The sequence below is a fragment of the Vibrio sp. 10N.222.52.C12 genome (genome assembly GCF_041474215.1).
Classification (GTDB): domain Bacteria; phylum Pseudomonadota; class Gammaproteobacteria; order Enterobacterales; family Vibrionaceae; genus Vibrio; species Vibrio crassostreae_C.
On record NZ_JBFRTR010000124.1, the window covers coordinates 1 to 41,508 of the forward strand.

Sequence of the window (41,508 nt, forward strand, 5' to 3'; positions counted from 1 at the left end):
TCATTAACATTTTCTAATATTATAAATTGAGGATGTGGATATGGAAATTGAACGATGCTGGATGCACTACCTAAAAGCTGAACAGTTAATGGAACAAGGTCACTGGCCAGAAGCACAACGCCTTTATGGTGATGTTCTAACCTCACTTCCTCATCACATCCAAGATGCAGCATACCAAAGCGATATCAAGCCTTGCCAATTTGCCTGCTTGCTTGCCGGGTTAAGAGACGCGAGCGTCGCTCAATCAGAGATACTCAACCGATTAGGTCAGCACCAACAAGCCTTCGATACCTTGAATCAATCTTACGCTCTGATGCAATTTATCTCTCTGGAGAACACTGAGCTGATTCAACGTACCTTTGGAGTATTGGAAAAGCAGAGCGAAGGTTTGCTCAATCACCTGATCGCTTTTTGCAGCGCTCAGCGCAGTTCGCATTGGATGCTCGAACTAGAACAAATTCAACGTGCTCATCACCATTTTGGGCAACTTAAAACAACGTCAGAAGTTCAATCTTCACCTAATGTCTTAAATTGATAAGGATATATCATGTCGGACCGGGCTCTTCTTAAAGTCAATAACCTCTCCGTTAGCTTCAAAACCAACGATGGAATCGTTGATGCGGTGAAAAAGGTTAACTTTACCCTTAAATCCAGCGAAACCTTGGCCATTGTTGGTGAATCAGGTTCTGGTAAATCTGTCTCTTCCAACGCACTGATGCGTCTACTTCCAGACAACGCCATTATTGATCCGCAGTCTCAAATTGAGTTTGAAGGCGAGTCTGTTCTCGAAAAATCAGAGCGTGAAATGCAGTCGATTCGTGGCGACAGAATCGGCATGATCTTTCAAGAGCCGATGACATCTTTGAACCCATACCTGCGCGTCGGCATTCAAGTGGCAGAAGCTATTATGTGGCATCGTAAAGTGTCAAAGTCTCAAGCCAAACAGCGAGTGATTGAGCTGTTTAATCTTGTGCACTTGCCAATGCCAGAAAAGTCGTACACCAAGTACCCTCACGAATTTTCGGGTGGTCAGCTGCAACGCATCATGATCGCAATGGCGCTGATTAATGAACCGGATATCCTGATTGCTGACGAGCCTACAACTGCATTAGATGTAACGGTTCAAGCTGAAGTGCTTGCTCTTATCAAAGAGATCCAAGGCAAGATGGGAATGGCAATTTTGTTCATCACCCATGACTTAGGTGTGGTGAAACACTTTGCAGACCGCGTGCTAGTGATGTGTAAAGGTGAGCTCGTAGAAGAAGGGATGACTCAATCTTTGTTCGATAGTCCTAAACATGATTACACAAGAATGCTCATTAACTCGATTCCGAAAGGCGCTAAGGTTCCTGTTGAGGCGACAGCCCCAGAGTTATTGTCTGCTGACGACATCCGAGTTCAGTTCTTGGTGAAATCACGCTTTATCAAGAGTAAAAGCCAGTACTTCGAAGCCGTAAAAGGCATTTCGTTGAATCTTAAGCAAGGCGAAACGCTAGGCATTGTTGGTGAATCTGGTTCAGGTAAATCAACCCTTGGACGTGCATTAATCGGCTTGCTGCCGAGTACCGGACGTATTGTTTACAAAGACCAAGACGTTAGCTTATTAAATGATAAAGAGCGTCACAAGCTCAAGAAAGATGTCCAAATGGTGTTCCAAGATCCTTATGGTTCTTTATCACCACGCATGACAGTTGGGGAAATCATCACCGAAGGCTTGACGGTGCATCAACCTCATCTATCCAAGCAAGAACGTTTAGAAAGAGCGCGCAAAGCATTGATTGAAGTTCGCTTAGAGCCGAATTCAATAAACCGTTATCCGCATGAGTTCTCTGGCGGGCAAAGACAACGTATCGCGATTGCTCGCGCACTGATTCTAGAGCCCTCTTTCATTTTGCTGGATGAACCGACTTCAGCACTCGATCGCTCAGTACAACTGACCGTGATTGACCTGCTGAAAGACATTCAAGCCAAGCACAATATTGGCTTTCTGTTCATCAGCCACGACCTCTCGGTAGTGAAAGCACTGTCGGATCGTGTACTGGTGATGCAGAAGGGTGAAGTGATGGAAGAAGGGTCTGCAGAAGAGATTTTCAATGCGCCGAAAAACAACTACACCAAGAAATTAATCGCTGCGTCATTCGACTTAGAAGATAAATCGAAAAAAAATGCCGCATAAAGGGAACTAATCAACATTAACAGCGTCTTATAATTACATTCTGAATAATCTCCTAATGGATTGAAATCTAGAATGGATATAGCAAAACTGGTTTGGCCGCCAAAAGAGAAATGTCGCATGGATGCGACATTTTTCGTTTCTGGCGTATATGAAAAATCAACTCAGTGATTCGCGCCAGTGATTCGAACCAGTGATTATGAAGGTTTGCTAAAATTAACGGACTTTAAACAGAGTTCGCTGGTAGTCGTCATAGTCGAAGAGCGGCTTAGTTCAACTCGTTTTTGGACAAAAGTGTTTTAGTAACATTGTTAACCTAGCAATCAATAAGTTAGCTAAAAAGCCACAAAGATGACTAAGTTCATCAATTGAATTCCTCTACTCTGGAGCACCTATCATTGTGTTGTTAAGTTGACGTTCTATTTTTCTGCACCTACGACGTCTTTTTACTTAACTCATCATCTACCGGGTTATAGAGTTCACCGGCCAACACTTTCTCACGTTCAGTCTTTTTTTATTCTTTGCTTTTATGAAAGCGCTCGAAGTCATAATATTAATGATTTTACTTTTTGGTCAAAAACGAGCTATTGACATTTTTTGCAATAGCTCGCTTGATTTTAAGCGGGGTATTTAAGGCTTTCCCCTCGACTCGCTATAATGTCCTTATACCAATGGAAAGAAGCTTTTTTCTTTCTGTCTAGGTTGTTTTGATGGTCTACATAAATGAAGCCATATTGCTTTTTATAGCCATTCAGCCAACTGAGTAAGTCAATTGCAGACCATGCATAATAACCTTGAATGTTCACACCTTCATCAATGGCTTTTTTTACAGCCACTAAATGGTCATTAATGAAGTTAATTCGAGGAATGTCGCATATCTCTCCCTCAATGATTGGGTCTTCATCACCGAGGCCATTTTCAGTGATGTACATAGTGACATCACCATAATAGTCTTTGAGTAGTCTCAAACCATCAACAAAGCCTTCCGGTGAAATCTCTCAACCCCACTTGGTGTAACGCTTATCTTTCATTGATACGCTGCGGTATTCACCATCAAAGCTTGGGTTGCCAGGAGCACCTGTGGCATTTTCTCGTGAATGCTCAACGTGTTCTGCTTGGCCTAGAATTCTTTCTACTCGTACGGGTTGATAGTAGTTCAAACCAATAAAATCGTTGAGTGGAGCAGCTTGGGTTAATGCGAGTCTTTCTTCCTCAAGTATTTCAGGCATCCAGCCACGCTCTTCAAGAATCTTCAAAACATAGTCAGGGTAGTGACCTTTCAAGATAGGGTCATAGTACCAGTTGATGCCGAATTGATTTGCGTGACGCTCTGCCCATTTGTTGTCGATGCTATCGTCCACTGAAAAAGCAGGAGAGAATACGTGGCTTAAGCCGATATCACCATATTGATTTAGCTCTTTGTATGCGAGTACTGCTTTCGCATGTGCTGAAAATACATTATGAGTGGCTTGAAAGTAGAGCTTAGGCTCATCCTTAATACCTGGTGGATGGGCGCCAGCAAGGTAACCATGACCACAGAAAACAACGGTTTCATTGAAGGTTATGAAGTGTTTAACACGGTCCCCAAATGCTTCAAAACAAACTTTGGCATAGTTAACAAACGCATCAATGGTTGCTTTATTCGTCCAGCCGCCTTGTTTCTCTAGCTCCAATGGTAAATCCCAATGGTATAAAGTCACAAATGGTACAATGCCGTAATGTAAGCATTCATCAATAATGTTGTTGTAGAAATCGATGCCTTTTTGATTCACCTCACCAGTACCGTTAGGAATAATTCGAGGCCAAGCGATAGAAAAACGGTATGACTCTAGCCCCATTTCTGCCATGAGTCTAATGTCTTCTTTATAACGGTGGTAGTGATCTACAGCTAATTCACCCGTTGTATTTTCAAAGGTTTTGCCTGAGATTTTAACGAATTCATCCCAGTTACTCGGGCCCTTACCGTCTTTATCGATTGCGCCTTCTATTTGATAAGCGGCAGTGGCTGCGCCAAACAGAAAACTGTTGGAGAATTTCATAGTCTTTTCCTAGTTTAATTGAATGCTTGGAGCGTAGGCTCCAAGCATTCAGACTGGTTATGCAGTGTGTTTAGAGATAAGAGCGTTGTACCAATGGAAGCTTGCCTTTTTAGAACGTTTCATCTCTTTTAGGTCAAACTCTTCACGGTCAACATGAATAAAACCATAACGTTTAGCACAACCTTGGTGAGTACTGACTAGGTCAATTGCAGACCAAGGACTGTAACCGAAGACCTCAACACCATCAGTGATAGCAAGCTGAACTTGGTCAATATGTTGCTGTAGATATTCGATGCGGTAGCTATCATCAATTGAACCGTCAGCTTCGACGGTATCAAAAGCACCTAGACCGTTCTCAGTCACAATAAGAGGTAGAGCATAACGCTCGTAAATTTCACGCATTGTGGTACGGAAACCAACAGGGTCAATCTCCCAACCAAACTCGTTTTTCACTAGGTTCGGGTTCTCAGTACCACGGTAAGCACCGACTTCACCAATCGTGATTTGTTGGTCGCCAGTTGAGTTGATGTCGCTCTCATCACCAGTACTTTCAGCAACGGTTTGCGAGTTGTAGTAGTTAAAGGCGATAAAGTCAGGCTTAGCTTGAGCCATAATGTCCATATCGCCGTCTGCAATCTCTGGTGTTGCATCACGTTCTTTTAAGAATCGCATCGCTGTTGGGTTGTAGCGACCATAAACTGCCATATCTAGGTATAGCCAGTTACGAATTGCCGAGAACGTGTTCGCTGCAAGAACATCTTCTGGTTTTGAAGATGCAGGGTAAATCGTTGAAATATTTGGCGCAGGACCAATTTTAGCTTGAGGAAGCATATCGTGACAAAGTACCATTGCTTTGGCTTGTGCTAGCAACATGTGGTGGTTTTGTTGGTATAGATCTTTCACCGGGTTCTCACCGCTAACACTCTTGGTACCAATGGCATCACCGTGCAAGATCATCATATTTTGTTCATTAATTGTTAGCCAGTACTTAACACGGTCACCGTACAGCTCGAATAGTGTTTTAGAGTACAGTGCAAACGCATCAACAGTGTCACGATTTGACCACCCGCCTTTTTGTTGTAAAGCGTATGGTAAATCAAAGTGATAAATCGTTAGGATAGGCTCAATATTGTGCTTGATCAGTTCGTCGATTAAGTTGCTGTAAAACTCCACGCCTTTCTGGTTAATTTCACCGTCACCATTAGGGAAGATACGCGTCCAAGCCACAGAGAAGCGGTATGCTTTCAAGCCTAGCTCTGCAAATAGTGCTACGTCTTCTTTGTAGTGGTGGTAGTGGTCACTGGTAACTTTAAAATCTGTTGTACCCTCGACAATTGGAGCCATATCGATAACTGATGGTCCTTTACCGTCTTCGTTCCAAGCGCCTTCAACTTGGTAAGCTGAGGTTGACGCGCCCCAAAAGAAATCGGTAGGGAAAGGAGTTAGATTCTTAGGTTTCATGTTTATCTCTTTATTTTAATCTGTTGTTATTTTATTGAATTTTACGGTGTAGGTTGATTAGCTCTTCAATCAACTCACGAGCAAGCATTGCAGTCATAATGTGGTCTTGAGCGTGAACCATGATTAGGTTCACTGGCACTTTTCCTTCACCTTCATCCATTCCAATGAGCTCAGTTTGAACCTTGTGAGCACGCTTTGATGCCTCAGTAGATTGTGTTAGTAATGAGTCAACTTCTGCCCATTCACCTTTCTTTGCATTCTGTAGCGCTTGCATTGCTAGGCTTTTTGACTCGCCAGCATTGATGATCAATTCCATTACGGTTGATTCTAGTTCCATGTGGATATCCTCAATATTTTTGATGAATAGAGTGGTAGTACCCACTCTATTGAGTTGGATGAATGTTACGCGAAGCTTTGTTCACTAGATTTGTTATCTTGAGTAGAATTTGTGTCTTGAGGCTGCTCTTCTGCAAGCAACTGTTTTTCGTAAATTTTGAAGAATGGGTAGTAAACAACCAGATTTACACCAATTAGAATGAACACCAATACAGCATTGTTTAGCTGCCATCCAGCTCCCCAAGCTGCACCTATTGGTGCTGGTGCCGTCCAAGGAACCAGTGAAACCATTTTGCCAATCCAGTCCATACTCGTCGCGAAGTAAGCGATGATAGCGTTGATCATTGGAGCGCCGACAAATGGAATGAACATAATAGGGTTCATAACGATTGGTGAACCAAAGATTACAGGTTCATTGATGTTGAACATTGCAGGAACTACACCAAGACGACCGATTGTTTTAAGGTGAGCAGATTTACTTCTCAGGTAAAGTAGAACTAATGAGAATGTTGCACCAGAGCCGCCTAATACAATAAAGAACGACCAGAATGGTTCAATAAACACTTGAGGCAGTTCCATTCCTGCAGCAAGAGCTTCTTGGTTTACACCTAGGTTGTAAAGCCAGAAGGGTGCCATGATGCCAGAAACGATTGCTGAACCATGAATACCAGCAAACCATAGAGTATGTGCAACAAGTACAGCAAGTAAAATCGCCGGCAATGTGTCAGATGCTGATACCAATGGCTGGAATAGAGCCATAATTGCACCTGGAATTAGCATATCGAAATTGTTTTGAATTAGAAGGTTTAGTGGATAAATCGTAACTATCACGATCATTGTTGGGATCAGCAGGTTAAATGACTGACGAATTTTATCAGGCACCTGCTCCGGCATTTTAATGCCAATATTATGAACTTTTAAGAAACGAGTCAGTTCAGTAACAAAGATCGCAACAATGATTGCAGTAAAGATACCAGTGCCACCAAGGTACGTTGCAGACAGAGCACCATCTTTCATCGGTGCTGCTATCAAAAGAAATGACATCAATGAAAGCATTGCCGTTGGTAGGGCATCTAACTTGTAGCTATTTGCTAGGTTATACGCGATACAAGCAGAGATATAACATGACATAATCCCCATACTCATATTAAAAGGGGTCATGATTTCATCAAAATAGGTGGATGACATTGAAATCCACCATTGACCTAAGGCAAACGCGGTATCTTCCGAAAAAGGAGGAAAAGCAAACACAAGCAAGAAAGAACCCACGATCATGAAGGGCATTGCGCCAATGAAGCCGTCACGAATTGCACACACGTGCTTTTGAGTTGCCAGTCGGCCTGCTATCGGTGTTAAGGTGTTTTCTAGAAAATCGAATAATGCTTTCATCGTGATATCCCTCTTATTGATTTAGCATTGTGATTGCATCGTTAAGGATTTTTTCGCCTTTCATCATGCCGTAATCCATTTGATTCATTACAGAAATTGGTTTGTTAGCAGCATCAGCAATCTCTTTGAAATCATTGAGTTTGTATTTAATTTGTGGACCTAGTAAAACGCAATCGAAGTTTGGAAGGTTCGACTCGAATTCATCTAATCCCACAGCTTCAATATGCGCTTCAATCCCTTTCGCTGCCGCAGATTGCTTCATTTTGTTTACGACCATGCTAGTAGACATACCAGCAGCACAGCACAATAAAATGTTGATCATGATTTAGTTCCTTTTCTTATTAATTTATCACTTAATCTAGTAAGCGTTGTAGAGTACGAGAAAAATGTAACCGGTTACAGAAACCGGTTACAGAAACCGGTTTCACTTGTGTGAGAAATGTCATAAAATATCGTTACTCAATGCTACAATTGATGACGGGCATCACATTAGGTAAGAAATCGGGTTCGAATTTAGGGGTTACTATGTTCTAGTAGACAGTAAGATAACTTTATTTTTTGATAATTGGTCCATATAAACAATAACTTATAATAATATCCAAACGTAACGTGGGTAAGTGATGAAAGGAATAGAATGAGTACCATTGTTGATGTCAGCAAACTTGCTGGAGTCTCCAAAGCAACAGTCTCGCGTGTGATCAACGGCACAGGTCAGGTTAAACAATCGACAAAAGATAGTGTCTTCGCCGCGATGGAACAGTTGGGTTACCGTCCAAACCGGACCGCTCAAGCTTTAGCGACAAATAAAACTGATACAGTGGCATTGGTACTGTCTAACTATGACAGTACTAGGTGGGGTGTACTATTACAGCAAATCTCAATTCAACTTCAATCAGAAGGCAAAACACTAACAGTAATCGATGGTAAGAATGACCCTCAACATGAATATGAAGTAATTAGACAACTAGAAGGGCAATTTGATGCCATTTTGCTTTATAGCCGAACCCTATCTGATGAGCATATACAAACGTTAGAATCACAACTGTCCGTGCCTTTTGTTGTGTTAAACCGTGCCTCTATGGCAGGGAATTACCATTCAGTATCCATTGATCAATCTAGTCTTATCGTGACCGCAATGGAACATTTGATTTCATGCGGTCATAAGAGCATCGCATGCATAACTGGTCCAATAGACAACCCAACAGGAAAAGCTCGTATCGAAGGTTATAAGCGAGCTTTAGAATCATCTAGATTGCCTTATAATCCATCTTTAGTGTTATCCGGTGATTACCATATAAGAAGTGGATATGATCTGTGTACCAACCTCTTGAAGTTAAATGTGAAGTTTACGGCGATTCTCGCATTTAACGATAATATGGCTTTAGGAGCGATTAAAGCTTTGTCAGAAGAAGGGGTTCACGTTCCAAGTCAAGTATCTGTTATTGGTATAGATAATGATCCTTTTGGTGAGTTTTCAACCCCAGAATTAACGACCATAGACTTACCGATTGAACTCATGGCACAGAATGCTGTTAAGTTAGCGTTAAAGCTACGTGATGAAGCTGTTCCATATGAACCGAAAATCTTAAATGGAAATTTAATAAGTCGAAATTCAGTGACCCCATTCCATGCGAATAAGTCTTGGTTAAGTTTCTAAAACCCTGAGGTGTGTGATTCATACAAAGCTCTCCTCGGAAAACAGCCCCAAAACGAACCATTAAAGATGGCTGACTCGTCAGTCCTTTTTCCATTGTTGTAACAAACTTTGGGGCAAAAGTGTTTTAGCTTACCTGCCCCGTATTGAACAATATGAACGCGCAAATATAAGCGGTGAGATCGATAGCTTTACTCAGCGGTATTCCTGCACCATGGTTCGCATTGACATCAGTACGAATCATCACAGGCGCACCACCTTGATGCTTGTCTTGAAATTAACGATACAAAGATTTGGTCGACTCTCTCACAATTAAATCAATCTGAGGCAACCTTGCTTCATGTCGCTCGCCAGATAACAAGTTCAAGATCGACTGAGCACACACTTCACCAATCTCTTCAATTGGCTGCCTTAATGTTGTTAACGCGGGTGTGAAATACTTCGACGTTGGTAAGTCATCAAACCCAATCAATGACACATCTTCTGGCACTTTATAACCGTGATCGTGTAGCGCCTTAATCGCCCCGTAAGCGGTTTGGTCGTTAGCAGTAAACAAGGCGGAGAAGTGAACCCTAGATTCTAACTCTTGAATTCGTTTTTCTAATGCTTCGATATCAGTTTCTGCAGCAAAAGAAGAGAGTGAAGCAAGCGAAGCCGCCACTGCGACCGTTATTGGCAAAAGCTTAAATTTTTGCATTGTAATTCCCTATTATTTTTTTGAGTTTTCATCGAACAGGGAAATATTAAGCAATGAAAGAGTTGAAAAGTTGGTCGCTGTTCACACTGATAAATCAGCTTAAATGTCATGAAACTTTTAGAAAACTCATGACGAAAACTACTGATTTTAGATCAACAGGTTATAGTGAAAAATGCGTAAAATATCAGCTTGAAATCGCTTTCATTTCATCAGTAATGGTGGCGGCTATCACGTAAAAGGGTGCCGAAAAGCAAAGAGAACGAGGTGTGAATTTGATTGGTTTTCATATATATGAAAAGCCTCAAAATCTAAGGTAGATTTTGAGGCTTCTTGGTCTGAGTAAAATACCCAGTTATCTAGAATCAAGCATTCGTTAAAGTGAATCTAGAGACGCAACCCCCATATTGAACAGAGTAAATGCGTAGATATCGGCGGTGAGATCGATCGCTTTGCTGAGCGGCATTCCGGCGCCATGGCCCGCATTAACATCAATACGAATCATCACGGGCGCACTACCTTCATGCTTATCTTGCAGCTCTGAGATGAACTTATAAGAGTGAGCAGGCACTACGCGGTCATCGTGATCAGCGGTCGTCACCAATGTTGCTGGATAATCCGTGCCACGCACCACATTATGAACCGGAGAATAGCCAAGCAGATATTCGAACATCTCTCTGTTCTGCGCGGATGTGCCATAGTCGTACGCCCACCCTTCGCCAGACGTGAATGTGTGGTAACGCAACATGTCCAACACCCCAACAGCAGGCAGAGCCACTTGGAACAGCTCAGGCTTTTGTGTCATACAAGCTCCTACCAGCAAGCCTCCGTTAGAACCGCCGCGAATCGCCAACTTATCGCTACTGGTGTAGTTTTCTTCAATTAAGAACTCGGCAGCAGCAATGAAGTCGTCAAAGACATTCTGCTTTTGCTGCTGAGTACCCGCTTTATGCCACGCCTTACCGTACTCACCGCCGCCTCTCAGGTTCGGCACCGCATACACACCACCCAGTTCCAGCCAACTACCCACCGTTCCCGAGAAGGAAGGGGTTAGGCTAACGTTAAAGCCACCATAGGCGTACAACATGGTTGGATTATTACCATCTAACACTAATCCCTTCTTATAAGAGATAAGCATCGGAACCTTGGTGCCATCCTTCGAGGTATAGAAGACTTGTTTAGACTCAAATTGATCCGACTCAAACGGAGACTCAGAGCGTTGGTAGATTTCAGAGCTTCCAGATTCAACATCAAAAGAGAAAATCGTTGGCGGCGTTACATAGTTGGTAAAGGTGTAATGAAGCTGGGTTTGCTCGTTTTTTCCACCTAAGCCGCTGGCCGTTCCGAGACCAGGTAAGTGGATTTCACGAACCAGATTGCCTTGGTAATCCAGCTGCTCAATCTTAGACACCACATCGACCATGTAATGAGCAAACAAGTAACCACCGCCCGTGCTGATATCTAACGGCTGTGGCTTTTCAGGAATGATATCGAGCCACTGTTGACTGCGAGTATCAAAGCTCACCACCTTGCCATTAGGCGCATCAAGATTCGTATATAAAATGAAGACTTCATCTTGGTTATCGATGAGGTACGTATCGCTATCCACATGATCAATCAGCGTGTTCAGCGATTGTTCTGGTGAATTTAAATCGATATAGAACAGCCTGTTACCCGATGTCGACTCTCGCCCTAGAATGATCAAGTAACGGTCGTCTTCGGTGGTATAGCCTGATACATAGCGGTGCTGCTCAGCGTTGCTCTCACCAAAAACCACTTTGTCGCTAGCTTGCTCAGAACCCAACTCATGGAAGTAAAGTTTGTGCTGTTCGGTACGTGCAGAAAGCTGGCTACCGTCAGGCTTGTCGTAGCTAGAGTAATAAAAGCCACGATTACCCAACCAAGAAATGCCGGTAAACTTAGCGTCGGTGATTTCGGCTTCAAGCTGCTGTTTAGTCTCGGTATCGATCACAAAGATCTTACGCCAGTCGCTACCACCCTCTGAAATACTGTACGCCACTAGGCTGTAATCTTTAGAAAACGACACCGAACCCAGTGATGTAGTGCCATCTTCCGAGAAAGTGTTCGGATCTAGGAAAACTTCTTCTTGTTGCCCTTCTTTCTGACGATAGAGAATACTGTGATTCTGCAGGCCATCGTTCTTATAGAAATAGGTGTACTCACCTCGAACAAACGGCTGCGAGCTCTTTTTGTAGTCTTGCGCTTTCGCTAATCGCTCTCGCAGTTCAGCGCGATACGGAATTTGAGCAAGGTAATCGAACGTGACCTCATTTTGGCTCGCCACCCACTGCGCGGTTTCGTCGCTTCTGTCGTCTTCTAGCCAACGATATGGGTCTTCGATTATCTGACCAAAGTAGTCATCGCTGACGATCTGTTTGTTGGTGGCTGGATATGGATACTCTTTTAAATAGCTCATCGTGATCCTTATTAAAAATAATGTGAAATCGTCAGGTAACGCGTTCTGATGTGTTCAATCAATAACTTAATCTTGTTCGGTGGCTGGCGCGTAAAGGGGTACACCGCATAAATACCGAGCTTCTTGCCGACTAAATCAGGGAAGATATCCACCAGCTGACCATTGCGAATGTCGTGATAAACCAGACAACGTGGTACGTACGCCACACCATGCCCACCCAGCGCCGCTTTTCTTAACGCGGTCGCATTGTCAGTCGAAAAAGAGCCCGCAACACGCACGATATATTTGTCATTGTCGGTACAGCCATCTTTACTATGCAGAAACTGCCATTCGCTAGCACCCGTTGTTTGATAGGCGTATTGCAAGCAATTGTGCTGCACTAAATCTTTAGGCAGCATCGGCTTACCGTTCTTAGCAATATAAGACGGCGAAGCGCACACCACCCATTGTGAATCCAATATATGACGAGCAATGAGGCTTGAATCTTCCAAGTAGCCGGTTCGAATCACCAAATCGAGACCATCCTCAACCAAGTCGACAAAGCGATTATTCAGAGACATATCGACCGTTAAACCTGGGTGCATATTACAAAACTCGGCCACAGCGTCTGCGAGAATCAAATCTCCGGAGATAGTAGGCACTGACATTTTGATATGACCACTGACATTTTCACCAAAGCCTGAAACTGCGTCCATAGCCTCTTGAGCCGCCTGCTTCACATTTTTGGCTCCGTGTAACATTGCCTTACCCGCCTCGGTAAGCGTCAATTTACGCGTGGTTCGATATAATAGCTGCACGCCAATCTCTTCTTCCAAACGCGCAATTCTCTTACTAACTACCGAATTTGTAAGGTTATTTTGTTCTGCCACCTTACTAAAACTACCCAGCTCTACTACCTGTGAAAACAGGATCAAATCGTCTGCTCGCATTTGATTATGCCAATTTTGGAATTAATTATTTTCATTATTTCCCTATATCAATAAAAAATAAAGGGGTAAATTCACGCCAAATTAACAAAACAATTACAAAAACAGCTTTTGCAATCACATCGGTTACAAATAAAGCGACTCTAATTACAACAATTGAATCCTCGAGATTCAGATTACACCTACAAAACTAATGACGTGTTATTCACTTCAAACATGAACGTTTGAAAACAAGTACGAGGAAGTACCCATGAGTGAAACTCTACTAGCATTATTGGCCTTTTCGCCAATAGTTGTTGCAGCGATTCTGCTGGTTGGCCTTAACTGGCCTGCAAAAAAAGCGATGCCCGTGGCATTTGCATTAACCGTTGCTATCGCCCTATTCGCATGGGATATGTCTAGCACTCGCGTGCTGGCTTCAGTATTCCAAGGCTTCGGCATTACCGTGTCGGTTCTCTGGATTGTGTTTGGCGCCATCTTCTTATTAAACACTTTGAAACACACCGGAGCTATCACCACCATCCGCAACGGATTTACTGACATATCAGCAGACCGTCGTGTACAAGCGATCATCATTGCTTGGTGTTTTGGTTCATTCATTGAGGGCGCATCTGGCTTCGGCACACCCGCTGCAATCGCCGCTCCCTTACTCGTTGCAATCGGCTTCCCAGCATTAGCTGCGGTACTGATGGGCATGATGATTCAATCTACGCCGGTATCGTTTGGCGCGGTTGGTACACCTATCATTGTTGGCGTAAACAAAGGTTTGGATACGCACAACATCGGTGAAAGCCTGATTGCCAATGGTTCAACATGGGATGCTTACCTACAACAGATCACATCAAGTGTTGCGATCATCCACGCCTGCGTTGGTGTGATGATTCCTGTATTGATGGCGATGATGCTGACTCGCTTCTTCGGTAAGAACAAAAGCTGGACTGAAGGTTTAGATATCCTGCCGTTCGCACTGTTCGCAGGTGCTGCTTTCACTATTCCTTACGCACTAACAGGTGTTTTCCTAGGCGCTGAGTTCCCATCTCTAATTGGTGGTCTAGTCGGCCTAGCAATTGTGGTTACTGCAGCAAAACGTGGCTTCCTCGTTCCAAAATCAAAATGGGATTTCGAAAGCGAAGAGAAGTGGCCAGCAGAATGGCTAGGTTCTCTGAAAATCGACCTTGACGACAACAATCAAGGCCATAAGAAGATGAGCATGGCGATGGCATGGGCACCATACGTGCTGCTAGCGGTGACCTTGGTTGCGAGCCGCGTGAGCCCTGAATTCAAAGGCCTACTGAAGAGCGTTAGCCTATCGTTCAGCAACATCCTTGGTGAAACCGGTGTGAGCACTGCGATTCAGCCTCTGTATCTACCGGGCGGTATCTTGGTCTTCGTCGCGCTGGTTGCTGTTCTCATGCAATCTCGCAGCGCAACGCCACTGGCTAAAGCCTTCGGTGAATCGAGCAAGACTCTGATTGGCGCAGGCTTTGTGTTGGTGTTCACCATCCCAATGGTTCGTATCTTCATTAACTCTGGTGTGAACGGCGCAGATTTAGCAAGTATGCCCGTAACCACGGCAAACTTCGCAGCTGACCTCGTTGGTAGCGCATTCCCAGCATTGAGTGCAACGGTTGGTGCGTTAGGTGCCTTCATTGCAGGTTCGAACACAGTTTCAAACATGATGTTCAGCCAGTTCCAATTCGAAGTAGCGCAGACTCTAACTATCTCTAGTGCGGTGGTTGTTGCTCTACAAGCCGTTGGTGCAGCAGCAGGTAACATGATTGCGATTCACAACGTGGTAGCGGCATCAGCAACTGTTGGCTTGCTAGGACGCGAAGGTGCAACCCTACGTAAGACAATCATTCCAACGTTCTACTACTTGGTGATGACAGGCATCATCGGCCTAGTGGTTATCTACGGATTCAAAATGACCGACGCACTTATGTAAACCATAAGTCGTTCAAAAGCACTTGGCGTTAATACTCAATTCCCCGACAGCGACACCGTCTAATAAGACAGTTGATGAGTTCCGGGATGGATACTAGAGCACATCAACACCCATGGGTATTAACGCCATTTTCCCGAATTAAAGCAGCCCAAACCAAGCTCTCAAAGAAGAGCAACATCCCAAGAATTTAGGACTGAAATTATGATCATATCCGCATCGACTGATTACCGCGCCGCAGCAAAAGCGAAATTACCACCGTTTCTTTTCCACTACATTGATGGTGGCTCTTACGGAGAACATACCCTACGTCGCAACACGGCTGACCTAGCTGAGATTGCGCTAAAACAACGCGTACTCAACGACATGTCGGACCTAAATTTGGAAACCGAACTATTTGGCGAGAAGCTAGCGATGCCAATCGCACTGGCGCCTGTTGGTTTAACGGGTATGTACGCAAGACGCGGTGAAGTACAAGCAGCAAAAGCCGCCGACAACAAAGGCATCCCTTTTACCATGTCGACCGTGTCGGTATGTCCGATTGAAGAAGTTGCACCTAAGATTGAACGCCCAATGTGGTTCCAACTTTACGTGTTAAAAGACCGTGGCTTCATGAAGAACGTTCTTGAACGCGCTAAAGCCGCTGGCGTCACAACACTGGTCTTCACCGTGGATATGCCCGTACCCGGCGCTCGCTACCGTGACATGCACTCAGGAATGAGTGGTCCAAATGCAGCAGTACGCCGCGTATTCCAATCTATGCGTCATCCTAGCTGGGCAGTTGATGTCGGCTTACTGGGTAAACCACACGACCTAGGCAACATCTCTACTTATCGTGGTTCTCCTACCAAGCTGGAAGACTACATCGGTTGGTTAGGTGATAACTTCGACCCGTCGATTTCATGGAAAGATCTAGAGTGGATTCGTGATTTCTGGGACGGTCCAATGGTCATCAAGGGCATTCTTGATGAAGAAGATGCAAAGGATGCGGTGAGATTTGGCGCAGACGGCATTGTGGTTTCAAACCACGGCGGTCGTCAGCTTGATGGTGTTCTATCAAGCGCTAAAGCATTACCTGCAATTGCAGATGCAGTAAAAGGCGACACTAAGATTCTGGTCGACTCTGGCATTCGTACTGGCTTAGATGTAGTGCGCATGATGGCATTGGGCGCAGACTGCACCTTGCTTGGCCGTTCTTTCGTTTACGCATTAGCAGCGCAAGGACAAGCCGGCGTTGAGAATCTACTCGACCTTTACGACAAAGAGATGCGCGTTGCGATGACATTAACAGGCGCGAAGACAATCAAAGACTTAACTCGTGAATCTTTGGTGGGGCTAGATTAAGCGGCCACGATTCTGATTTAGGTTCAGACTAATGCTTTGGTCTACTTAGACTGAAGTTCAATCGGTGTCACAGCAATTACACTGCCGTTGTGACACCGTTTAAGCACTGGAAAATAAAATAAAAACAAATCAGTGCCAAATAAGAAGCACAAGGAAGCAAAGATGGAGACAAACACATCCCATGAGCGAGTAATAGACGCACAAACTTATCAGCAGCTTGAAGCGATACTGGCTCAAAAAATAGAAACAGAACGCATTGTCACTCAAGAGGCAAAGCGATTGGCTTACGGCACCGATGCGAGTTTCTATCGCTTGGTGCCGAAAATGGTTCTAAGGCTTAAAAACTTAGACGAAGTGATATTCACCATTCAAAGCTGCCGTGAACTCGATATTCATTTTACCTTTCGCGCCGCGGGTACCAGCCTGTCAGGACAAGCGGTTTCAGACTCGGTGCTCATCACCCTAACCGACGACTGGCGTGGTCATGAAATTGTCGATAACGGCAATCAGATCATCCTGCAACCGGGTGTGATTGGCGCTGATGCGAACAAATACCTCGCCCCTTTCCAACGTAAAATCGGCCCAGATCCAGCCTCTATCAATACCTGTAAAATCGGTGGTATTGCCGCGAACAACGCCAGTGGCATGTGTTGTGGTACTGCGCAAAACTCGTATCGTACCGTTGAGAGCATGAAAATCGTATTGAGTGATGGCTCCCTGCTTGATACGGCTGACAACGCAAGTGTTGAGGCATTCAAGCAATCACACAAAGCACTGTTTGAAGGCATTGTCGAATTACATCAACAGACAGCTTCAAACCAAGAACTCGCAGACAGAATCCGCCACAAGTACCGCCTCAAAAACACCACTGGCTACGCTCTGAATGCCTTGGTCGATTACCACGATCCAATTGAGATCATCAAACACCTGATGATTGGCTCAGAAGGCACACTAGGTTTCATTGCTGAGATTACCTACAACACGGTTATCGAACATCCGAACAAAGCTTCGGCTCTGTTAGTGTTTGCCGACATCGAACAAGCCAGTAAAGCCGTTACTACGCTATCAAAAACGCCGGTTGCTGCGGTGGAATTGATGGATGGCAGAGCACTGCGTTCAGTAGCGGATAAACCGGGCATGCCTGCGTTTATGCCGAGCTTAGATTTAGAAGCGGCGGCGATTTTAGTTGAATCACACGCCAGCTCCCAGCCGGACTTAGATTTACAATGTAAATCAATTTTGGGTGCATTGACTGAGTACACTATTGTTGAATCAGTGCCTTTCACTTCTGATCCAAAGACAGTCGCAACCCTATGGGGCATTCGAAAAGGCATGTTCCCAGCAGTTGGCGCCGTGCGTGAAGTCGGCACAACCGTTATCATTGAAGACGTAGCTTTCCCTGTCGAAAACCTCGCTAACGGCATTCGAGAGCTACAAGAACTGTTCGACAAATACGATTACAGCGAAGCGATCATTTTCGGTCACGCCCTCGAAGGCAACCTGCACTTTGTATTTACTCAAGGCTTCGACAGCCAAACAGAAATCGACCGCTACGGCGGTTTCATGGATGACGTTGCCGAACTGGTTGCGGTGAAATACCAAGGTTCTCTGAAAGCAGAGCATGGTACTGGTCGTAACATGGCACCTTATGTGGAGCTAGAATGGGGCAAAGATGGCTATGCCTTGATGCAACAGATCAAAGCGCTGTTTGACCCAGAAAGACTGCTCAACCCCGGCGTTATCATCAACGACAATCCAAATTCACACATAACAAACCTAAAGCCAATGCCTGCTGCTGACGACCTTGTCGACCGCTGTATTGAATGTGGCTTCTGTGAACCTGTTTGTCCGTCTCGTACGCTGACTCTATCACCACGCCAACGCATTGTTCTGTACCGAGAGCTACAACGCCGCCGTGCTGCAGGTGAAGAAATAGAAGCAAGCGAACTAGAGAAAACCTTCGAATACCAAGGCATTGATACCTGCGCCGCAACTGGCCTGTGTGCCGAACGTTGTCCAGTGGGAATCAACACCGGTGATTTGATTAAAAAGCTTCGTATTGCCAAGTACGAGAAATTTACACCAATCGCTAAGTGGACAGCGGATCATTTCTCGACCACCACAAAACTTACCAAGGCTGGCCTCAAAACCAACCAAGTGGCGAGCAAAGTATTAGGCGCAAATACTGTCGGCAAGCTAACCAACGGCCTGCGCTCTATCACCAAAGGTGCGACACCCGTTTGGATGCCTGAGATGCCGCAATCCAACAGTCACTCGCTAGTCTCATCACCAGTGACGGCGGAAAACTCAAGCAATCATAAGAAGGTGGTTTATCTGCCTTCGTGTGCCAGTCGAACCATGGGGCAACAGAACGATGCGGGCGACCAACGTCCTCTAACTGAAGTGACCATGTCTTTGCTTAACAAAGCCGGATTTGAGGTTATTCTTCCGAAGAAGCTAGACGACCAATGTTGTGGCATGCCTTACGACAGCAAAGGGATGACCGATTTAGCCCAATCTAAAGCACAACAACTCGAAGAAGTGTTGTGGCAAGCGAGTCGTCAGGGTGAATACCCAATATTAATGGATACCAGCCCATGTGCTAAACGCAGTATTGAACAGTTCACCAAGCCACTAGAAGTGCTAGAGCCGACAGGGTTTGTGAACCAATACTTGCTTGAGCACCTGACACTTGAGCCGCTGCAAGAAACCGTGATGCTGCATGTGACTTGTAGCTCTCGTCGAATGGGTTTGGACGGCGCGATGTTGAGCCTTGCTAAAGCCTGTACCGAAGAGGTGATTGTTCCTGAGCATATTCAATGCTGTGGTTGGGCGGGTGATAAAGGTTTTACCACGCCAGAGCTGAATGAAGCGGCAGTACACCCACTCAAGGAGCAAGTGCCGAGCAACTGTACTCGTGGGTTCAGTAACAGTCGAACCTGTGAGATCGGTTTGTCACATCACAGTGGCATTCCGTATCAATCAATCTTGTACTTGGTGGACGAAGTGGCGCAGTAGCATCATTCACGATGTAAAAGGTATTAGCTTTAACCTAAAACGAAAATGGCAGCCGAATCAGGCTGCCATTTCTTTATTCGTTTGATAAAAGTTATTTAGCTAGTTGTTACGAGCTAGGCGCATCAACTCTTCTGGCGGGTAGTGTTCTGCTTCTGCACCTTTGGCGATTAAGTCGATCACTTGGAACTCATTCATGTCACCAAACTCTTTGGTTAAATAATCACGAAACGCTTTCTCATTCGGCCATTTACCTCGCACGATATAGCCCTCTTCTTTGTCAAAGTCTTCCGTTTCAAAAAAGGAAAAGTCGGTCATACCAATATTGTGGCAATACAAAACGAGATACATGTTGAATCCTTAACGCTGAACACTTAACTAAGCTAAAAACCGATCGACAACCGATCCGAAAGCCAATTCAAAAAAACAGGCTCAAGGTTACAACATAAATGCCAAATCGAACACTCAATCGAATAGCACGTCGAAAACTTAAGCAGCCTGTTCTTTTTCGTTAATCATCAAACATCATATTAATTGCAGCACCTAACAGGATCAGACCAACAATTGGTCCCATGACAGCGATTGGCGCGCGTTCAATGTAGGGCAAGTTCTCAGCAATCATCAAACCCCATTCCGGTGCAGGAGGCTTAGCTCCCAAGCCGATGAAGCTAAGCGAGGTCAGGCTCAATGTGATTACTGGCAGCCTCAACATCGCGTGTCTTAACAACGGTGGCAACACATACGGAAGCAAGTAGAAACGGAAGATTCTAAGCTTACTGGTGCCCCATAGTGGCGCGAGGTGTGTATAAGGTTGAGCCTTGGCTTCTACGATCAAGCTTGAGCAGTGTGCAGCTAGCGGCGCCCACGACACCAATACAATCGCGATTAATGCGCTGTTCGGATTCATCCCCGTTAAGCCTGCAACAAGCAAGCCTGCAATGATGTATGGGATACCCTTAGTGATCTCGATAAGGCCTTGGCTAAAGCGGGTGTTGAAACCCATGATGATGCCCGTCACCAAGCTCAAGAACGTTGCCAATATGCCGGCTTGGAAGGTCGCAATCATACCAGAACCAATTCTCGCCAGTAGGTCTCGACCAATGCCATCTGCGCCCAAAGGTGCTTGCCAACTCGGTGATGCCAAGCGTGCGAATTGGCTAGTGTATGGGTCTCGGAATGCAGCCCATACAACGATAGCAATTAGGAAAGAGAAGATCGCAAAAGCAGTAACACGCTTTGCGCGGTTCTGGGTAAAACGAAACGAAGAGTGGCTACTGATGAGCTTGCCGCTTTTCAGGCTGTGGCCAAGAATCAATTGCTGAACAAACAAGCTCATGCTGCTCACGGCAATTGAAAATAGCAGCAACACCAATAAGCCGCCTTGCAGCGTTGGTAAGTCTTGCGCCTTGGCTGCACCAAGAATCATGCGCCCGATACCAGGGATCGAGAAGATAAGCTCAACCGCGACTGCGCCACCAGTTAAGCCAATCACGATCATCGCGATTTGCGGGATCAGACTGCTCAGCGCTCTTTTCAGCGCAAAGCGAATAATTTGATTGGAATGAACGTTGGCACTGAGCCAAGTGATCACCCAAGGTTCATTGAGAACGCGTTGTAAACTGTCTCTGAGTAGGCGACTAAACAAGCCACTTGCAGGCAGTGCAAGCGCTAAGCTCGGTAGCCATATGTCTTGCCAACCTTGCCAACCATACGGTGGTAGCCAACCTAACCAGATAGAGAACACCAATATTAATACCGAGGCCACCACGTACTCTGGCAAGGATATTAATACCGTACTTAAACTGCTGTAACTCTGCCCCAGCTTGCCCTTCTTCCAACTGCGCAAGGTGGCAAGTAAGCCTGCACCGCACAGTGCGAAAGTCATCACAAGTGCGCTAGACATCAAAAACAGAGATGTAGACGCTGTTTTTTGAATACCTAGTGCAACCGAAGAACCATCAATCCATGATTCACCTAGATCACCTGAAAAAGCACTTCCTACCCAGTCGAGCAGGCGCTCAATGGCTGAACGGTCAAGCTGAAGATCAGCGCGTACCGCCGCTAAAGCTTCAGGAGTAAGCAGGTGTTGTTGCCCCGCCCTAGCCCGCAGAATAGATTGGCTTGGATCGATGCCTGCAATGTCAGGCATCAAACCAACAAGAATCACCACCACAATCAGTGAGGCGATTCTTGATAGCCAAGGCGTCAAGATAAATAGAGTTCGACGCAGAGTCTCAGCAGATAACATTTATTTAGTTAGCCTGTGTTGCCGGGTTAACTTGTGTCGCTTTTTTGACCTGTGTAGTTTGGTCAACCAAGCGACGTTCACTTGGGTCACGAACGACATTGCTTACACGCTCACTTTCACCTTGAATCACACGTTCGTGAAGCAGCGGGATAGCCGCGAAATCGTTAAGGATTTTTTGTTCAGCTTCGATGATCGCTTGGTGACGCAGCGCACCTAGCGGTTGTAGGTCAGCGTGATTCAGTGCTTTATCTACCTCTTGAGAACAGAACTGGCCAAGGTTGAATGAACCCTTACAACCAAAGTCGCTCATCATGTAAGCCACTGGGTCACCCGAATCTAGAACCGTTGCACGAGAAAGGATAAACGCGTCAAACTTACCAGATAGCGCATCGTTCTCGATCTGAGCATATTCACGAATATCCAGCTCAACCTTGAAACCAGCCGCTTCAAGTTGTTGCTTCAGTAGCGCTGCCACTTCTGGAAGCTCTGCACGGTCGGTAAAGGTACCAATAACAATGCTTTCGCCGTTCGCTTTTAGCGTTTTGTCAACTGCCTGACCTTCAGGTCGAATTGGTTCAGCCCAAGCAAGTGCAGGACCTAATAGACCTTGTGCAATATCCGCGTGGTTCTCATAAACGGTATTCACGATTTGCTCTCGGTCCACCGCAGCCGCCGCAACCTTACGCAAGTTAATATCGCTGAATACGCCTGACTTGTTGTTTAGGTAAAGCGTATTGGTACGAGGCATCGCCACTTCATAAAGTAGGTTCGGATCAATGGTCGCGATTTGTGAAACGGGCACTGCTTCAACGACGTCAGCCGTGCCGGTTCTCAGTGCTGCAGCACGAGCAAAACCATTAGGAACGTATTCTGCAATTACAGATTCTACTTGCGCTTTTTCGCCCCAGTAGCCGTCAAAACGTTTCAGTTTCGCGCTGGTTGTGCCGTTGATTTCAGTTAGCTCAAACGGGCCAGTACCTGCGCCAATTGGACTAACACGACCATCTTCTTGATAAGCACTTGCTGCTAGGATCGCTAATTGAGGGCTTGATAAACGGCTTGGTAGAAGAGGGTCATCAAAGCTGGTTTTAATCTCTACACGGTAGTTGTCCATCGCTTTCACTTCTAGCTCTACTCCATCTAGGATGCGCGGCTTAGGTGCTGCTTCAAGCGCTTTTTGTAGAGAGTTCACTACAGAGTTTGCCGTTAATGTCGAACCGTCATGGAATTTAACGCCTTGGCGAATCGTGAACTGCCAAGTCAGAGGATCAAGATGTTTCCAATCCGTTGCTAGCATAGGTTCTGCTTCTGAGGTTGGGCTCAGGTTAACCAGAGTTTCTGCTGTGCTCCAACGAGATAACTTAAAAGCGTCATCAGAAAGTGGCGATAAACCCGTTCTTGGTGGTTGCATCATCGCAACTCGAATTTCAGATTTTACTGCGGCATCGCTAGACCCTGGTTGAGAGTCAAAACAGCCCGTCAAAGGCAGAGCCAACGCAAGCGTGCAAGCCAGTTTGATTGAATTAAAACGCATAATTATTTTTTCTCTGTAGCTGTATTTTTTTAATAAATAAGGTTGTGTTTAACAAGTAGATTTCGAAAGAGGCTGAGACTCGATCAGCATCTGAGTCGCAGGATGAGCAGGTTTACTCATCACTTGATCGGTCGGTCCGTGCTCCACCATTTCACCATGGTCGAGTACCAGTATTTCTTCACAAAGGGCTTTTGCGGCACCTAAATCGTGAGTAACCAAAATAAGGCGCATATCGCGCTTCTTTTTTAATGAATTAACCAAGTCCAACAACCTTTGGCGATTCACTGGGTCAAGGCTGGCAGTAGGTTCATCGGCCACCAGCACTGCGGGTCTAACGACAAGAGCCCGAGCAATAGCCACACGTTGAGCTTGACCTGTAGAAAGCTGATTAGGTTTCAGTAAGAGCAAACTGGCAGGCAATCCAACGTCTGAAAGCGCCTCTTCAATGATGGCTTCATGATTACCCGAAACATCTAAGTTACTTAGAGGTTCGGCTAAGATCTGTCGAACGGTATAGTAAGGGTTGAGGCTAGTGTGGGGCTCTTGAGGCACCAATTGAATCAAGCGACACACCGTTGCTTGCGCTTTGCTATCGCGAATTGGGAGCGAATAACCGAACAAGTTTATTTGACCAACGGTTGGCGCTTTAAGGCCAAATAGCAGTTCAATTAACGTTGATTTACCGGCACCAGAACGCCCAACAATTGCTAGGCTTTTGTCTTCAACATTAAGGTCTATGTTCTGTAGCGCTTTGAACGCTTTACCACCCAACCAACTTGGTACGGAGTAGTAGTGAACACTCACATTGTCGAACTTAATCTCTATCGGTGTTTGTGTTTCTGAATCAGTCACTGGCATTAATGGCGAGGCTTCTGAGTTTAGTGATAAGGTCGAGCTCATTCGATTAAGTCTCTCAATGAACAGCAGAAAGCGTGAGAGCTCGACTCAAGTGCATGTTTCGGTGCACCGTAAGCCACCACACCACCATCGATGACTAACAGCTTGTCACACGCCAACGCGCTATGCAGGTCATGGGTGATGAGTAAACCACCAATTTGACGCTGTTTAACATTGTGTCGAATCAGCTTAAGTATCTCTTGCTCTGTCACGGGATCTAACGCACTGGTTGGTTCATCGGCGATGATAATATCGGCGTTACTCAGCAAGCCAATCGCAATACAAACACGTTGGCGTTGCCCGCCCGAAATTTGGCTCGGGTATAACGGCAAGATAGTTTCAGGATTAGGGAAACCAAGTTGTACTAGCAATTCGGTGAGTTTGATTTTGTCTTGTGATTTGGGCTTAGTGCGAGTCCCCGTCAATGCCAAACTAAGTTGACCTTCGATTGAAACCAGAGGATTTAATGCTTGAAGGGCATCTTGGAAGATAACCGCGGGGCGTTGTGCTGCGGTTCTTTGCAGCATAGGCAAACCACATACCGCTTCACCAGACAGAGAAATATGACCTTCAACCTCGACCGTTTCTGGCAGGAAACCCGCAATCGCACGTGAAAGCATCGACTTACCAATGCCTGACGGTCCCATGATCGCCAACAGCTCACCTCGATAAACATCGAAGTGGATATCTTGGAAAAGGGTTCTCGAAGAGGTTTTGATCGTTAGGTGGTCAACAGACAAAAGTGGGGCGTTCACGCAGATACTCACAGACAGATGTTATAACATAACAACATTATCATTTAGCTGAGGCGATGAAAAGCGGACATTGAACTGTATCGCGTTTTACTTACAATTTTATTGACCATTTATAGTGAGTCATTACATACAAAAAAGCGCTCACCAAATTTATCGTATAAAAATAGTAAAGCGCTTTCATAAAATATTAATAATGTATTAAAGATGGCAATTAGACAGCTTAGTTAATGGCACCCTGTACTGCATCTTTGACTGGGTAACACTTCTGCTTAACTTGTGCGATGAACGGATACAGGAACGCAATACGCCCAAGATAGAACAGAGTAAACGCCAACCACAAACCATGATTACCCCAAATATCGACGGTGAATGCCTGTACCGCTAAAAATACCAACAAAGTCGCGATGCTTGAGTCTCTAACCGGACGTGTGGTTCCCGTTCCGGTAAAAATGCCATAAACCGTTAAGCCAAAGCCAGCCACTAGCGGGAACACAATTAACCACGGAGCCATCTCTTGGTACAGCGTGACCAGCGCTGGAATATCGGTAAACAAGAAAACAATCATATCTTTAAAAATCAAAGTTAAAAGCGTCAGCGCGGCAATGAAACCTGCCGTCCATTGGAAGTTAAGCCTTAAAACACGATCAAGCATTGAAGGGTTCTTCTGTCCTACCGCCTTACCTGCAAACACACTCGATGCGTTGGCAATACCATCAAACATATAGCTGACAATGAAGGTCACCTGCATCAAGATCGCGTTAGCCGCTAGAACATCGGTACCCAGTTTAGAGCCAGTACGCGCCATCATGTTGAAGAACACCAAGATACAAATGGTGCGAAGCAATAGATCGGTATTCGAAGAGATGATTGTCGATAGGTCTTTCTTGGTCATCTTCGAGCCTTGCAAGAACTCAGAGATCGAAATATTGCTGGTCTTCATCACCAAGGTCACACCAATCGCAAAGGTGGTAACTTGTGCAATCAAACTTGCGTAAGCCACACCTGCGACACCCAAATCGAAATAAAGTACAAACACCGCATCCAAGACAATGTTCAACACATTACCAAACACTTGTGTATAAAGAACGTCTTTGGCTTTCGCCTGTCCCATTAACCAACCAATAATGGTGTAGTTAAGCAACACGAAAGGCGCGCCATAAATCAAAATACTGAAGTAGATATGCGCGTGCTCGGCTACATTGGCTTCAGGCTCTATCACCCACATTGCGCCTTGCCAGATGAGTGGTTGTATCAAAATAAGGATCAAACCCACCAAACCAGACAGCACGAACGGACGCATCAAACTACCCGCCAAATCAGAGCGATTTCCCTTGCCCAGTGCCATCGCACTTTGCCCCGTGGTACTGACACGGAAAAAGCCAAACAACCAATACATGGTGTTCATAATGATGGTGCCGATCGCCACGCCGCCAATCAGTTCAGCAATACCAAGTTGGCCAATAACAGCGGTATCCACAGCACCTAACAGAGGTTGTGTCACCGTTGAGATGATGAAAGGGAAAGCGATTTTCAGATAATCTTTGTGGGTAATGGTCATATTCTATCGAGTGATATTAAGAACTATTTGCAATTAGAACGAAATGCTATCGTTTAATCCGTACGTTGTCATCATTTACTTAGAGTAGATTATCAACAAAGCATCTTTATCTTAGGCCAACTGCATAAAATCGTTAGCTGCTATTGGTTGTGCTAATTTGTCTCAACAAAAGATCAAAGTCTGGTTCAACAAAACAGCACAACCATCGATTAGTAAAAGCTCACGGGAAGGTAGAAATCGAGTTCGAACACTTCATCGGTGTTGAGAAAATGATTCTGATGATAATGCACATACGCGGGAGTCGAGCGCTGTTTGAAACCAGATGTGGGTAGCCACTTTTCTAACACCATACTGATCTGTGGTAGCAGTTCTCCATAGCGGCCATTTAGTCGAAACACAGCGTGTAAGCCGCCCGGAATCACCATCTGATTAACTACGCTACGATACTTAATCGGCTCATCAATCGCGATACACGCGACATAACGACACTGATCCATTTCAACCCAAGCAGGGTTTGAGTGATGCAAACCAAATTGGCTCGAAAAATCACGCTGTTCGGAATTCGCCCACGCTTTCAATATCAACCACGCATTGCGAATAGAGCGGTTATAACCCGTATGTCGAACATAGGCCGCCATGCGTTCAGGCACTTCAACGATCTTGGGTTCGGGCAATACTCGCTGCGCCACATTCAAATAGCCCGCCGCCACTTCGGGATCTTTCAAATAGGGTTTTTCTGCTACTTGTAAATCGTGTTTACGCCACTCGCCCGGAGACATATTAAAGGTCGCTTTAAATGCTCGACTAAACGAAGACACCGAGCTAAAGCCACATTTATGGGCGATCTCGACCACTGACGAGCTGGTATCAAACATCAATTGGTTGGCTGCATACTCCATTCGAGTGCGTCGGATATATTGATGCAACGACTCCCCGACCACGCTTTTAAAGGTGCGATGAAAGTGCTGTTCTGAATAGGCCGCTATCTCAGATAACTCTTTGGCAGACAAAGGCTGACTGATGTCTTGGTGAATATGGAACAGGACATCATTGATTCGCGATATGTGTTGACGTGACATCGTTTAAATAGCATAAATGGGCATGTTTAAGAGCATAAACGGACACGCTTGTTTTTACAATTGCCGTGTAATATCAAGCGATAGAATAAAAACGATAAACGACGAGACACAACACATGGAAATCGCACAGTCATTACAACAGATTCAATCTTCATACATTCGAGAGATCCTCGCAGCCGCAAGTGATCCAAATGTCATCTCATTGGCCGGTGGTTTACCGGACGAGAAAACATTCCCTATCGATTTAATGAAGCCAACGCTAGAAAACCTAGCGAACATGCCTGAAGTTTTCCAATACGGTTCTACTGCCGGTTACGGCCCGTTGCTTGACCACCTAACACAAAGCTACCAATTGCCAGAATCACACACGGCAATGATTTGTACTGGCTCTCAGCAAGGTTTGGATTTGATTGCACGTGCGTATGTTGACCCGGGTGATGTGGTTGTGATGGAAGCGCCAAGCTACTTAGGTGCGATGCAGGTGTTTGGCCTAGTTCAAGCAAACATTGCGACCGTGTCTCAAACTGAATTTGGCCCGAACCTAGACGAACTGGAAACGTGCTTTGCACAGCAATCACCGAAGATGTTCTATGCCGTGCCTGATTTCCACAACCCAACAGGTGTATGTTGGGCAACAGAAACTCGTCAAAAAGTGGCTGAGCTGTGTATCAAGTACAACGTAGCCTTCATTGAAGATGCGCCATACCGTGAGCTACGTTTCACAGGTACGGAACTGCCATTGGTTTCTTCGTTCTGCCCTGACAACTCTATCGTTCTTCGTTCATTCTCTAAGATTGCATCGCCAGGCTTACGCATTGGCGCGGTAACAGGTAAACGCAGCTACCTTGAGCCACTGATCAAAGTCAAACAAGGCGCGGATTTACACTCAAGTGTACCTATGCAAGCACTGCTTGTTGGTCTTCTAAAACATGAAGACTTCAACGTACACATGGAAAACATTCGCACACTGTACAAGTCTCGTTATGAAGTGTTGTTCTCAGAGCTAAAAAAACAACTGCCTGCAGATTGCGTGTTAAAAGCCGTAGATGGCGGGATGTTCATTTGGGTAGAAATCCCAGAGTGCGATACCTTCGAATTAGCTAAGACTTTGCTATCGAATGGTGTGGCGGTTGTACCAAGCCCAGTATTTTATCCAAAGGCCGATGAAGCAAAAGCCGCACTGCGCTTAAACTTCACTAACGCCAACCCAGAAGAATTAACAGAAGCGGTGAAACGCTTAGCGGAAGTACTTAACCAAGCGTAATCGCTGATTAAGTCAGACAGATTCAATACCAAGGCCCTGATGTATTTTTACAGCAGGGCCTTTTTGGTTTGGGAATACGTGTTGTAATTCGAACCAGATAAAACGGTTTCATTGCATTTCTTAGTCCAAAAGCCACACTAATAACAATGCTAAATAGCCCTACTTTTGGTTGGTTTTTGTCCTTCCTTGGCTTGGTTATACTGCGGCGGATTTTAATAAGCCAATATGGGCAAACCTGAGTAAATCAAACTCAGTATGTATCATAAAAGGCAACCGCTCTGGATTTACGTTCCAGCTCGCAGAAAGGAAAAACCATGTCTCAATATGTTGTATGTGCTCTGTATAAATTCGTAGCACTTGATGATTACCAAGAAATTCGCCAGCCACTCACTGACATGTTAGAAGCCAACCAAATCCGCGGTACTTTGCTACTTGCGAGTGAAGGTATCAACGGCACCGTTGCAGGTAAGCGCGAATCTATCGACGCTCTTCTTCAATGGTTCAAACAAGATTCTCGTTTGGCTGATGTTGTTTACAAAGAGTCGTTCAACGAAGAACAACCATTCAACCGCACCAAGGTTAAGCTTAAGAAAGAGATCGTAACCATGGGCATTGAGGGTATCGACCCACGCCACGTTGTCGGCACTTACGTGAAACCAAACGAATGGAACGCTCTGATTTCTGATCCTGATGTAATTCTGGTTGATACTCGCAACGACTACGAAGTCGATATCGGTACATTCAAAAATGCTGTAAACCCAAACACAGAAACCTTCCGTGAATTCCCTCAATACGTTGAAGACAACCTTGATCCTAAGAAGCACAAGAAAGTTGCGATGTTCTGTACTGGCGGTATTCGTTGCGAAAAATCAACAGCCTACATGAAAGAGCAAGGCTTTGATGAGGTTTATCACCTTGAAGGCGGCATTCTTAAGTACCTAGAAGAGGTACCTGAAGAAGAGAGTATGTGGGAAGGCGACTGCTACGTATTTGATGGTCGAGTTGCAGTAAACCACCAGCTAGAAAAGAGCGGTTACGATGTGTGTAACGCGTGTCGCCTGCCAATCACTGACGAAGACAAAGCCTCTAAACACTTCGAGAAAGGCGTAAGCTGCCCTAAGTGTATTGATAAGCACAGCGACGAGCAGAAAGCCCGTTTCCGTGAACGTGAAAAGCAAGTTCAACTGTCGAATGCTCGTGGCGAAACCCACGTAGGCGGCGAAGCTGCTCACCTTATCGAGCAACGCAAAAAAGAGAAGCTTGCACACAAAGAGCAGCAACGCTCTGGTAAGAAAGCAAAGTAAACTTTCTGCTTTAAACTCTTATATTTCTAAACATATAACTATAAATAGTTAGCTATATACATACAAAAGGGCGCAAGTTCGAGGATAATTCTACGAGTTTACGCCCTTTTTTGATCGCTTTACGGCTTTGTGTTTTGAACCACATTTCTTTCGAAAAATTACTTCTATACTGTCAGGGCGTGTTGACCTTCCGCGGTTGGATTTTGTTCGAGATAAAAGCGTTTTAATCGCGGCGAGGGAGAAGTAGCCTAGTCATTCTAAGCAAATCTCCCTTAACAAAGAGTAAAACGCTTTTAGCCGAACCCTTCGGGCAGCGTTTGCTGGTTATTTCTACTACGTTATCGGCCTCTCATGTAGGCTAGCTACACATCAAAGCCTCTGCCTTGTAGAAATACCCAGCAATTCGCCGCAAAAACAAGCTCGAAAGATCAACACGCCCTAAAAATTCGACTAGAGAGGAAGTGCCAATGCTCAATGAAAACCATGCCTTTATCTTAGATTTCCCAGATCTTAAATTAGACATTGTTCAGCTCAACCACGACGACGAAAAATTCAAAGCAGACATGCAGAAATACCACCAACTCGACTACGACATCCGTCAGCTAGAAATCTCTGGCAGCCCTATCGATGACGACAGCATGCACAACCTCAAAGTAGAACGCATGGAGCTCAAAGACTCGCTACACAAACAGCTCACGCGCCATCACGCGCTTAAGATCGTATAGAAAAATCAATCCAAGACTTTATTCTTAGCCATGCATCACGCATGGCTTTTTGGTTTCATCACTTCGCAAATCTAAGCTAATTCGGCTTCTTCAATTATGTTACTGTTTGCTTATTCAAAGGCGTTTGATAAGGAAGCGGTAAAAGTGGCAATGAAAGAAGAGAACATACAACTCCAACTCGCTTCAAATTCTGAATTCGATGAACTGTTTGCGTGTGTTAAACAAGGTATCTTCATACACGTAGATAGCGTTTTCGGCTGGGATGACGACTTTCAACGTCAACGACTTTTAAACGAATACCATCCATCTTGGTTTCATTGGGTATATCGCGAAAATAAAAGAGTGGGGCTCGCCTGCTTTAAACCTTATGACAACGCATACCATATTCATTTGCTGATCATTTTCCCCCAGTACCAAGGTCGTTCGCTTGGCAAGCAAGTCATGACTCTCATACATAAAAAAGCTATGGCAGAGCAACTTAGTCAAGTCACTCTATCGAGTTTTAAAAGTAATGCTCGTGCTATTAACTTTTATCAATCGCTTGGCTATCACGTTGTTGATGAAGGAGATGATGATGATTTTGTGGGGATGGAGCTCAATCTATACCACAAACACCATCTCTAATTAAACGCCCTAGCCACTCGCCCATTACTGCTCAGTACATAATGACCAATATAAGCTGGGATAAATACCGATTGCCCTTTGGTGAGTGTTAGGTGTTCACCTTTCTGACTCATTAACGTTAAATCATCATCTATCGCCATTAAAATTTCAGCACCGCTTGTGATGACTTCTTCTTGCTTTGGGCGATGAAAAATATTGAAATCAAAGTCACTAACTGGGATATCATAGCGATCACATTGACCTAACTTTGAAGGTGCTAACAACAAGCGTTCGAACGGGATTGGTGTAAACTCTGTGCAGGCAACCAACTCAGCGACATCAATGTGTTTTGGCGTTAAGCCAGCTCGCAGCACATTGTCTGAATTGGCCATAATCTCGAGCCCAGTCCCCTTGATGTATGCGTGCGGAGTGTTTGCATTCAAATACATCGCTTCACCCGGCCGTAGTGTGATCAAGTTAAGCAGCAGAACGCAAAACAAACCGATATCATTCGGGTACTGGTGGCTAAGCTCAGTAACCAAAGCAAACTCAGATTGACCTTGGTGAGTGGCTGCGTAAGCCAGAAGTTGCTCTAATGCTCGGTGTTTACGTTGGTCGTCCAGAGTTAATAAATCACGGAAAAACGCCTCTAAACCTAGAGAATCAAGGTGGTTGCCAAACTCTTCAACTAAACCAGCCAGCTCGCTCGAATTCAACTTTCTGAACAACCCTAATATTTCATCGAATTCTCGAAAGCCATTCATTGCTTGATATTCAGTGATCGCGTAAACCAATTCAGGTTTGTGGTTAGAGTCTTTGTAATTACGATGTCCTGCAGTCAGAGGGATTCCTGCTTGCTCCTCTCTTGCAAAGCCAACCTCTGCTTGGCGCTTGTTTGGGTGAACCTGAACAGACAACGCTTTTTCTGCTGCCAAGATCTTAAACAAGAACGGCAGCTCACCAAACTCCTGCGCAATATCGCTTGATAGATAGGCCGGTTTATTCTTGTTAATCAGCTCAGAGAGAGGCACCAAGTGCTGGTCAAGCTTAACCATTGAGCAACCTTTTGGATGCGCTCCCATCCAAACTTCCGCTTGCGGCTCTTGTGACTCATTCTGAAAGCCAAACAGTTCACGTATCGAAGAAATGCTCCCCCATGCATAATTTTGGATGGTGTTTTCCATTGGGAAAAATGAGTGTTCTGAGAGGTGGCTGAGTGACATGGCGTTTTCCGTAGTGAGCCCTTTGAACACAATTCAGAGAGCTGATTTCTAATAACGTAAATAATTAGAAAGACTACAGAGCTCGGCTAGAACCCACATGAGATGAGGTCTTAGACGCAATAGGAAAAATTCTTAGAAACAGGTGAGACCGATGAAAAGCGTGAAAATAGTCACATTTGAATATCACGTATAGAAAGCGCCGAAAATAAGATAGCGGCTTGTATCGCACTGGTTACAGCAGCGATACAAGCATCTGAATACAAACACTAGTGACTATCTTGTTATCGTTCCTTAAAAGCTAGAGCGAGCTTCTGCACTTTTCTGAGGTGATTGAGCTTGTAAGAAAGGCAGTAACAGCAAGCCAATAACGGCCGCACAAGTCGAGATGGTAATGAAGAACCCACTCCAGCCGTAAGCTTCTAGAACGAGCGCTAATGGGTAACCAGAAAGTGCTGCTCCCATATAAGCAAACAAGCCAACAAAACCTGTCGCCGCCCCGGCAGAGTCTTTATGTGAACATTCCGCCGCCGCCATGCCAATAAGCATTTGAGGGCCAAAAACAAAAAAGCCAATGCAGAATAGCCCAGCCGCTTGAAACACAAAGTTGGTTAAAGGCATAAGCCATAAAGCCGAAACCGAAAGGAAGATGCCAATCGCAAACAAGATGTTCATTGGACCGCGGTTGCCACCAAACAACCTATCCGATCCCCACCCAGCAACAAGTGAACCAACGAAACCGCCAATCTCAAACAGAGACAAGGCAGCGTTGGCGTTTATCAAACTGTAATTGTGTTCTTCGGTTAGGTATAAGTTACCCCAGTCGTTGACCGCCGTTCTTACGATGTAAACCAGCACATAGCTAAAGGCGAGCAACCAAATGTACTTATTGCTGAACACATAGGTTTTCAGGATCTCTCGATAGCTTAACCCTTGCCCATGGCTCTCTTGCGCTAATTCCAGGTGATCACTGCGCCACTTCCCTACCGTCGGAAGTCCCATGGTGGTGGGCTTGTCACGTAAGCGCCAGCAGACAATAAGACCGATAAAAACACCAATCACACCCGGCCAGATAAACCCAGCTCGCCAACTGAACTGCAGCGTTAGATAACCCACAAGAATAGGGATAAGCGCTCCACCAACGTTGTGCGCTGTATTCCAGATTGCCCAGCGAAAGCCTCTTTCGGAGCGAGAATACCAAGTCGTCAATAACTTGGAACACGATGGCCAGCCCCAACCTTGGAACCATGCATTCAGTACCCATAGCGAGATAAAAGCCGCTAACGAACTCGAAAAGCCAAACGCGATGTTTATCAGACCAGTCGCGATTAGGCCAAGCCCCATGAAGTAACGAGGGTTCGACCGATCCGATATCGTGCCTGAGATAAATTTCGATAAGCCATAAGAAAGATAAAAGAGCGTGCCAATTAAGCCGATATCGCCTTTGTCCAAACCTAGATCGGTGATCATTGCAGGCGCGGCGTAATTAAAGGTTTTACGAGTGAAGTAAAAACCCGCATAGCCGACATACATTCCTATCATGATGTGAAGGCGCCAATAGCGATAACTCTGATTGACCTCATCATCAGTTAGAGCATCACTCTCTGACGTTGTTGAGCGCAGAAATCCAAACATATTCGTTCTCACACTTTAGGTAATGTAACGCTGATATTGGTACCCGAAGATGAGCCATTAGCGTTGATTGTCATCTTGCCGCCGAGCGCCTGAACACGCTCTTGCATACCGCGAACACCCATTCCTTTGAGAAGATCTTGCGCTGTAAAACCAATGCCATTATCTGATATCTGAAGATAAGCCTGGTCACCTAAAAGCAGTTCAATTCTGATTTCGCTCGCGTTGGCGTATTTAGAGGCATTGTTTAGAGATTCTTGGCACAGCCTGAAGATAGTGACCTTAAGCGTGTCACTCAAACACGAGTAATCACCTTGCCAATTTAACTGAATATCAACGCCGTGATCCGAAAACTCCATCTCTCGAATAAGCTGTTCCACGGAATCTTTTAGGTCCAGATCGTCCAGCATCTTAGGTCTTAATTTTGTAAGTAGACGTTTGGTGGTGTCATAAACATTCAAAGATAATGATTCAATGGTACCCGCACAGCGAACGCTCATCTCAGCCGCGTCGACACGTTTAATAATGCTTGCCTGAGTACGAATTGCCGTGATGTTTTGGCCGATTTCATCATGCAGTTCACGCGCAATATCACGACGAACCGACTCTTCAGCGGTAACTAACTGACGTGAAAGATTTTGATTTCTGGAGAGCTCACTGCGTAATTTCGAGTTGAGATCTTTCTGCTTTTGAACCGCTAAACCAAGCAGTATACCTGTGATGGTTTGAGCAGATAGAGACAAGAGTAAGTCGGTAATTTCGAGTTTGGATGTTCCGCTGTGGGCTGCAATCAACGCGACACTATTTAGCATTGTTGCAAGCAGAGCGCCTTGCCATCCGTAACGAACGGCGAGCAAGATAATAGGGATCGCCATACAGAACGGGGCAAAGCGCCTTAGCTCATCAGGCAAACTGGTTTGTATCAAAATACTGGCGACCAACAACACGCTATATAAAGCAATATGACGGATTTTGAACTCAACAACATTGTTGATTAAATAAGAGCTCAGTGGCGCCCACTTATTTTGGAATAGATAGTTCCAGACCAGATAACACATCGGCACCAGCATCAGTCCACCCGTGATACTCGCTAACCACACCATGTAAACGGCTGGTACATGAGAGCCCACCACGGCAACATTAATAAATGCTGTGACCATGATTAAGCTCGCCATCACTAACAAGTGACGATTTTGGTCACCAGAATAATAACGCTTGGCAATTAGAGTGGCAGGAATACTCAACCCACTGGCGATGAGTATCGTCAGCCATTGAGGTTCATCAAGTAGCAGAGCTAAAGCAATCGCAAGCCCCCACTCTGCAATATAGATAGCGGGCCAATAGTGAGTGCGAGTGTGCAGCGTCATTCCCAATCGAAGTGAAAACGGGAAAAGCAGAATGGCTAACTCAGGGTCATTAATGAAATAGAAGGCAATAACCCATAAACAGAACCATGCACAGCCAGCCATAAAAACCCCACACAGGGAGGTGGCTAGATAGGAACGCATTAGTACTGGTCTTGTGTGAACAATTTAGCTAACTCGACGTTGTTCTTAACATTGAGTTTGTCCATCGCATTGGCTCGATGTACATGCACCGTTTTATGGCTAACTCCTAGCTCTACGGCAATAGATTTTACATCGAGCCCTGTCGCCAATAACTGACACACTTCGCTTTCTCTGCGGGTGAGCTGATTTAAAGAGGCTTTATTCTTCATGGGCGTCGCAAGCTTTATGGCGATATCGGGCGTGAGATAACAGCCACCATTTGCGCTCGTGTGTACGGCTTGGATTAACTCATCAGGGCTACAGCGCTTGCTGAGATAACCTTTGGCTCCTAACTCTAATGACTTCTCAACCATCGCCGGCGAGTCATGAACGCTCAACATGATGCTGGCAATGCCAGATGGAATCTCTTCCAATAAGCTCAGGCCACTTTCGTCTTGCATTGAGATATCTAAGATCACGACATCAGGGTGACAACTTGGCAATCCTAGGCGCGCTTCTGCCGCAGAGTTGAATTCCCCCACGACCGTAATATCAGCTTCAAGACTGAGTAATTGAGCAAAGCCAGATCGAACAATGACGTGGTCATCAACAAGCGCAACATTAATCATGATATTAACCAAAATTAAGAGTAAGAAAGAAAAATAGCCCCAACAGGAGCTATCTAAAATTAAGTTTATTAATAGAGATGATACTGAATCGAACTAACGATTGGTATGATCTCACGTGCTTTAAACCAATAAAGCACGTGAGACTCGCTACGCGTTTTGAGACGCTAAGTGTATTTTCTTAGCGTGGCGAATCTTCTTCTCTTCCGCAACCGCAACGAATAGCAGTAACACGATACAAATGGCAGCTGACGTATCAAGCGCTGCGAACGTGCCTTTCCAACCCGTTAAGCCAAAAATAGGTGTGCCGTCTGCAATCATACCTAGGCCAAGTTTGGCAAAGCTGTCACCAATTAAGTAAGCAAATGTACCTTTCACGCCATCCGCAACGCTGATTGCTTTCTTAGGCACGAAACCTACTGCAGCAACACCAATCAGCAACTGAGGACCAAATACTAGGAAACCAAGCACAAACAGTGATGCTAGGTACATGAACTCACTGGTTGCATGCTGGTAGAACTCTAGCGAAACGATAATCAGGCCAAGCGATACACAAGCAACCAAAGCACGGCGTCCGTTCGCAAGGTCTGACAGATAACCCCACATTAACGTACCGACCAGTGCACCAACCTCAAACAGAGTGAAGCCTGAAATCGCGGTTTCTTTTGATAGACCTAGCTCTTGATACGCATAAACGGTAGACCATTGATCGATACCGATACGAACAATGTATAAGAAGATATTCGCGAAGCAGAGCAACCAGATCACTTTGTTTTTCAGGATGTATTCAACAAAGATCTCTTTCTTTGTCATTTGATTTTCTTCAGCAGCCGTATCTTCTTCGCTGACTTCTTCATCAAACAACTCTTCAACCGTACCTAGACCATAGGCTTCTGGAGAGTCATTACCAAAGCGCATACCAATAAAGCCAACCACAATCGCAATGATTGATGGGAACACGAACATACCGATCACGTTGCCATCAAATAGGTAGTTAGCTCCAAACAGAGCAACACCAGCGGCACCTGCGCCACCCACGTTGTGCGACATATTCCAAAGGCCTAAATAAGAACCACGCTTGTTACGAGGCGTCCATTTAGTGATCGTTGAGTAACTTGAAGGACCGCCGGTACTTTGGAAGAAACCACTCAACGCATAGAAGGCAACCATCAAGAATAAGCTAGCGCTGCCGCCGCCCATACTGAAGCTGAAGCCCAACATGGCAATACCAGAAAGGACAAGCATGAATGGCAGGAACTGCTTGGTGTTTTTACCATCGGCATAATAGGAAACGACGGTTTTACCGATACCGTAAGTGATAGAGAAACCCAGACCGATAAGACCTAGATCCGTCATCGATAATCCATAAGTAGAAATCATGTCGTTTTGCGCGACATTGAAGTTCTTACGGATCAAATACATGGTTAGATAACCAATGAACACGACGAGGTAAGATTGTAGGAATGGTTTAAACCACATTTTTCTTCTAGTTTCGACCGGAAGATCCAGCGTCGGTTTTCGAACCTGATCTAGGAACTTTAACATTGTGAACTCTCTTATTTTTTGTGAGGTCTGCACGGCATAATTGCGGCCATACATTGTTTGTTAGTTGACCGTGAAATAATAAGGAGTCTAAAAATCGACCGCATGAGAGAGGGTCTTAGAATAACTAGGAAAAATTCTTAGTTCAGAATTGGGAGTCAAGAAAGCGTGAACAGCATCACTTTGTTTACGGTCTGTTATGGATTGATATTACGATAACAAAAGTCACTCATTTCAGGGCTGACGAACCTTGTAAATAAACAGAAACGAGTGGATTACTTCACTAAAAAAACACCAGTATCGGTTCATCACCATAAAACTCCATGGTGTGTCCGATACTGGTTCAGCATTCATTCTGATTAAAATAGATTCAATAGGCTTGTTACGTTTCGCGTGAATCGTACTACAGTCGCTTGCCGCTACCGTCTTCCCACATTACTTCGCATTCATCTTTGATGGCAGCTTTTAATAATTCAACCAGTGGGAACGCTCGACTACCGATATTAACAGGCGCTTCAACCACCTCTTCTTCATTGTCGTCATCAGTATTTTCATGCTCTACGGACTTGCTCTGCTCTGCTGCAATAGCAGCACGTAGATTATCCAGAGCTTGAGGAACCTCTGAAGCATCCATAGCACCTGGGATGGAGCCGCTATGCCCAAGCATCTTGATGAACTGGAGGCCGACTTCACCAAACATCGTGACACTAGCATGAGCTTTACAACTAAAGGTAATTAACATAATGAGCCTTTCTTAATTTTGGTCGTTTACAAACTATGTGGAGTAACTCTCTGGAAAGCAAGTAGATAAACATCAAACAACGGTTACAAGTTTGATGCTTAAATCTAATCTTCTAGAGATGACCAGCACCATCGGTGATATACATCACTATTTGGAATTGATTGAACAGCCTTTCATATGAAACCTTGATAGTAGTCACACTAAATAGACATCTAAGCCTCTGCATAGCTTGTTATTTAATCTACTATTAACACCATTATCAAAAACTTTGGCACAGATCACATGAAAAGGCTCGTCGGCAGGCACCTAGAAGAAATGGCGGACATACGATCCACCCGCAAGCAAAAAATTGTCCACTCCTTTTCACTGACTGCCGCTGCGTTATTCATTTTCTATACTTGGGCTTACTTCGAAGGCGAGCATTACACGCTGTCAATATTCGAATTGTGCTTCGCCATCATTGCCATTTCTAACGCTTTATATGTAAGAAAAGTCATCAATCCTGAGTATTCCGAATTGATTCTGAGTGGTGTTCTTCTAGTTCAGGGCGTCATCCTATTCTTGTACAGTCACGCCATCCCAGATCGCATCCTCTGGCTCTACCCAATTCTGGCCGCGGTCATTTTCATTAATGATTTCAGAATTGGCATAATCTTCAGCACCTCGTTTTGCCTGTTCATCAGCACCTTGATTACAGCAATGCCCAACAATTTTTCTTTACCATTTAACAGCACACACAGATTTTTCCTTAGCTTATTTACCATGAGCTTGGTGTGCCACACATCCGCCTATTACTACACAAAAGCCGTCAGTTATATTCAACGCCTGTATAAAGAAGGCATTGAAGATCTCGCTTACAGAGATCAGTTAACCGGCTTGGCAAACCGTTGGAGCTTTGAACGCTGGGCGACAGAAAAACTAGCCACCGTGGATAGTGAGCGATCACTTACGGCATTGGTCTTTTTGGATATAGATGACTTTAAAGGCATTAACGACAGCTACGGGCACGATGTGGGAGACAGTGTCTTACAGCATTTTGCCAATCGCTTGAGCAACAACATTCGAACCAGAGACAGAAAAAGCCATGAATACGATTATTCCATCGCGCGCTTTGCTGGAGACGAGTTTGTTCTGATGCTCTACGATGTGCCAACTCGTAAAGATCTAGACGGCATTCTAGATAGGAGCTGCGGGCTGTTCGAAAGCGGCTGCCAAACAAACGAGAGAATCAAGGAATTGACGTTAAGTGTTGGGGTTGCTTTGTATCCGCAAGATGCCCAAGAATTACATGAGCTGACGAGATGTGCTGATAAAGCGATGTATGTTGCCAAGCATTCAGGAAAAAACCGATATGCTTATTATCACGACAACCCAGTATCGACCCTGATAGAAGAACTACCAACGAGCCTTGTTAGCTCAGCACCGGATTCATCTGAACTTGAAGATTGCTTTGAAGCGAAGATCGAAGGGAACAATGTTACGCTATTAAAAACGCGCCAACGCTAGCCATTCCTATAACGGAGCGGCGCTGCTAACCTGCAAGGTACATAAGCCAAAGACTCACTAACCCGATCATAATAATCCATATGACTTGACGTGTTCGGTTTGGGTTATTCCCTTTAGGTCGCCTCACCACGGTTTTAAAAGCGGCTTGCTTAGCTGACTGAATAAACGGCGCTTCTATCTCACGTTTTTTCACGCGGCGTTTAACTGCGCTGTTTGCAACCTCTGTAAAGCGCTGGCTTTGCTCCGTTGTAAAGTCGTTATCAAAACCTATCCGACCATGCCTTTCGCCATGTTTTTGCTGAACTGCCATAGCGGCCTCCTTGGCGATATACTCTCTATTGAGTATAGACATAATTTCATATTGTTACCTGTTCAAGATTTTCGAATAAGTCACTCAACGCTGTGCCATCTTCTTTTTAAATCAAATTACATAAACTACAGCTATTCAAGTTTATGAGGGTTTCAAAATGACGAATGTAAGAGCAGTAGATCATTTGATTACAGCACATGCCACCTCAGATGGTGATGGCGTCAAAATCCAACGACTCGCAGGTTTTAATAACGCACGTTTCTCTCCATTTTTAATGATTGATGAACTGAAGTCGGATGAAAGCAAAGACTATGTTGGCGGCTTTCCTCCACATCCTCACCGTGGGATAGAAACGCTCACTTACATGCTCCAAGGTCACTTCCAACACAAAGACCATATGGGGAATGTTGGAGAGCTACGCAGCGGTGGCGCTCAATGGATGGCCGCAGGCCGTGGTGTCATTCACAGCGAAATGCCAATGATGGAAGAAGGTGCGCTGCATGGTTTTCAGATTTGGATAAACCAACCTGCGACACACAAAATGCAGCCAGCTCAGTATCACGATTTCCAAAGTGAAAGCATCGCGGAGCATCAAAGTGAACAAAGTGGTTTGTTAAGAGTGATTGCCGGAGGGTTTGAACTGCACAACCAAACTGACAAGGATTCAGAGGCTTTACGAGCGCAGGGTCCATTACAGAAAACAGGTGTGCCATTAAGCGTTGCGGATTGGCGCTCTCATTCTGGGCAAAAAGTCACGTTAGGGACTAATGTTAATCACAATGCCATGACTTATGTGTACCGAGGCAGTATTAAGATCGGCGACAAAGTCATCAACCAAAGTCAACTTGCCCTGCTCACCAAAGCTGAATTGTTGTCTTTAGAAAGCCTAGAAGATTCAGGTGTACTGATTTTTTCTGGTCAGCCGATTAATGAACCTGTCGTGCACTATGGTCCGTTTGTCATGAACTCGATGGAAGAGATTGAACAGACAATTCAAGACTACAACAACGGTGTGTTTGAGACTTACTGATGTCTTGGCTTTGAGCTTTGAAGATTGAAGATTGAA

33 protein-coding genes and 1 pseudogene are annotated in these 41,508 nt (G+C 45.0%); 12 read left to right on the forward strand and 22 right to left on the reverse strand.

Features of this window, described 5'->3' with window-relative positions; genetic code table 11:
• Positions 1-40: 40 nt before the first annotated feature.
• Together AB4623_RS20490 and AB4623_RS20495 are read left to right on the forward strand one after the other, a co-directional pair.
• Complete coding sequence (locus AB4623_RS20490; RefSeq protein WP_372147298.1) at positions 41-535, forward strand: hypothetical protein; 495 nt, start codon at positions 41-43, stop codon at positions 533-535.
• 12 nt (positions 536-547) lie between these two features.
• Positions 548-2,176, forward strand: coding sequence for an ABC transporter ATP-binding protein (locus tag AB4623_RS20495; protein WP_372147299.1), 1,629 nt, complete (start codon positions 548-550; stop codon positions 2,174-2,176).
• Positions 2,177-2,790: 614 nt separating this feature from the next.
• On the opposite strand, the pseudogene AB4623_RS20500 reads toward AB4623_RS20495, so the two are convergent.
• The 5 genes and pseudogenes from AB4623_RS20500 to AB4623_RS20520 all read right to left on the reverse strand — a co-directional run bounded on the left by AB4623_RS20500 (position 2,791) and on the right by AB4623_RS20520 (position 7,720).
• A pseudogene (locus tag AB4623_RS20500) lies at positions 2,791-4,212 on the reverse strand (glycoside hydrolase family 1 protein).
• Between the two features lie 57 nt (positions 4,213-4,269).
• Positions 4,270-5,673 (reverse strand): glycoside hydrolase family 1 protein, encoded by a 1,404-nt coding sequence (locus tag AB4623_RS20505; RefSeq protein ID WP_102332272.1) that lies wholly within the window; start codon positions 5,671-5,673, stop codon positions 4,270-4,272.
• Positions 5,674-5,704: 31 nt separating this feature from the next.
• Complete coding sequence (locus AB4623_RS20510) at positions 5,705-6,010, reverse strand: PTS lactose/cellobiose transporter subunit IIA (protein WP_102332273.1); 306 nt, start codon at positions 6,008-6,010, stop codon at positions 5,705-5,707.
• A gap of 65 nt (positions 6,011-6,075) precedes the next feature.
• Positions 6,076-7,398: a PTS sugar transporter subunit IIC gene (locus tag AB4623_RS20515; RefSeq protein ID WP_102332274.1), complete on the reverse strand. Its 1,323-nt coding sequence runs from the start codon at positions 7,396-7,398 to the stop codon at positions 6,076-6,078.
• 13 nt (positions 7,399-7,411) lie between these two features.
• Complete coding sequence (locus AB4623_RS20520; protein ID WP_102332275.1) at positions 7,412-7,720, reverse strand: PTS sugar transporter subunit IIB; 309 nt, start codon at positions 7,718-7,720, stop codon at positions 7,412-7,414.
• A 312-nt stretch (positions 7,721-8,032) separates the two neighbouring features.
• Here AB4623_RS20520 and AB4623_RS20525 point away from each other — a divergent pair, with 312 nt between their 5' ends.
• Positions 8,033-9,055, forward strand: coding sequence for a LacI family DNA-binding transcriptional regulator (locus AB4623_RS20525; protein WP_102332276.1), 1,023 nt, complete (start codon positions 8,033-8,035; stop codon positions 9,053-9,055).
• 274 nt (positions 9,056-9,329) lie between these two features.
• Here AB4623_RS20525 and AB4623_RS20530 read toward each other — a convergent pair whose 3' ends face one another.
• The 3 genes from AB4623_RS20530 to AB4623_RS20540 form a co-directional block, all read right to left on the reverse strand.
• On the reverse strand, positions 9,330-9,749 hold the full coding sequence (locus AB4623_RS20530) for a substrate-binding domain-containing protein (protein WP_372147300.1): 420 nt from the start codon (positions 9,747-9,749) through the stop codon (positions 9,330-9,332).
• Between the two features lie 373 nt (positions 9,750-10,122).
• Positions 10,123-12,183 (reverse strand): prolyl oligopeptidase family protein, encoded by a 2,061-nt coding sequence (locus AB4623_RS20535; RefSeq protein WP_372147301.1) that lies wholly within the window; start codon positions 12,181-12,183, stop codon positions 10,123-10,125.
• A gap of 11 nt (positions 12,184-12,194) precedes the next feature.
• Positions 12,195-13,112: a LysR family transcriptional regulator gene (locus AB4623_RS20540; protein ID WP_017068571.1), complete on the reverse strand. Its 918-nt coding sequence runs from the start codon at positions 13,110-13,112 to the stop codon at positions 12,195-12,197.
• Between the two features lie 247 nt (positions 13,113-13,359).
• Here AB4623_RS20540 and AB4623_RS20545 point away from each other — a divergent pair, with 247 nt between their 5' ends.
• The 3 genes from AB4623_RS20545 (at position 13,360) to AB4623_RS20555 (ending at position 19,413) form a co-directional block, all read left to right on the forward strand.
• Positions 13,360-15,054, forward strand: a complete 1,695-nt coding sequence (locus AB4623_RS20545; RefSeq protein WP_372102990.1) for an L-lactate permease — start codon at positions 13,360-13,362, stop codon at positions 15,052-15,054.
• 201 nt (positions 15,055-15,255) lie between these two features.
• Positions 15,256-16,395, forward strand: coding sequence for an FMN-dependent L-lactate dehydrogenase LldD (lldD, locus tag AB4623_RS20550; protein WP_102478988.1), 1,140 nt, complete (start codon positions 15,256-15,258; stop codon positions 16,393-16,395).
• A 162-nt stretch (positions 16,396-16,557) separates the two neighbouring features.
• Entirely contained in the window at positions 16,558-19,413 is a 2,856-nt protein-coding gene (locus AB4623_RS20555; protein WP_372147302.1) for an FAD-binding and (Fe-S)-binding domain-containing protein, read from the forward strand.
• A gap of 99 nt (positions 19,414-19,512) precedes the next feature.
• Here AB4623_RS20555 and AB4623_RS20560 read toward each other — a convergent pair whose 3' ends face one another.
• From AB4623_RS20560 to AB4623_RS20590, 7 genes are all read right to left on the reverse strand, one after another.
• Positions 19,513-19,761, reverse strand: coding sequence for a hypothetical protein (locus tag AB4623_RS20560; protein WP_372115555.1), 249 nt, complete (start codon positions 19,759-19,761; stop codon positions 19,513-19,515).
• A 160-nt stretch (positions 19,762-19,921) separates the two neighbouring features.
• Positions 19,922-21,658 carry an ABC transporter permease subunit gene (locus AB4623_RS20565; RefSeq protein WP_372147303.1) on the reverse strand — a complete coding sequence of 579 codons (1,737 nt, stop codon included), beginning with the start codon at positions 21,656-21,658 and terminating at the stop codon, positions 19,922-19,924.
• Positions 21,659-21,662: 4 nt separating this feature from the next.
• Complete coding sequence (locus AB4623_RS20570; RefSeq protein WP_372147304.1) at positions 21,663-23,192, reverse strand: ABC transporter substrate-binding protein; 1,530 nt, start codon at positions 23,190-23,192, stop codon at positions 21,663-21,665.
• A gap of 48 nt (positions 23,193-23,240) precedes the next feature.
• Complete coding sequence (locus AB4623_RS20575; protein WP_017065049.1) at positions 23,241-24,092, reverse strand: ABC transporter ATP-binding protein; 852 nt, start codon at positions 24,090-24,092, stop codon at positions 23,241-23,243.
• Positions 24,089-24,844: an ATP-binding cassette domain-containing protein gene (locus tag AB4623_RS20580; protein WP_372147305.1), complete on the reverse strand. Its 756-nt coding sequence runs from the start codon at positions 24,842-24,844 to the stop codon at positions 24,089-24,091. The genes AB4623_RS20575 and AB4623_RS20580 overlap by 4 nt, the downstream gene beginning before the upstream one ends.
• Positions 24,845-25,064: 220 nt before the next feature.
• On the reverse strand, positions 25,065-26,402 hold the full coding sequence (locus AB4623_RS20585; protein WP_372147306.1) for an MATE family efflux transporter: 1,338 nt from the start codon (positions 26,400-26,402) through the stop codon (positions 25,065-25,067).
• Between the two features lie 209 nt (positions 26,403-26,611).
• Entirely contained in the window at positions 26,612-27,481 is an 870-nt protein-coding gene (locus AB4623_RS20590; RefSeq protein ID WP_017061552.1) for a GyrI-like domain-containing protein, read from the reverse strand.
• Positions 27,482-27,596: 115 nt separating this feature from the next.
• Between AB4623_RS20590 and AB4623_RS20595 the strand changes: the two genes are divergently transcribed.
• The 4 genes from AB4623_RS20595 to AB4623_RS20610 all read left to right on the forward strand — a co-directional run bounded on the left by AB4623_RS20595 (position 27,597) and on the right by AB4623_RS20610 (position 31,398).
• On the forward strand, positions 27,597-28,745 hold the full coding sequence (locus tag AB4623_RS20595; protein ID WP_102428141.1) for a PLP-dependent aminotransferase family protein: 1,149 nt from the start codon (positions 27,597-27,599) through the stop codon (positions 28,743-28,745).
• 314 nt (positions 28,746-29,059) lie between these two features.
• Complete coding sequence (locus AB4623_RS20600; RefSeq protein ID WP_372147307.1) at positions 29,060-30,049, forward strand: rhodanese-related sulfurtransferase; 990 nt, start codon at positions 29,060-29,062, stop codon at positions 30,047-30,049.
• Positions 30,050-30,516: 467 nt separating this feature from the next.
• Positions 30,517-30,774, forward strand: a complete 258-nt coding sequence (locus AB4623_RS20605) for a YdcH family protein (RefSeq protein WP_009846137.1) — start codon at positions 30,517-30,519, stop codon at positions 30,772-30,774.
• Between the two features lie 96 nt (positions 30,775-30,870).
• Positions 30,871-31,398: a GNAT family N-acetyltransferase gene (locus AB4623_RS20610; RefSeq protein ID WP_372147308.1), complete on the forward strand. Its 528-nt coding sequence runs from the start codon at positions 30,871-30,873 to the stop codon at positions 31,396-31,398.
• Here the strand turns inward: AB4623_RS20610 and manA are convergent.
• From manA to AB4623_RS20640, 6 genes are all read right to left on the reverse strand, one after another.
• Positions 31,395-32,600 (reverse strand): mannose-6-phosphate isomerase, class I, encoded by a 1,206-nt coding sequence (gene manA, locus AB4623_RS20615; RefSeq protein ID WP_372147309.1) that lies wholly within the window; start codon positions 32,598-32,600, stop codon positions 31,395-31,397. The genes AB4623_RS20610 and manA overlap by 4 nt on opposite strands.
• A gap of 291 nt (positions 32,601-32,891) precedes the next feature.
• Complete coding sequence (locus AB4623_RS20620; RefSeq protein WP_372147310.1) at positions 32,892-34,232, reverse strand: MFS transporter; 1,341 nt, start codon at positions 34,230-34,232, stop codon at positions 32,892-32,894.
• An 8-nt stretch (positions 34,233-34,240) separates the two neighbouring features.
• Positions 34,241-35,737 carry a signal transduction histidine-protein kinase/phosphatase UhpB gene (gene uhpB / locus AB4623_RS20625; RefSeq protein WP_032549449.1) on the reverse strand — a complete coding sequence of 499 codons (1,497 nt, stop codon included), beginning with the start codon at positions 35,735-35,737 and terminating at the stop codon, positions 34,241-34,243.
• Positions 35,737-36,345 (reverse strand): transcriptional regulator UhpA, encoded by a 609-nt coding sequence (uhpA, locus tag AB4623_RS20630; RefSeq protein WP_017061545.1) that lies wholly within the window; start codon positions 36,343-36,345, stop codon positions 35,737-35,739. Before uhpA ends, uhpB begins: the two co-directional genes overlap by 1 nt.
• Positions 36,346-36,492: 147 nt before the next feature.
• On the reverse strand, positions 36,493-37,887 hold the full coding sequence (uhpT, locus tag AB4623_RS20635) for a hexose-6-phosphate:phosphate antiporter (protein WP_017061544.1): 1,395 nt from the start codon (positions 37,885-37,887) through the stop codon (positions 36,493-36,495).
• Between the two features lie 400 nt (positions 37,888-38,287).
• Positions 38,288-38,626, reverse strand: coding sequence for a DUF1840 domain-containing protein (locus tag AB4623_RS20640; protein ID WP_017061543.1), 339 nt, complete (start codon positions 38,624-38,626; stop codon positions 38,288-38,290).
• 315 nt (positions 38,627-38,941) lie between these two features.
• Here AB4623_RS20640 and AB4623_RS20645 point away from each other — a divergent pair, with 315 nt between their 5' ends.
• Positions 38,942-40,132, forward strand: a complete 1,191-nt coding sequence (locus tag AB4623_RS20645) for a diguanylate cyclase (protein ID WP_372147311.1) — start codon at positions 38,942-38,944, stop codon at positions 40,130-40,132.
• A 25-nt stretch (positions 40,133-40,157) separates the two neighbouring features.
• On the opposite strand, the gene AB4623_RS20650 is transcribed toward AB4623_RS20645, so the two are convergent.
• Positions 40,158-40,442: a hypothetical protein gene (locus AB4623_RS20650; RefSeq protein WP_017061541.1), complete on the reverse strand. Its 285-nt coding sequence runs from the start codon at positions 40,440-40,442 to the stop codon at positions 40,158-40,160.
• 157 nt (positions 40,443-40,599) lie between these two features.
• Here AB4623_RS20650 and AB4623_RS20655 point away from each other — a divergent pair, with 157 nt between their 5' ends.
• Entirely contained in the window at positions 40,600-41,472 is an 873-nt protein-coding gene (locus tag AB4623_RS20655; protein ID WP_102321387.1) for a pirin family protein, read from the forward strand.
• Positions 41,473-41,508: the final 36 nt, after the last annotated feature.

Excerpts from the sequence above, each read along its gene's own strand:
- AB4623_RS20490 (WP_372147298.1), top strand. The coding sequence starts at position 41 with ATGGAAATTGAACGATGCTGGATGCACTACCTAAAAGCTGAACAGTTA.
- AB4623_RS20495 (WP_372147299.1), top strand. The coding sequence starts at position 548 with ATGTCGGACCGGGCTCTTCTTAAAGTCAATAACCTCTCCGTTAGCTTC.
- AB4623_RS20505 (WP_102332272.1), bottom strand. The coding sequence starts at position 5,673 with ATGAAACCTAAGAATCTAACTCCTTTCCCTACCGATTTCTTTTGGGGC.
- AB4623_RS20510 (WP_102332273.1), bottom strand. The coding sequence starts at position 6,010 with ATGGAACTAGAATCAACCGTAATGGAATTGATCATCAATGCTGGCGAG.
- AB4623_RS20515 (WP_102332274.1), bottom strand. The coding sequence starts at position 7,398 with ATGAAAGCATTATTCGATTTTCTAGAAAACACCTTAACACCGATAGCA.
- AB4623_RS20520 (WP_102332275.1), bottom strand. The coding sequence starts at position 7,720 with ATGATCAACATTTTATTGTGCTGTGCTGCTGGTATGTCTACTAGCATG.
- AB4623_RS20525 (WP_102332276.1), top strand. The coding sequence starts at position 8,033 with ATGAGTACCATTGTTGATGTCAGCAAACTTGCTGGAGTCTCCAAAGCA.
- AB4623_RS20530 (WP_372147300.1), bottom strand. The coding sequence starts at position 9,749 with ATGCAAAAATTTAAGCTTTTGCCAATAACGGTCGCAGTGGCGGCTTCG.
- AB4623_RS20535 (WP_372147301.1), bottom strand. The coding sequence starts at position 12,183 with ATGAGCTATTTAAAAGAGTATCCATATCCAGCCACCAACAAACAGATC.
- AB4623_RS20540 (WP_017068571.1), bottom strand. The coding sequence starts at position 13,112 with ATGCGAGCAGACGATTTGATCCTGTTTTCACAGGTAGTAGAGCTGGGT.
- AB4623_RS20545 (WP_372102990.1), top strand. The coding sequence starts at position 13,360 with ATGAGTGAAACTCTACTAGCATTATTGGCCTTTTCGCCAATAGTTGTT.
- lldD (WP_102478988.1), top strand. The coding sequence starts at position 15,256 with ATGATCATATCCGCATCGACTGATTACCGCGCCGCAGCAAAAGCGAAA.
- AB4623_RS20555 (WP_372147302.1), top strand. The coding sequence starts at position 16,558 with ATGGAGACAAACACATCCCATGAGCGAGTAATAGACGCACAAACTTAT.
- AB4623_RS20560 (WP_372115555.1), bottom strand. The coding sequence starts at position 19,761 with ATGTATCTCGTTTTGTATTGCCACAATATTGGTATGACCGACTTTTCC.
- AB4623_RS20565 (WP_372147303.1), bottom strand. The coding sequence starts at position 21,658 with ATGTTATCTGCTGAGACTCTGCGTCGAACTCTATTTATCTTGACGCCT.
- AB4623_RS20570 (WP_372147304.1), bottom strand. The coding sequence starts at position 23,192 with ATGCGTTTTAATTCAATCAAACTGGCTTGCACGCTTGCGTTGGCTCTG.
- AB4623_RS20575 (WP_017065049.1), bottom strand. The coding sequence starts at position 24,092 with ATGAGCTCGACCTTATCACTAAACTCAGAAGCCTCGCCATTAATGCCA.
- AB4623_RS20585 (WP_372147306.1), bottom strand. The coding sequence starts at position 26,402 with ATGACCATTACCCACAAAGATTATCTGAAAATCGCTTTCCCTTTCATC.
- AB4623_RS20590 (WP_017061552.1), bottom strand. The coding sequence starts at position 27,481 with ATGTCACGTCAACACATATCGCGAATCAATGATGTCCTGTTCCATATT.
- AB4623_RS20595 (WP_102428141.1), top strand. The coding sequence starts at position 27,597 with ATGGAAATCGCACAGTCATTACAACAGATTCAATCTTCATACATTCGA.
- AB4623_RS20600 (WP_372147307.1), top strand. The coding sequence starts at position 29,060 with ATGTCTCAATATGTTGTATGTGCTCTGTATAAATTCGTAGCACTTGAT.
- AB4623_RS20605 (WP_009846137.1), top strand. The coding sequence starts at position 30,517 with ATGCTCAATGAAAACCATGCCTTTATCTTAGATTTCCCAGATCTTAAA.
- AB4623_RS20610 (WP_372147308.1), top strand. The coding sequence starts at position 30,871 with ATGTTACTGTTTGCTTATTCAAAGGCGTTTGATAAGGAAGCGGTAAAA.
- manA (WP_372147309.1), bottom strand. The coding sequence starts at position 32,600 with ATGTCACTCAGCCACCTCTCAGAACACTCATTTTTCCCAATGGAAAAC.
- AB4623_RS20620 (WP_372147310.1), bottom strand. The coding sequence starts at position 34,232 with ATGTTTGGATTTCTGCGCTCAACAACGTCAGAGAGTGATGCTCTAACT.
- uhpB (WP_032549449.1), bottom strand. The coding sequence starts at position 35,737 with ATGCGTTCCTATCTAGCCACCTCCCTGTGTGGGGTTTTTATGGCTGGC.
- uhpA (WP_017061545.1), bottom strand. The coding sequence starts at position 36,345 with ATGATTAATGTTGCGCTTGTTGATGACCACGTCATTGTTCGATCTGGC.
- uhpT (WP_017061544.1), bottom strand. The coding sequence starts at position 37,887 with ATGTTAAAGTTCCTAGATCAGGTTCGAAAACCGACGCTGGATCTTCCG.
- AB4623_RS20640 (WP_017061543.1), bottom strand. The coding sequence starts at position 38,626 with ATGTTAATTACCTTTAGTTGTAAAGCTCATGCTAGTGTCACGATGTTT.
- AB4623_RS20645 (WP_372147311.1), top strand. The coding sequence starts at position 38,942 with ATGGCGGACATACGATCCACCCGCAAGCAAAAAATTGTCCACTCCTTT.
- AB4623_RS20650 (WP_017061541.1), bottom strand. The coding sequence starts at position 40,442 with ATGGCAGTTCAGCAAAAACATGGCGAAAGGCATGGTCGGATAGGTTTT.
- AB4623_RS20655 (WP_102321387.1), top strand. The coding sequence starts at position 40,600 with ATGACGAATGTAAGAGCAGTAGATCATTTGATTACAGCACATGCCACC.